The organism is Paenibacillus sp. TY11, from assembly GCF_059772165.1.
This window is the reverse complement of sequence record NZ_JCBAIQ010000001.1, coordinates 172,522-230,192: the sequence shown is the minus strand read 5'-3', so window position 1 is coordinate 230,192 and position 57,671 is coordinate 172,522. Positions and strand designations below refer to the sequence as shown.

37 protein-coding genes and 1 pseudogene (2 of these 38 only partly in view) are annotated in these 57,671 nt (G+C 45.0%); 22 read left to right on the top strand and 16 right to left on the bottom strand.

Annotated elements, in window-relative coordinates:
- Positions 1–988: the 5' portion of an MFS transporter gene (locus tag AC6EJC_RS00960; RefSeq protein WP_444952326.1), read on the bottom strand. Its footprint begins 545 nt before the window's first position; 988 of the gene's 1,533 nt are visible here — the first part of the coding sequence; it begins with the start codon at positions 986–988; its stop codon lies off the left edge, out of view.
- 113 nt (positions 989–1,101) lie between these two features.
- On the bottom strand, positions 1,102–2,451 hold the full coding sequence (locus tag AC6EJC_RS00955; RefSeq protein ID WP_444952325.1) for a right-handed parallel beta-helix repeat-containing protein: 1,350 nt from the start codon (positions 2,449–2,451) through the stop codon (positions 1,102–1,104).
- A gap of 329 nt (positions 2,452–2,780) precedes the next feature.
- Between AC6EJC_RS00955 and lepB the strand changes: the two genes are divergently transcribed.
- The gene (lepB, locus tag AC6EJC_RS00950; protein WP_444952324.1) at positions 2,781–3,401 is read left to right on the top strand and encodes a signal peptidase I; all 621 of its coding nucleotides are present in this window, start codon (positions 2,781–2,783) and stop codon (positions 3,399–3,401) included.
- A gap of 63 nt (positions 3,402–3,464) precedes the next feature.
- On the opposite strand, the gene AC6EJC_RS00945 is transcribed toward lepB, so the two are convergent.
- Complete coding sequence (locus AC6EJC_RS00945; RefSeq protein ID WP_444952323.1) at positions 3,465–4,667, bottom strand: GTP-binding protein; 1,203 nt, start codon at positions 4,665–4,667, stop codon at positions 3,465–3,467.
- Between the two features lie 315 nt (positions 4,668–4,982).
- Here AC6EJC_RS00945 and AC6EJC_RS00940 point away from each other — a divergent pair, with 315 nt between their 5' ends.
- Positions 4,983–5,279, top strand: coding sequence for a cache domain-containing protein (locus AC6EJC_RS00940; protein ID WP_444952322.1), 297 nt, complete (start codon positions 4,983–4,985; stop codon positions 5,277–5,279).
- 104 nt (positions 5,280–5,383) lie between these two features.
- On the opposite strand, the gene AC6EJC_RS00935 is transcribed toward AC6EJC_RS00940, so the two are convergent.
- Positions 5,384–6,214, bottom strand: a complete 831-nt coding sequence (locus AC6EJC_RS00935; protein ID WP_013312583.1) for a carbohydrate ABC transporter permease — start codon at positions 6,212–6,214, stop codon at positions 5,384–5,386.
- Positions 6,214–7,110 (bottom strand): carbohydrate ABC transporter permease, encoded by an 897-nt coding sequence (locus AC6EJC_RS00930; protein ID WP_444952321.1) that lies wholly within the window; start codon positions 7,108–7,110, stop codon positions 6,214–6,216. Before AC6EJC_RS00930 ends, AC6EJC_RS00935 begins: the two co-directional genes overlap by 1 nt.
- Before the next feature lie 121 nt (positions 7,111–7,231).
- Here AC6EJC_RS00930 and AC6EJC_RS00925 point away from each other — a divergent pair, with 121 nt between their 5' ends.
- From AC6EJC_RS00925 to AC6EJC_RS00890, 8 genes are all read left to right on the top strand, one after another.
- Positions 7,232–9,091, top strand: coding sequence for a sensor histidine kinase (locus AC6EJC_RS00925; protein ID WP_444952320.1), 1,860 nt, complete (start codon positions 7,232–7,234; stop codon positions 9,089–9,091).
- Positions 9,084–10,727: a response regulator transcription factor gene (locus tag AC6EJC_RS00920; protein WP_444952319.1), complete on the top strand. Its 1,644-nt coding sequence runs from the start codon at positions 9,084–9,086 to the stop codon at positions 10,725–10,727. Before AC6EJC_RS00925 ends, AC6EJC_RS00920 begins: the two co-directional genes overlap by 8 nt.
- 106 nt (positions 10,728–10,833) lie before the next feature.
- Positions 10,834–12,138 (top strand): ABC transporter substrate-binding protein, encoded by a 1,305-nt coding sequence (locus AC6EJC_RS00915; RefSeq protein ID WP_444952318.1) that lies wholly within the window; start codon positions 10,834–10,836, stop codon positions 12,136–12,138.
- Between the two features lie 311 nt (positions 12,139–12,449).
- Positions 12,450–13,478: an NADH:flavin oxidoreductase/NADH oxidase gene (locus tag AC6EJC_RS00910; protein WP_444952317.1), complete on the top strand. Its 1,029-nt coding sequence runs from the start codon at positions 12,450–12,452 to the stop codon at positions 13,476–13,478.
- Positions 13,479–13,665: 187 nt separating this feature from the next.
- On the top strand, positions 13,666–14,592 hold the full coding sequence (locus AC6EJC_RS00905) for an ABC transporter ATP-binding protein (protein ID WP_444952316.1): 927 nt from the start codon (positions 13,666–13,668) through the stop codon (positions 14,590–14,592).
- On the top strand, positions 14,576–15,295 hold the full coding sequence (locus tag AC6EJC_RS00900) for an ABC transporter permease (protein ID WP_444952315.1): 720 nt from the start codon (positions 14,576–14,578) through the stop codon (positions 15,293–15,295). The genes AC6EJC_RS00905 and AC6EJC_RS00900 overlap by 17 nt, the downstream gene beginning before the upstream one ends.
- Before the next feature lie 28 nt (positions 15,296–15,323).
- Positions 15,324–16,061, top strand: coding sequence for an ABC transporter permease (locus AC6EJC_RS00895; RefSeq protein ID WP_444952314.1), 738 nt, complete (start codon positions 15,324–15,326; stop codon positions 16,059–16,061).
- A gap of 162 nt (positions 16,062–16,223) precedes the next feature.
- A complete protein-coding gene (locus AC6EJC_RS00890) occupies positions 16,224–16,337 on the top strand; it encodes a putative holin-like toxin (RefSeq protein WP_010347020.1) in 114 nt (37 codons plus the stop codon).
- Positions 16,338–16,505: 168 nt separating this feature from the next.
- Here the strand turns inward: AC6EJC_RS00890 and AC6EJC_RS00885 are convergent, their stop codons facing one another.
- The 3 genes from AC6EJC_RS00885 to AC6EJC_RS00875 form a co-directional block, all read right to left on the bottom strand.
- Positions 16,506–20,099: a family 14 glycosylhydrolase gene (locus AC6EJC_RS00885; RefSeq protein WP_444952313.1), complete on the bottom strand. Its 3,594-nt coding sequence runs from the start codon at positions 20,097–20,099 to the stop codon at positions 16,506–16,508.
- A gap of 308 nt (positions 20,100–20,407) precedes the next feature.
- A complete protein-coding gene (locus AC6EJC_RS00880) occupies positions 20,408–22,579 on the bottom strand; it encodes an alpha-glucuronidase family glycosyl hydrolase (RefSeq protein ID WP_444952312.1) in 2,172 nt (723 codons plus the stop codon).
- Between the two features lie 35 nt (positions 22,580–22,614).
- Positions 22,615–24,810, bottom strand: a complete 2,196-nt coding sequence (locus AC6EJC_RS00875) for a glycoside hydrolase family 52 protein (RefSeq protein WP_444952311.1) — start codon at positions 24,808–24,810, stop codon at positions 22,615–22,617.
- A gap of 162 nt (positions 24,811–24,972) precedes the next feature.
- Here AC6EJC_RS00875 and AC6EJC_RS00870 point away from each other — a divergent pair, with 162 nt between their 5' ends.
- The gene (locus AC6EJC_RS00870) at positions 24,973–25,914 is read left to right on the top strand and encodes a helix-turn-helix domain-containing protein (protein ID WP_444952310.1); all 942 of its coding nucleotides are present in this window, start codon (positions 24,973–24,975) and stop codon (positions 25,912–25,914) included.
- Between the two features lie 307 nt (positions 25,915–26,221).
- Positions 26,222–26,662: an Lrp/AsnC family transcriptional regulator gene (locus tag AC6EJC_RS00865; protein WP_444952309.1), complete on the top strand. Its 441-nt coding sequence runs from the start codon at positions 26,222–26,224 to the stop codon at positions 26,660–26,662.
- Here the strand turns inward: AC6EJC_RS00865 and AC6EJC_RS00860 are convergent.
- Positions 26,651–27,829: a serine hydrolase domain-containing protein gene (locus AC6EJC_RS00860; protein WP_444952308.1), complete on the bottom strand. Its 1,179-nt coding sequence runs from the start codon at positions 27,827–27,829 to the stop codon at positions 26,651–26,653. The two genes, AC6EJC_RS00865 and AC6EJC_RS00860, sit on opposite strands and share 12 nt — an antisense overlap.
- 272 nt (positions 27,830–28,101) lie before the next feature.
- On the opposite strand from AC6EJC_RS00860, the gene AC6EJC_RS00855 reads away from it, so the two are divergent.
- On the top strand, positions 28,102–28,617 hold the full coding sequence (locus tag AC6EJC_RS00855) for a hypothetical protein (protein WP_444952307.1): 516 nt from the start codon (positions 28,102–28,104) through the stop codon (positions 28,615–28,617).
- Positions 28,618–28,973: 356 nt separating this feature from the next.
- On the opposite strand, the pseudogene AC6EJC_RS00850 reads toward AC6EJC_RS00855, so the two are convergent.
- From AC6EJC_RS00850 to AC6EJC_RS00835, 4 genes and pseudogenes are all read right to left on the bottom strand, one after another.
- A pseudogene (locus AC6EJC_RS00850) lies at positions 28,974–29,162 on the bottom strand (AraC family transcriptional regulator); the annotation flags it as partial.
- 408 nt (positions 29,163–29,570) lie between these two features.
- Entirely contained in the window at positions 29,571–29,858 is a 288-nt protein-coding gene (locus tag AC6EJC_RS00845) for a KGG domain-containing protein (protein ID WP_444952306.1), read from the bottom strand.
- A gap of 121 nt (positions 29,859–29,979) precedes the next feature.
- The gene (locus AC6EJC_RS00840) at positions 29,980–30,744 is read right to left on the bottom strand and encodes an ABC transporter permease (RefSeq protein WP_444952305.1); all 765 of its coding nucleotides are present in this window, start codon (positions 30,742–30,744) and stop codon (positions 29,980–29,982) included.
- On the bottom strand, positions 30,741–31,481 hold the full coding sequence (locus AC6EJC_RS00835) for an ABC transporter ATP-binding protein (RefSeq protein WP_444952304.1): 741 nt from the start codon (positions 31,479–31,481) through the stop codon (positions 30,741–30,743). The genes AC6EJC_RS00840 and AC6EJC_RS00835 overlap by 4 nt, the downstream gene beginning before the upstream one ends.
- Before the next feature lie 247 nt (positions 31,482–31,728).
- Here AC6EJC_RS00835 and AC6EJC_RS00830 point away from each other — a divergent pair, with 247 nt between their 5' ends.
- The 6 genes from AC6EJC_RS00830 (at position 31,729) to AC6EJC_RS00805 (ending at position 37,451) form a co-directional block, all read left to right on the top strand.
- Positions 31,729–32,328 (top strand): TetR/AcrR family transcriptional regulator, encoded by a 600-nt coding sequence (locus AC6EJC_RS00830; protein WP_444952303.1) that lies wholly within the window; start codon positions 31,729–31,731, stop codon positions 32,326–32,328.
- A gap of 101 nt (positions 32,329–32,429) precedes the next feature.
- Positions 32,430–33,068, top strand: coding sequence for an SDR family oxidoreductase (locus tag AC6EJC_RS00825; RefSeq protein WP_444952302.1), 639 nt, complete (start codon positions 32,430–32,432; stop codon positions 33,066–33,068).
- Positions 33,069–33,288: 220 nt separating this feature from the next.
- Positions 33,289–34,011, top strand: coding sequence for an MBL fold metallo-hydrolase (locus tag AC6EJC_RS00820; RefSeq protein ID WP_444952301.1), 723 nt, complete (start codon positions 33,289–33,291; stop codon positions 34,009–34,011).
- A gap of 170 nt (positions 34,012–34,181) precedes the next feature.
- Positions 34,182–35,057: an ABC transporter ATP-binding protein gene (locus AC6EJC_RS00815; protein ID WP_444952300.1), complete on the top strand. Its 876-nt coding sequence runs from the start codon at positions 34,182–34,184 to the stop codon at positions 35,055–35,057.
- On the top strand, positions 35,054–36,679 hold the full coding sequence (locus tag AC6EJC_RS00810) for a hypothetical protein (protein ID WP_444952299.1): 1,626 nt from the start codon (positions 35,054–35,056) through the stop codon (positions 36,677–36,679). Before AC6EJC_RS00815 ends, AC6EJC_RS00810 begins: the two co-directional genes overlap by 4 nt.
- Positions 36,660–37,451 (top strand): DUF4097 family beta strand repeat-containing protein, encoded by a 792-nt coding sequence (locus AC6EJC_RS00805; RefSeq protein WP_444952298.1) that lies wholly within the window; start codon positions 36,660–36,662, stop codon positions 37,449–37,451. The genes AC6EJC_RS00810 and AC6EJC_RS00805 overlap by 20 nt, the downstream gene beginning before the upstream one ends.
- A 38-nt stretch (positions 37,452–37,489) precedes the next feature.
- Here AC6EJC_RS00805 and AC6EJC_RS00800 read toward each other — a convergent pair whose 3' ends face one another.
- Genes AC6EJC_RS00800 through AC6EJC_RS00790 form a run of 3 tightly spaced genes read right to left on the bottom strand, consistent with a single transcriptional unit; the run spans position 37,490 to position 40,615 of the window.
- Positions 37,490–38,611 (bottom strand): sensor histidine kinase, encoded by a 1,122-nt coding sequence (locus AC6EJC_RS00800; protein ID WP_444952297.1) that lies wholly within the window; start codon positions 38,609–38,611, stop codon positions 37,490–37,492.
- A gap of 11 nt (positions 38,612–38,622) precedes the next feature.
- A complete protein-coding gene (locus AC6EJC_RS00795) occupies positions 38,623–39,336 on the bottom strand; it encodes a response regulator transcription factor (protein WP_444952508.1) in 714 nt (237 codons plus the stop codon).
- Between the two features lie 25 nt (positions 39,337–39,361).
- On the bottom strand, positions 39,362–40,615 hold the full coding sequence (locus AC6EJC_RS00790; protein WP_444952296.1) for an MFS transporter: 1,254 nt from the start codon (positions 40,613–40,615) through the stop codon (positions 39,362–39,364).
- 457 nt (positions 40,616–41,072) lie between these two features.
- Here AC6EJC_RS00790 and AC6EJC_RS00785 point away from each other — a divergent pair, with 457 nt between their 5' ends.
- The 3 genes in view from AC6EJC_RS00785 to AC6EJC_RS00775 are tightly spaced (at most 27 nt apart) and all read left to right on the top strand, a layout consistent with a single transcriptional unit that may run on beyond the window.
- The gene (locus tag AC6EJC_RS00785) at positions 41,073–48,071 is read left to right on the top strand and encodes a non-ribosomal peptide synthetase (RefSeq protein ID WP_444952295.1); all 6,999 of its coding nucleotides are present in this window, start codon (positions 41,073–41,075) and stop codon (positions 48,069–48,071) included.
- A 22-nt stretch (positions 48,072–48,093) separates the two neighbouring features.
- Entirely contained in the window at positions 48,094–55,725 is a 7,632-nt protein-coding gene (locus tag AC6EJC_RS00780; protein WP_444952294.1) for a non-ribosomal peptide synthetase, read from the top strand.
- Positions 55,726–55,752: 27 nt separating this feature from the next.
- Positions 55,753–57,671, top strand: partial view of a non-ribosomal peptide synthetase gene (locus AC6EJC_RS00775; RefSeq protein ID WP_444952293.1) — the beginning only. It continues 5,656 nt past the right edge of the window; only the first 1,919 of its 7,575 coding nucleotides appear in the window; its start codon is at positions 55,753–55,755; its stop codon lies beyond the right edge, outside the window.

Here is a 57,671-nt window from a genome sequence, read left to right as displayed (position 1 = left end):
CTCCCGTTATATAGAGCAGGCCATAACCTGCTACGCTAAAGCAAACGACAACGAGTGCGGCGATGAAAGGCATACGAAACCCTTTACGTACACAGAATTGGATGAAGAAATAGGTAGAAATCAATTGAATGACAGAGTTAAAGCTGTTCAGATTGGATACCATCTCCGAGCTTTGGAACAAGGAGAAGACAATAAAGTACGTAAAAGCAGAAGTAAACAGCCACTCAGCTGAAAAGCCGCCCAGGTACATCCCGAGATGATGACGGAACGTCTTTACCCGGAAGGTAGAGGAAATGTCGACAAACAACTTTTTCATAGAATCTATAAAAGAAAGCGGAGCTTCACCTTCCAGTTCCTTTTGCAGTTCCTCACTTGGACGTTCCCAGGAGTTTTTGTATAAGAATGCCATCGCAATCAGCAGGATAGCTGCAAATACGAGACCGGTATAAAAGAAAGGCAATGGAGAGTCTTTGCCATACTCAGCAATAAAGCGACCTGGGATAAAGGCGGCAGCAAAATTGGCGATTTTACCGAACATGGCCTTCCATCCGGTCAATCTGGAGCGCGCGCCGAAGTCCCGGGTCATCTCTGACGCTAGTGCTTCATACGGCACCATGACAGAGGTATACACCAGTTCAAACAGCACGTACGTACTCAGGTAATACCAGAAGCCCAACCCATCTACCCAAAGCATCGGATACACGAGCATCAGCGGGATACCCATCATGATGAAAAAGCGGCGTCTGCCGAATTTACGGCCCAAGCGGGTCCGGTGAAAGTTATCGCTGATAAAGCCCATGACCGGATTGCTGACCGCATCTATGATGCTGGCAACAGAGAAAATGGCCGCGGCCTGAACGGGAGACAGTCCGCAAAAGGTTGTATAAAAGTACATTAACCACGCACCGCTAATAGCAAGTGCGCCACTTCCTAGCATGTTACCGCTTCCATAGGCGAGTGTATGTTTCAGTGTGATTCTTCGTTCCATGATCTGTTCACCTCATATTTTGTCTGGTTATGAGGACAATCACCGGTCGCTATATTATGCAGAATTGTCTAAGTTGGTAGATGGGCCAGGGCGTCCTGAGTTGGAAGGGGCTTTTAGCGTGCCCCTATATTAGTGCCGCTTGGTGTTCCCGAGCCGATCAGATCGCTTCCCTTGGCCAGCTTAAGGAAATCGCCCAGCTGGATGGAACCGTCTGAACCTCGTGTGATAGAAGGCGTGAGACTAACAAAGTCGTCTGAACTGGCTACCAGACCTTTGGCATTCGTCGATTTTTTGTTTTTCCACCATACGCTAGAGTTGTCTTGATCTGTACCGCTTGTTTTGTCGCTGGCGCTTCCCTCAAAGGAAAGATTGTTAATGAACACGTGATCACCTTTGTCAAAAGCAAAATTACTTTGTCCATTGTCCCACGAGGTATTATTGGTCAACGTAATGCTGCCGGGGTTGCTATTGTAGGTGAAGCCGTGTTTTTTGTTTTGGAAAGCAATACTGTTTTTCACGATATGGTTGACTTTGATTTTGTCACCACCCAGCTTAAAGCCGTTGCCGTCGCTGTTCGCGGTAGACGTTCCATCTGCGGTCTGCCCGTTGTGGTGGGCCACACTGTTCAAAATGGTTACTTCGCCGATGGGACCCGTCTCGGTTTTGCTATACAAATCCCAGCCATCGTCTACGTTGTACGCAGCTAAGCAGTTATCAAACACATTGCCTGATCCTACAGTCAATTTGGCCGCGAAACCATCGGCATCCTCGCCATTATCGGGATCAGCGTTATCGTGAGAGTAGGAATTCAAAATCAAATTGTTCGAAGGCCACTCACTGGTGGAAGCGTTAGGGGAGTAACGTCCAAGCTGAAGTCCAGTATCCCGGTTGTGGTGGGTTTCCACGTTTTCGATTCGGTTATTGCTGCCGCCGATATAGATACCATTATCTCCGGCACCCTTTACTTCAAGGCCTTTTACCAGCCAAAAGTCTCCGTTAAGCTGAAGTCCACGATTGGCTGAACCAAAGGCTTGAGCAGAGAAATCAAGTACCGGCTTTTCACTACCGTAAGCGACCAACCCTTTGAGTGAGCCGTTACTGCCGCTATTTCCATGCTGAACTGTAATCGTTGAGGAGTAGGTGTAGTTACCACCGCGCAGGTAAATGGTTTTACCAGGAGCAATTTGTGTAAGTGCTGCTTCGAGCGTGGTAGGACTGGATATTGTGCCTGGATTGGACACGTTACCATTTGGCGCCACATACAAGTCGCCTGCGGCTAACGTTGTGGAGACAGCGGTTGAGTCGATTGTACTGACAGCCTCTTCTGAGAGTGCGGAAGAAGGGATGGTGGATGACGTATCTGCGTAAGCGGTTCCAATAATACAAGAAGAAGCGAAAACAAAAGAAACACCGAGTCTTAGAGCGTTAAAGCCGTTTTTTGGACGATCATTCCGTTTGAACATGTGAATTCCTCCTTATTTGGGCTTATTTTAAAAGAAGATAGCATATAAAAAAAGCGGCTCATGCTGTCTTTCCAGTAGAAACAGGACACCTCCTGGGGTGACAGATTGATCTAACATATGTCCAAAACGCTCTAAGAAGTATATGCCCAGTGTAATATATGTTAACGTTTGCATCAACAGTTTTTTGTTGTTTTTTTGACATTGTGAAAAAAAGTTCACACTTTTGTTTCAACTAAAAAACAATTTTGCATGACTGGGAAAATTTGATTATACTTAAACATTATACATATAATAGGAATGAAAACTGTGAGAAAAGGCGGGTTTGACGCATGGAGAATGGGAATAATTTGACGAATCCAACTTCCGAAGAATTGCTAGAAAAGCAGCCGCGAGTGAAAAGTGAGATGATAGATTGGCTTAAGGCAATTATTGTAGCCATTGTGCTCGTGTTCATTATACGTTGGCTACTATTTGCGCCATTTATTGTTGAGGGAGCATCCATGGAACCGAATTTCAAGACAGATGAACGAGTGGTCGTGAACAAGATGATTTACGATTTTCGTGATCCCAAGCCGAGTGAGGTCGTTGTATTCCATGTGAGAAAGGAACAAAAAGACTTTATTAAGCGTGTCATTGGTGTTCCGGGAGACAAGATCCAATACCAAGGTGATAACCTGTACGTAAACGGTAAGAAAGTAGAGGAACCATACATCCAAGGAGCGATTCAAGAGGCACACGCTAAGGGAGAGCTATATAATAATGTGGACTTTCCAAACGGAATTGTAAAGGATTCCAAGGTTCCCGAGGGTTACCTTTTTGTCATGGGTGATCATCGCAATAACAGTAGGGACAGTCGTGCCATTGGCTTTGTTTCAATGAAAGATATTGTTGGACGTGCGGATGTAATTTTTTGGCCGTTGGACAGTGCAAAATGGGTTAAGCATAAATAATATAAGAGCGCCTAAGACGGAAGGTGGTTCCTCACTATAGGCGCTTTTTATTTTATGACCTCATTATATTTTTTTCGTAAACGGGTCAGGCAGCTTGCGCCAATCCTCCTCCATCTCTTCCGGAGTCAACAATGTCTCGTCTAGGGTGCGCTCGATTTCTTCCCGGTTCATATCGATACCAATAAATACGAGTTTGGTAACCCGGTCGCCATATTTTTCGTCCCAGTCAGGTGTCTTTTCGAAATCTTCGCCGAGATAGTATTGGCGTTCTTCTTCAGTTAAAGCGGATACCCATAGCCCTGCGCGTGCGAATTGTTTGGAGCTGCCCGCCTGACTGAATGTAAAAGCAGTGCGGTTCTGCGTGGCGAACCACACCAACCCCTTGGAACGTACAACCTCAGCAGGCCATTTAGCCAGCCATTTCAAGAAACGTTCGGGATGAAATGGGATTTTACGCTTGTACACAAACGAAGCAATGCCATATTCTTCTGTCTCCGATACGTGCTCTTCTTTGTTCATTTCCTGTATCCAGCCTGCCGCTTGACTAGCTGTTTCAAAATCGAAGCGATGCGTGTTTAAAATCTCCTTTGGGTCCACTTTACCGTACTCGGAACGGATGATTTTAGCGTTCGGTTGAATACCGCGCAGTGCTTTTTCCAGTCGTTCCAGCTCTTCTGGGGATACCAGATCGCATTTGTTAATGATTAGCACGTCACAAAACTCCACCTGCTCTATGAGCAGATCGACGATGCCGCGTGCATCCTCCTCCGCCACTTCCTGTCCACGATCCTTGAGAGAGTCCCTCGAGTAGAAGTCCTTCCAAAATTCCGGTGCGTTCACGACAGTGACCATAGTATCCAGTCGGGTCAGCTTGGTCAAATCAATTCCATTTTCCTCATCTACATAACTGAAGGTCTGGGCTACCGGAATGGGCTCACCTATACCCGTGGACTCAATAAGAATATAGTCAAACTTTTTATCGAGCGCCAGTCGTTCTACCTCTTTTAACAAATCTTCGCGCAAGGTGCAGCAGATGCAGCCGTTGGACATTTCCACCAGCTTCTCATCCACACGAGATAATCCCCCACCGTCGCGAACGAGATCAGCATCAATGTTTACCTCACTCATATCATTGACAATGACAGCTACCCGTAAGCCTTCCCGGTTGTTCAGTACATGGTTCAGCAGTGTGGTTTTGCCGGAGCCGAGGTACCCACTTAGTACCGTGACCGGTATTTTCTTTTCCAATTCCATAGTGTTCGCCAACGTAATCACTCATCCCTTCGAAAGTTTCATGAAATGTCGAACGTGCTGTAGTGGCTATAATGCGAGATAGGAAAGCTGCGGTACTCTCCTTTTTGGTTCTTTAATCGTAATAATTACGAATAGTAAAATCAGTAAATCATTAATGAGAGGAAATGTCAAGGAAGGTGCAACCAATACACCTATAAGTATCCATGATGGAACAAATTCAAATTTAATTGCACAGGGTTGGGACGGCATGGCGTCAAATTAGAGAGGACGTATCCAATACATGCGGACAATAGGGATAGGCACATCTCCTATGTGGTTACTAGCCGGATGCAGGAGGGTATTGAGGCTTTCGCTACCGAAAAGGCTAAAAGTGACTTGAATATGGCGACCCGCCTGGTGGACTACAAATATAGCGGGGCAACAGGCGACACGGTGACTTTCTTTCAAGGGGAGCGACGGGTAGCGACGAATGTGATGCTGAAGGGCAAACGCGCTGTAGGCACGAAAGTATCGGTTGCGGCTTCCGACCAGATGGAAGAGATTAACCGTCTGAATATCTGCTCTGCCGATGTACAGCTGACGACCGAAGAGATGCTAAAAGCGCTAAGCCAGTTTAAAGCTTAATGCAATACTATACAGAAGTACAGGCTTGGACATAATGAAGACAAGAGGACTTGCGTAAACCACACGCAAGTCCTCTTTTGGTCATATGCAATCGTATACTTGACTCAGCCTTTGACGGCTCCGGCAACGACGCCCTTAACAATGTATTTTTGCAGAAAAATAAATACGATAATGGAAGGCAGCACAGCCATTACCATCGCGGTCATGGCGTATTGCCAGTCTGACGTATACTGTCCGACGAAGGTATAGGCGGCCAGCGTAAGCGTTTTGGTGCTGGGTGAGCCGTTAACCATGAGTAGCGGAAGTAGAAAATCGTTCCAAATCCACATCACGTCGATAATAACAATGGTGGCGGTGACCGATTTCAGCAAGGGGAAAATCACGGAAAAGAAAAGCCGGAAGCCCGAGGCTCCGTCGATCTTGGCGCTTTCGTCAATCTCGGCAGGAATACCCTTAACGAAGCCGTGATAAATAAACACTGCCAGCGGTGCGCCGAAGCCCCAGTACAGCAAGCCAAGTCCCCAAGTGCTGTCTGCCAAATTCAAGTCTTTCGCCAGTCGCAAGACGGTGAGCATGATGGACTGAAACGGGATCAGCATCGGCATAATACACAGCATGTAAATCACGGAACTCCATTTGCTTTTGGTTCTTGCCAGCTTGTAGGCGGCGATGGAAGATATCAGCACGATACCTGCCAGGCCGACCACGGTAATAATGGTGTTATTCAGAAATAAGCGTGGATAGTCAATGAATTTCCATACATATACGTAGTTATCCAGCGAAAGCTGCTTGGGCAGCGCAATGACGTCGGTCATGACCTCAGCGAAGCTTTTGAACGAATTGTTAATGGCGAGAAACAGCGGGTACAAAAATAACAGTGATAATACAATCATGCCCGCTTCCAGCAAAATACGTCCCGTACGGCTGCGTTGCATCAGGCTTCAACCTCCCTGCGTTTGAAAATAGACAACTGAATAATCGTAATGACCAGCACAGCAACGAATAAAATCAATGCTTTGGCTGTTCCGTAGCCATACAGATTGTTCTGGAACGTGTCCCGGTAAATATCATACGCAATGCTGTATGTCGTACCTCCCGGCCCACCGCCAGTCAGAGATAAAATGACGTCGAACACTTTGATCGAGTTGGTCAGTGCCATGAAGACCGAGATCGTAATGGAAGGTGCAAGCATCGGCAAAATAATACTGAAAAATCTCCGAATTGGCCCTGCCCCATCGACAATGGCGGCTTCTTTTAGATCCTCTGGCACAGATTGCAAGCCTGCAATATAAATGACCATGTAAAAGCCAATGGATTGCCAGATGGATACCGCCAAAATGGAAACAAACGCGAGCCCTTCCTCACCCAGCCAGCTTAGCTGGAAGATGCCCCAGCCTGTACTGTGTCCCAGTGACTCAAAGCCTTGCATGAAGATAAATTTCCATATAAAGCCGACAATCACGAGGCTGAGGATATAAGGGATAAAGAAAGCTGCCCGCAGCCAAGCCGAGCTTTTCAGCTTCATGTCGAGGACGAGCGCCAGCAAAATGGCCAGCACGTTCACCAGTACAATGTACAGAATGGCATATTTGACGGTAAACCAGGCTGCATGTGCAAAGTTGGCGTCTCCGAGCAGGATTTGCTTGAAGTTATCCAGACCTACAAATTTCGGATGTTTGGATATGCCGTTCCACTTAGTCAGGGAATAGCGTATCGTCATCAAAAACGGAATATAAAATGCAATCGTAATGCACAAGATTACGGGCAGTGTGAATAAACCGAATTCCAGTTTACTACCCTTGTCGCCCCAAGTTCCCCTTTTTTTCAGCATAACGCACCTCTTTTTCTCAACATTTTCCGCTCTTTCGCTCCAAGCCGTTTAAGATATAATGAAAGTATAGGATAGCCCCTGGGCCGGACCAATGGATTTAAGAAAACAGTTGAGGGTAAAAATGTGTACGCTTTCAAAAGGGGCGGTTATCATGATGTCAGAGCGTGCAGGAACGATTCTTCGATCCATATGGAGGAGGATCACGCAAAAATTAGTGAACAAGCTCATTCTGCTTTTTACCTCGGTGATTATTCTGGTGGTGGGCTCGCTCACGATTATTTCCTATCAGATGATTGAAAAGGAGTCGGTTAACCATAGCATCGCCAGCACGACGAATAATCTGCTGCTGGTTAATCAGAATTTGGAGGATTACTTGGAGGGGATGCAGCAGCTGGCTCTTCCACAGCTTCGTTATAACGATATCATGAACGCGATTGCTAATGAGAACCGGGACTATGCTTCACGAATGGTCATTGAAAATTACTTGCGCAGCATGTTTTATTCGCGCAATGATCTGGAGGCTATCTATCTGTACGTGGCGGACCGACATCAATATTATGTGGTGACTAGGGAGACGTACAACATTACGGTGCGCAAAGGAATAAACACGGATATTCCCAAGCTTTCCTGGTATAAAGAGGCAATGGCCAGCACTGCTAACGAATCATTTCAATCTTTTGCAGGGTCCCGCTCTGATATGGGCTATGTGGCGCCACAAGCCAGCTTTATGGCTTACCATCGAGTGCTGAGGTCGATTGCATCCCGTCACCCGCAGGCGGTGTTGTCCTTCTATTACAATACAAGCGCCGTGGATGAAATCATGCAGAACGTTCCACTGGGCAAAGGGGACCAACTGATGCTGATAAGCCCTGAACGGGTTCCCTTTTATGTGAACAGCTTTCCGCTATATGAGCGGATGCGTGATTCCGGGGTGCTGGCACAGATCGGCAAGGGAGGAAGCGGGCAAGTAACGTGGTTAGATAGCAGTGGCAACCAGGAGTATTTGGTCGTTTATGATGCTGGCGAAAAGGACGGGTGGCAGCTCATCAAACCCATCCCATACCGCCAAATTTATGAAGCGGCTACGACGACACGGAATTGGAGCTATGTCATCGGGGCTTTATTTTTAGGTGTGTCTATTATTTTAGTGACACTGACCTCGAACGCCATTACCCGGCCTTTACATAAGCTGTCTACCCAGATGAAACGGTTTAGCACTGGAGATTTTGGGGCAAGGGCACCTGTGAAGGGGCATGACGAGATTGCCTATTTGTCGCTGCATTTTAACGAAATGGTCCAAAGAACCGAAGAACTTATTAATGAGCGCTATCGCATGAAGCTGGTCGAAAAGAACGCTATACTCAAGGCGCTGGAGGCTGAAATTAATCCCCATTTTCTGTACAATGCCTTGCAAGCCATATCCACACAGGCATTGAAGCGGGAGATGTTCGACATGGCGGATATGGTGGATGCTTTGGCCCAAACTTTACGTTATTCCATAAACGGCAAGGATATCGTAGCTGCCCGCGAAGAACTCAAGCATATTGAACGGTATATAGGTCTGCAAAAAGCAAGATTCGGGGCGAGGCTGCGAGTCGAGGTGGTATGGGAGGAAACGCTGATGGAGTTGCCGATTCCGAGATTATCTGTACAGACGTTGGTGGAAAACTCCATCAAGCATGCGTTGGAAAAAGTATCAAGCGATATTCTGATCGTCATTTCAGCCGAATCGGGTGCTACAGATGCCACAATTGCAGTCAGGGACAACGGACCTGGGATTTCAGAGGACAAGCTGAGACTGGTGCTGGATTCGTTCCACGAAAAATGGGAAGAACGGGAGAGCGAGCATATTGGCTTGAAAAATCTGAACACACGCTTGAAGCTTTTGTATGGAGAACAGGCAGGATTATTCATACTTACGGATGAAACAGGAACGGAAATGAGAATGCAAATTCCCCGGGGAGGAGTCAGTCATGTATAACGTATTGATTATTGACGATGAAGAACCGTTACGCGAAGCCATTCGTATTGTTGGAGACTGGGGTAATCTGGGCATCGAGCATATTTATGAGGCAACGAATGGAAGGCTGGGAATGGAACTGTTAGGTCAACATCACATCGATGTGGTGATGGTAGATATGAAGATGCCGGAAATGAACGGTATCGAATTTCTACGTGCTATCGAAAAGGCATATCCCCATATGCTGACGATTGTCATTAGCGGCTACAACGACTTTGAATTTACACGGCAGGCGATTCAATCCCGGGTGGTGGATTATCTGCTCAAACCTATCAATCGTCAGGATCTGAATCAGGCACTGCGCAAAGCAGTGGACATTCTGGAAAGCCGAGAGCAAAGCAAAAACAAGTTCATTAGCCAGAACATTACGCTGAATATGTCGCTGCCGAAGCTGAAAGAGAAGCTGTATTTATCCATTTTGGACGGCAGCTTTAAAAGGCAGGCCAATACGGCGTTGCTCCCATTGATCGGAGCGGATCAGCCGGGGAATCGCTTTGGGGTGATCGTGCTGCGGCTGCTGAACAGGGATGAGATTCGCAGGACACGTTTTCATGGCGATGCCGATCTGATGGATTTTGCTGTAACCAATGTGTTAGCGCAGACATCGGATGAACGGTTGAGTTGTTTTAGCTTCTCCCATCCGCGACGGGAGCGTGAGGTCGTTTCTATCTGTACCTTGGCCCCGGGGCAAGAAGAACATATGGCCCTTCTACTGGCACAAGTGACACAGAAGGCGGTGGCGAACCTGCATGGGCTGTTCAGCATGGTGGTAGCCGCCGGGGTGGGCAAGCCCTGCACAGATGTATTGGAGCTGGCGCCTGCTTATATGGATGCCAAGACGCTCATTCACAGCACGGATGTATTGAAGCTGGAAGGAGCATCCATCCTTCATACGGTGCCCCGGCAAATGATAACGTCAGAGGAAGTGCCGTGGACGGATCGGCTGTTATCGATCCAAAAGGATGCTCATACAGGTCAGGCGAACCGGGCAAAGGTACTGCTAAATGATCTGTTGAAGCAACTGGCAGCAGGCCCTATTTTCCGTTTGCAGGATGCGGATCGAATGATGAGGGAGTTCCATTTTTTATTGAGAGAAGCTGCGGTTGAGTTGGCCGCGTCTGTGGCGTCTAATCAAGAGAGAGCTTTGGGAGAACTGGGACGCGTGGCTGAAGGCGATCTGTCTGCTGATTTTACGAGCTTTGCCCACTATGGTCAGAGACTGACCCGGATGCTGGAGCTTTACATTGCCGGGGTCCAACACGCTCAAGCGGGGAACCAACCCTTTGACATTACGGATATCAAAAGGTACATCGACCGTTATTATTTTGAAGATATCAAAATTTCATTTTTTGCCGAAACCTATTTTTTGAGCCGGGAATACCTGATGAAGCTGTTCAAGCAGCAATTTGGTTACGGCATTCACGAATATGTACAGAAGGTCAGAATGGACAAGGCGAAGGAGCTGTTAGGCGATTCCAGTCTGAAAATACAGGAAATTTCCGATATGCTCGGCTACAAGGATAAAAACTATTTCAGTAAGGCTTTTCGTAATTATTATCAGGTGTCACCGTCTGAGTATCGCGTGAGTCTGCAATAAACCACTTTTTTACCCTTAACGCTTCACTAATCTGCCTTTTTAAATCGGACTATATTTTTTAGAATGAGCGCATGGACGTTGATCACAAACAAATGGGGGAGTATCCATGTTAAAGAAGATGATGGCGTTATCCGGTAGTTTGCTTTTGACGGTCGGTTTGTTGAGCGGATGCGGAAGCAGTGGCGACACAGATGCGGCGAAAGGAAATGCTAACGGCAAAGAAGAATTGAAAACGGTTACAATAAATATGTTCACAGCCTCACCGGAGTATACCGATGCTTTTAACGCGTATATCGAGGAGTATAAGAAGGTCAAACCTAACGTTAAGATCAATCTGGAGATCATGCAGGCCGACTACAACACGATTCTGAAGTCGAAAATAGCCTCAGGCAGTACACCGGATGTATTCCAGACCACGGCAGGAGGCGACATCGACACATATGCTGATTATAGCGCCGATCTGACCAATGAGCCGCTGGCAGCAGCCATGACGGATGCCGTTCGGGCGAATATGAGTTCCAGTGACGGCAAAGTGCTGGGATTCCCGGTGAAGGGCAACCTGTTTGCGCTGATTTACAATAAGGATTTGCTTACCAAGGCTGGGGTAACCTCCCCTCCGAAGACGATTGCAGAAATGCAGGACGCGGTCACCAAGCTAGAGGCGAAGGGCATTACTCCATTTGCTAATGCATATAAAGAGTGGTGGGTATGGAAGCACATCTTCCAACACTATGTAGATGCTGCGGCGCAGGATGCAGGCGTGGAGCCGAAGCAGCTCGTTAATGATTTTATTGCAGGCAAAGCAAAAATCAAGGACTACCCGGTGCTGTACAACAATTTCTTTAGCTTCATTGATTTGACGGTGAAACATGGCACAGATAAGCCGCTGGAACGGGACAGCAATGCGGAAGTGAGTGATTTTGCATCCGGTAAAGCTGCGTTTATGACGGGTAAAGGCGCGTGGGATGAGGAAGCGATTAAGAAAATTAATCCTGATCTCAAGATTGGCATCATGGGATATCCGGTGAGTGACAAGGCTGATCAATCGGTCATCATTACTGGTGCGGATCAGGCGCTGCGTATCAACAAGGATTCTGAAGTATCCAAGGAAACGATTGAATTTTTCAACTGGCTGTACACTTCGGAATACGGTAAGAACTGGTTCTCCCAGGTAGCGAAGGTGATTCCTCCAATTAAGGATGCGCCGCTTCCTGATCTGGAAATGCCTAAGGAAATGGAAAGCATTTTGAAAACGTCGAAGTCCGGAGATCTGTCTGTTAACTACTCGCTGGATACGTTCCACCAAAAATTTGGCGAGCTGATGCAGGCTTATATCAGCGGCAACATGAACAAGGATCAGGCGGTTGCAGAGATCGAGAAAGCGTGGGTGCAATTAGGCTCGGCACAATAGGGTTGGTTTCGCAGAGGCGTCCGTAAGGGCGCCTTTTTGTATTATAGTTAGGAAGCCGAGAGGGTGTAGACAAAAAAATATTTAATAATATTTAAATATTTACTTGCAAAAAGTTATTGAGTTGTGGATAATAGATTGTGTGCAATATATCTACGACATACATAATGACTGCAAGTTGCAAATGTGAGAGATACCCCGTTTGGGGAATCTCTTTATTCCGTTTGGACTGTGCCGATTATGCTTATAATAGACCGTGTAATTTGGAACGTATTTTCATTTATGTGGTAAAGATAAAAAAGGAGATGAACGTTTTGGCGAATTCGTTATTTACACCGTATACACTGAAAGATTTGGAATTAAAAAACCGGGTAGTCATGGCCCCGATGTGCCAATACTCGGTCACAGCCAAGGACGGGATTCCGAATGATTGGCATCATGTTCACTACCTGAGCCGAGCTATTGGAGGCACGGGTCTGATTATTATAGAAATGACGGACGTGGAGCCGGATGGACGGATTACAGATTATGATCTGGGCCTTTGGTCAGATGAGCATATTCCGGCTTATAAGAAGCTGGTTGACGGGATTCATGCGCACGGGTCCAAGGTAGGCATCCAGATTGCTCATGCGGGCCGTAAAGCTGAGGATGCAGCAGAGCCAGTGGCTCCTTCGGCGATTGCATACCCGGATGCGAATTATAAACAGCCGCGCGCACTTACCACGGAGGAAGTACGTGGCATGGTGCAAAAATTCGCAGACGCCGCCCGGCGTGCGGTTCAAGCGGGCGTTGACACGATTGAGCTTCACGGTGCACATGGTTATTTGATTCACCAATTCCATTCGCCGCTCACGAACAAACGGGATGACGTATACGGTCAGGATTTATCCCGTTTTGGTGTTGAAGTCATTCAGGCTGTACGCAAGGAAATGCCTGCGGGTATGCCGTTAATCTTCCGCATCAGCGCAGTGGAATACGTGGATGGTGGATACGATGTGGATCATACGATTGAATTGAGCCGGGCATATCAGGCTGCGGGCGTAGACGTGATCCATGTTAGCTCGGGCGGAGAAGGCCCAGCTGGCGCCAGAAAGCCAGGCAACTATCCGGGCTATCAAGTGCCGTTCGCACGCCAAATCCGCGAGGCGCTGAATATCCCCGTGATCGCCGTCGGCTCGTTGGATGACCCAGCCTTAGCGCAGTCCGTTATTGGCAACGAGGATGCCGATCTGGTCGCCGTGGGACGCGGATTGCTGCGCGATCCCTATTGGGCGACTCATGCAGCGGTGACGCTGCGCGGCGAGAAGCCTTCCGTACCTGAACAATATCAACGTGGCTACTGAGGCCTAAGTAATCCCACGTTGTTTATATATAAACAGGCACCTGCAACGAAGTGTACGCTTCGTTACAGGTGCCTGTTTTGTTTTAGAGGGATACTGATTAAGAATGAATAAATGTGATTGTTTTTACATTTTGTGGATGATCCATTCTGTATAATAATCATATTTGGTGTTTAGGAGGCAGGAAGAAATGAACTCTGTTATTGAAACGAAAAAGCTCCGCAAACAGTTTGGGACGTCGGTAGCCGTAGACGATGTTTCCTTACATGTGGAGCGGGGCAGCATTTACGGTTTTCTTGGTGAGAATGGAGCTGGCAAGACTACTACCATCCGCATGCTGATGAGGCTGATCGAGCCTACAAGTGGGGAGGTTTTTTTGTTTGGGGAACGTTTGGAGAAAAACTATCCTTCTATCTTCTCGAAAATAGGTACGATTATCGAAACACCTGGTTTATACGAAACCCTGAGTGCTCGCGATAATCTGAGAATCTGCTGTATGTACATGGGGGTGCGGGATGATGGGAGAATTGAACGAACCCTAACCACGGTAGGCTTAGAGCATACCGGTAAAAAGAAGTTCAAAGATTTTTCTTTAGGGATGAAGCAAAGATTAGGGATTGCAAGGGCGCTTGTTCACGACCCTGAGTTGCTCATATTGGATGAGCCGACGAACGGATTGGATCCATCTGGAATTAAGGAAATTCGTCAGCTATTGAAGCGGCTATGCGAAGAAGAAGGGAAAACGATTCTTATTTCCAGTCATATTTTAAGCGAAATTCAGCAGTTAGCCACACACATCGGGATTATACATAATGGAAAACTGTTAGCGGAAGATCGTCTAAGTCGGTTGGAGGAAGGTTTTGAGCAACACACCGATGTAAAGGTTGACGATGCAGAAGCAGTACAAACGTTTCTGCAAGAACACATAAAGCAGCTACAATCTGATGTGATATCCCCACAACATCTAAGAATTCATAGTCCGATTGAAAATACAGCCACGTTAAATAAACAGTTAATAGATCATCAGTTTTCAGTCTATGAGATACACACCTCAAAACAGACGCTAGAGGAGTACTTTCTGACTCTCATTTCAGGAGAGGATGGGCGACGTGATTAGAGCAGAACTCATTAAGCTTAAAGGTTCTAAAGCCTTCTTGTTGAGCTATATTATATTGCTGGCTGTTGTGCTGTTGGAATTCGCGACGAGCGCTATTTTTTACAGATATTCAATTGATAAACGGGGTTGGGCCTACTATTTCGAGGGCATAGTTCTCTTCGTCAATGTTGCAGCCGGATTTATCAGTTACTACATATTAACCGGTCATATTTTTGCAAGAGAGTATCAGGAAAACACGCATCTGTTTATGTTTACCACGCCTGTCACCAGGGTTAAATTTTATTTTAGTAAATTGATCATTATTTATGGATCTATTATTGTGTCCTTATTTCTCGTTCTGTTTTTGTCTGCATTATTAGGCATGTCCATTACAGATCGACCTTTAACGATGGCTATCTGGGTATACCAAATCCAAGTATTTGCTAAAATGTGTGTGATGCATGCGATGTTAATCCCGATCGCCTCTTTTTTTGCTATACGTTGGAAAAGTCTTATGGTGGTTGTACTCGTAGTTTGTACTGCTATATTTTTAAATTTTATATACAAAAGTGAATGGTACCCTTGGATTGTGCCCTATCTCTTATCTCCTAATGAAAGAAATGCGACTATACCTACCAATGTTTCAATAGCATGGTTCAGCTTATCCATTACCTTTGTTGTGGGATTGTTTTTATCCATATGGACATATCAAAGGAAAGACTAAATGGAGAGTTTTTGAAGGGAGGGTTACTATGCTTGACCTGTTTAAAGCAGAGTGTTTGAAGCTGAAAGGAACTAAAATTCTTTTTCTAAGTGTTTTTATTTTAATAGTAACTGTAATTTTGAATTTTTATACTTACGCTGTGAATCCCAAGCTTTCCTTGGATCGTGACGGGTGGAATGAATACTTTATGGATTTGGTATCCTCCATTAATTTAATAACTGGGTATATGAGCTACTACATTTTGACCTGCTATATCTATGCGAGAGAATACCAGGAGAACACTCATATTGCACTGTTTACAAACCCGGTTCGCCGAACTCGGATTTACTTCAGTAAGCTTTTCATAATTTATATGTACATCGCTGTTAGCCTGTTGTTGGCATTTGTGATAACTGCAGTATTGGGTACATTTATTTCGACCAGACCGCTAACTTTTGAAGTCGTGTTTTATCAGCTTGGGATATTCGCTAAAATGATTCTTATGCACGCTATGCTCATCCCGATCATCACGTTCTTCGCCATCCGTTGGAAAAAATTTGTGCCCGCCATTATAGGAATGTGTACGGTCATGTGTTTAAATTTTGTTTTGGTAAATACACCAGGGAATACCTTTTATCCATGGACAGTACCGGTATTGTTTTCTCCGCATGGAACACTGGGCAGAACATCCACGAATGTTCCTGGAGGGATCATCAGTATTTGCTTCATTTTTGTGCTGGGGCTTTTTTTGGCGTTGAGAAGTTATACTCATATAGAGAAAAAGTAGAATGTGCAAGCAGAAAAATAAGGATGATAGTCCGCACAAGGTTGGTTGAATGAAGCTGTAAAATGTTGTCGCTAAAGGACGGATTTACGTGCTATAATTCCAGTAACAACAGAATGGCTTAGGTGGCGGTCGGCTAAGTCTCCCGGAAGGGAGGTGATGCCTGTGGAGGTTAAGGATGCTCTAACATTAATGATGATGTTCGGCACGCTATTAGTAGCGTTGATTGGATTAATCGTTACAATTGTTATTGCGTTGAACCAAAACAAAAAGAAATAGACCGCCCTGCTCAAGGGGGAAACGGTCTATTTCTGTGGATCACCTTTGAACAGCCGACCGCTCTTCAAAGCGGCTGTTGCCAAGAGTAGGGATGTTACCAGCATCCTTGCTCTTTTTTAGTATATCCTTCTATCATTTATTTTAGCACAATTGAATAATCGATGTAACTCATTTGGTGAAAACTTTAACTTCCTTTGGAGCGAGAGTCACGGTGATCGAACCGTTGTTGATCTGAATGGAGTCGTTGCTTAACTGGTTGGTTAGACGGGTGCCGTTGGACAGGTTGTCAAAGTTGCCAATCGTGCGGGTTTGACTGTTCCACGAGTTGTTGATGAGTACGATGGCCTCGTCACCGTTTTTAGATCGCTGGAAGCTGTAAAAGGAGTCGTCCACCCATTTTTCCTTTTGGCTGCCGGTCTGCAGAGCAGGGTGGCTGTTGCGCACACGGTTCAGCTTAGCAATGTACTGGTACAGCTCATGGTTGGCGTTGAACACGACATTTTCCCGGTTGGCGGGATCATCTCCGCCGCTAAAGCCTTGCTCGGTGCCTTGATAGATGATAGGAATACCGCGTGAGGTCAAAGTAAAGCCCAAGGCGGCCTTGAGCTGAGGCCATTTGTCATAGTTAGCACCCGGCTTGCCAGAGGCGTCATTCAGGAAACGTTTTACATCATGATTGTCGATAAATACGCCGTTGGTCTGGGCATCGCGATAGTGACGATCATCTGAGTAGCGTTCCTTGATTTTCCTCATAGATTGATCGTGTCCGAACACATCCTTGATTGTATAATACATCGGAAAATCCAGTGCGGCATCGAGATACCGGGTGTAATCACCCACATAAGCAGGATCGCCACTGTAAATTTCACCGAGGGTGAAGGTATTGGCGGCCTGGTCAAAATCCTTCAAAAAGCCTTTCGGTACATGCTTGGCGGTGTCCACTCGCAGTCCGTCGATGCCCGACTCGTTCAGCAGCCATTTGATCCAGTTTTTGAGTTCATTCGCTGTATCTGGGTTGTCCTGATTCAGGTCGTCCAATCCGGCAACGTCACCATTTTCGATTTTCCACTGATTGTTTGAGTTGTAATCTGCACCTGTGATGTCACCATTGTGATGATACCAGTCTGCCTTGTCAAAAGGGGCCTTGGCGAGGCCGTTTCCTGGCTGAAAGTCGCCGGTGTGATTGACAACTACGTCCAGCATAACAGCGATATTTTTGTCGTGCGCCTTACCAACCAGCTCTTTGAACTTGTCCATTGTACCGAGATGCCCGTCTACCGCATAAAAATCATACGTATGATAGCCGTGATAAGCGAATTCGCTCTTTTGCATCGTTACCGGAGTAATCCAGATGGCGGTAAACCCCATATTTTTAATGTAGTCGAGTTGGTTGATAATACCTTGAAAATCGCCACCATGCCACTTGCGCTGATCGCTGTTGTTGGAATTGAAACCACCGTAATTATCGTTGGATGGATCTCCGTTGCTAAATCGGTCTGTCATGATAAAATAAATGCTCTGTTTGCTCCAGTCTGTGTTGAGGGGAGTGGGCTTGGAGAGGGTATTCAGATCTATAGGAGTGAAGGCGCCCGAAGGCGCCTCCGTTTGAATAGTTACTTCAACCCCGTTAGAGTTGGGTACGTATGTAGAAGTGCCTACATTTAAGGATGCACCCGAAAGTTCCACTGTTTGGATAGGTCCTGCAATTTCGTTGAGGTTGGTTGTGTAGGTGGAAGTCCCTACGCTGAGGATGCTCCCCGAAGGTGCCCCCGTTCGAATAGTTCCTGCGGCTCCGTTAGAGCCGGGTGTGTAGGTAGAAATTCCCGTGCTGAAAAGGTAGTTTTTCGTGTTGTTGCTGTCCCAGCTGTTATTGCCGTCGTTAAAAGCGGCTTCCAATTGGGCGGCAGAACCGATATCGACGGTAATTTTGGCATAGCCGCTAATTTCGGCATCCTGCATTTTCACACCAGGCGCAGCAGTCCAGCTTCCGCCGGCAGGGCGATAGTGAATGTAAGGCGAGTTAAAGCCTTTTTTGTAGTATACCGTTACCTTGTTAGTTGTACCGCCGCCATCCCCGGGAATCGTACCCGATGGAGCGCCTGATGTGATCGTTCCCGCATTGCCGCTACTGCCTGGCGTGTAAGTAGAAGTACCTGTGCTGAAGGAGTAGTTTTTGGTGTAATTGCTGTCCCAGTTGTTGTTGCCATCATTAAAGGCAGCCTCTAATTGGGAAGCAGAGCCGATATCGACCGTAATTTTGGCATAGCCGCTAATCTCGGCATCCTGCATTTTCACGCCAGGCGCAGCAGTCCAGCTTCCGCCAGCCGGGCGGTAGTGAATGTAAGGCGAGTTGAAGCCTTTTTTGTAGTATACGGTTACTTTGTTGCCTGTACCACCGCCGTTATCGCCAGGCTTGGCCTTGCTGATAATATACTGTTTGAATCCATTCATTTCACCAGTTGGCGAGCCGTCGCTGTTGACGAGATTGTTGATGCGTAATAGCGTAAAGCCGTGATAACCGAACTTTGTGATTTTTTCCTCAATCTTTTGGAAGCCGCTGCCGCCCGTCGGGAGCGCATTTTCACCATTGAGGCGAACACCCTTGGCATTAGCGATGGAGGAGACGGTATCAACCAAGGTGGACGGCAACGAATAATTCGGTGCTGTGCCACTGTCGTTCATCTCCAGTGCAGTAAAGGTCAAATCCAGATCGGCATCCTTGAATTTCTCAATGAGACGGTTGTAATCATAATATCCACCTGCATGCTCTGTGCTGTGAGGCATGGCAGGATTGTTCATTTGCCAGTGCAGACCGGAAATCTTGGCTCCGATACGGACACCGAACACGGAATCGAAGTTTTTGTGAGCGGCTGCTCCGATGACGCCCAGATGGTTTTCAAGCACGCTTTGGTACCACGACAGGAAGTCCTTCCCATAGGTGGAATTATACCCGCCGTTCGTATAAAATCCATCCCCGTCGCTCGGCGGATTGATTTGGTTAAGGCTGCTTAGCTTGGTCCCCCAAGCCGCATTAATCTTGTCCAACGATCCATACTTTTCATTCATGGCCGTGCGGAACGCACTTTTGGCTGTTTCAGTGTAGGCTTGGAATTTGCCCCGTGCAGGATAACTCCATCCCGCTGCCGGATAGTATGAAGGATATCGCAATTCTCCAGAGGGCCCACCGCTTAAATAAATTTTGGGAATGATGCTTTTGTAGCTAGCAAAGGTTTGAGCAAATGAGGCATACAGCTCGTCATATTGTTTACCAGTCCCGCTCCATAATGGAGAGAGGGCTTCGTTATTGGCATAACCGCTTTCGTCCTTGAACTGCATTTCATCTGCACTGCCCTTGCTCCCCAGCCAGCTTGGAAGCGGGATGTTGCAGTCATCACCCACATTTCCGCCGCACTTGTGCGTAGAAATGATGGGAACCCACTTCAGTCCCACTTCTTTCACAGCATCTGCATAGGTCTTGTAGTAGCTCCAATCGAACTGGTTATCTCCTGCGCTCTCGACATAGCCCCACCAGACATCGGTAGTGATGGCATACACGCCGTTACTTTTCAGCGTTTGCAGTTGCTTTTTGAAGGCACTCCAGTCACTGATTTTCGCCAGCGGCCCCATGACGGAAGCCTGAAAATCATCAGCAACCGCGGCGCTCGCCGTATTGGAGGGTGAGCCAATGAAGGCGGTCAGAGACAGCACAAGGCTTAGCAGAATCAGGCACCCTTTGTTCCATAGACTTCGATACAAGGTCAAACCGATCATCCTCCCCAAAGCATAGTCTATTTCGACAACATATTGTAAACGTCTACAAAAATAGTATAAAGCAAGCGGTTGCATAAAAAAGAAGAATTTATTGCACACTCGGGGTGGAGAAATATGACATTTTGCGTTAGCAACCGTGTGCTTAAAAGAGTCCAGGCAAAAAAATAAGGCATAGGTCTGAGTAAGACGCATGCCTTTTAGTGATGTGCGGATAGCCAATGCCAGCATAGGGGAAAGCGAACCTAAGCGTATAGAAGCCTTGTTCCAGTCTGTATGAAAGTATTGCCGAGGCAGCTTGCTTAATAAATAGGGCGATCCTTCTGGTCGGCAATGCCGCTTTTACGGTAGAAATACGTATTGATCCGATCCCGCCATTCTTTGGCATGCTTTGCCTGATGCTCCAGCCGCTCCAGCACCTGTTCATACTTGGCATCATTCAGTTGCCCTCGTAGACTAACCCATGTGTCTCGGAGATGGGCCGCACGTTCCGCACCTTCAAAGTGGGTATCATAAATATGCTGTATGACCGTTCGGCCGGAGTGGAGCGTGTGCGTATAAGGAACATGGTGAAAGAATAAGAGCAGCTCATCCGGGCAGGTGTCCGTAGATTCGTAGATATCGGCATTGGGAGAAAAATATTGTCCTGCATAGCCCGTTCCGGTTGCGGTCGTGCGATCTACCCCGATCCCCTGGCAATCAGCAAAATGGTAGGTGCCCCACATCGAATATTCGTAGCCGTCTACATCCGGCCCATAGTGGTGACCGGGACTGACCATCCAGCCGACCCCGAGAGGGGCGGTGTAGGACTCGTAGATATTCCATGAATCGAGCAGCATTTGCTTAATGGTAGAAATTAAATCTGTACTACTGTCACCGTTCACTTGTCCGCCAAACGTCTGCCGAACCCACTCATCTGCGATTTCGTCTGCGGACAGCTCCGGGTCCCATGCCAACCGACCATAGCCGTAAAGGTTGGACTGGGCGAGCAAATGTCCGGTCCAATTCGTGTCTGCACCAATATTGGATACAGCGGCGATTCCATAGTTGGTGTGCTTGGGAGAATGCAGAGCGCCACTCACGATGCGCTTGATGGTGGAGCCTTTTCCCTGTGCGTAGGTGTCAAAATCCAGAACCTCCTTCCATTGCGGAACAAGGTAACATAGATGCTTCTGTTGCCCGGTGTACTCTTGCGCAATTTGAAATTCCAGCAGTACCTGAGTGGCTTCCAGCGCGCCGAACAGGGGGGAGACAGGCTCCCGCACCTGAAAATCCATGGGACCATTTTTGATCTGTAAAATGACATTTTCCCGAAACAACCCATCTAGCGGTTTAAAATGGTCAAAGGCCGCGCGAGCCCGATCCGTTTTGCGATCACGCCAGTCCTGCTTGCAGTCGTAGACAAAGCAGCGCCAAATCACACGCCCGCCATAGGGCTGCAACGCATCAGCCAGCATATTGGCTCCATCGGCGTGATGGCGCCCGTAGCTGAACGGGCCGGGCCGATTTTCGGAATCGGCCTTGACCACGAAGCCGCCCAGATCGGGAACGGCGGCGTAAACTTCCTGGGCTTTGGCCTGCCACCATTCAGCTACAGCAGGATCCAGGGGATCGGCTGTAGTTAATCCGCCGAGCCGAATAGGGCTGGCATAGTTAATGCTCAAGTAGATCTGGATGCCATAGGCGCGAAACACCGTAGCCACTTTGGCCACATCCGGTAGGAATTTATCTGTAATCAGCTCGGTTTCTACGTGATGGACATTCACATTGTTAATAGATAGCGCTTGAATGCCCACAGAAGCGAGTAGACGAGCATAGTCTCGAAGGCGATCCCTATTTGTAGTAAAGGCATTATTGTTGTAGAAAATAGATGCGCCCGCATATCCGCGTTCAACGCTACCATCCATGTTATCCCAGTGGTTGATCATGCGGATGGGATTAGCTGGATTGGACAAAAGGTCTAGAATGGGAGCGTGCAATGATTCTTCGGTGGTGGGCTTCAGCTTGCCGACTAGTCCTCCCTGCAGGTAGCGCAGCAGATGAAAGACTCCGTACAATACGCCTTTGGAGGTTTGCCCCGCGACTGTAACGTACTGTCCTTTGAACTCATCGTTACCGTGTGAAGCTGAATATGCCGGATCCGGCATCTCTATCCCGCGAATTCGGTAGCCTTCTGCGCTCACTTCTGCCTGTTCCTCTGCGCTAAATCGTTCTGCTACCAAAGGATGCGCTGGGAACGTACCCAGTGCAATGAATGGCGCATTCACAGGAACGGCGCTGATCTTCGGCTGCTGTCCAAACATGGAGGTCAATCCGTGCTGAAGCTCACTCGCAGCCGATTGAAGCACTTCATCTGTCTCATGGACCACGATGACCCTGCACCAAGCGGGCAGCTTTTCTACCTTACTATTGCGGGTGTAATGCAGCCAAGCCGCATAGCCGCTCTCTTTTGGCATATCCATACGCTTGCTCATATTCCAGCCTCCTTTTGGGCAGGTGAAGATTAGTCTCAGGCATGCTGCTCCTGGTCCTGACTCATATGCTGAGGGAGAGTCAGACGGTTGCCCTTGCCTTCATATAGCCACAAAATAGCGGTAACTCCGCGGGGGTAGTATTTGCTACCGTGGGCAATACCGGAGAGCATTTGGTCGCTCCAGCACCAATAGGATTCTTCAGGGTGAAGAAGCCATGAGACATGGGCTGCGTCTGCAGCCTGCCCAGCTTCCTCCCAAGGCAGCTCTAGCAGCTCACGGGCAATGAACTGCGACAGGTAGATTTTACTCAGCCAGGAGTTGTTACTGGTGGAAGACAGCTTCCAACCCCCGTTATCGAACAGGCAGACACCTGGTACCAGTACGGTTTCCAAATGACGTCGCAACGCTTGCATATACCCGCCAAATCGCCCATCGAGCTTAAGTGCCTCCTCACATCCTGTAAAGTAGGGGAAGATCAGACCCTCGATGGCAGGGATAATCTGTGAATCATTGCCCTCCTGAATGACAGCAGGAATATAGCCCTTATCTGTCATTTGCGCTGTGATCGCTGCTGCACATTTGTCTGCCTGTAAGCCAGCTTCCCGTGAAAGCGAGTCGAGTCCTTCCGAGGCAAACACTTTCTCCAGCGCAATATACACCGCCCAGCATTTGCTGCCCAAATAAATGTTGTTGCGGGACTGACCCAAGGAGATGTCCAGACTATCGTAGGTCGTGATTTCCGCGCCTCCTCGGGTTCTTGAGCTATCCAAGCCCATTAAGCCGTTTCGGTGTGCCGGATCTGGATGATCCCGCTGTAACATGCTATCAAAGCATTCACACAAAACGGGCAGCATACGTGTTATAAACGGCCGATCCCTCGTCTGTTCGATATATACCGTGGCGCAGCATAGCCAGTTCACTAGCTCTTCGTGGCTCATGTAAGAGAAGCAGTCGTCAATCCCTGCCAGCTCATACGCAGAATACCCCTGCCGGGAAAACACATTCGCCACGCCCATATCATGCGTAAACGTGATGCCGCCCGGATAAGTCTGTTCGCCTGCCGGAAACCGTACCTCATCCCGGTAGCTGTACCGTTGGACAAACCACTCCAGCTCGTTACGTACCGTCCACGGGTTCAAAATCAATTCATAGTAGAGCTGATCCGCCGTCAAATCAAGCGTATTCATCATCCGATATTCGCCTTCGTTCACGATCCAGATGGGTTCTCCATCCGATTGCTGACTGAGTAACTGGGTGCTGCCGTAGTAGCTGTGAATCGCCTGTGAGAGCATAAATTCCTGATCCTCGTTCAAGCTTGCCGACTCGATCCAGTGATTGGCCTGGAGACAGGATGCCGTCAGGTCTGTAAAATGCTCCAAAGCATAGCCCGCCACCTCTTCAATATCCTTGAACAGCCGGGTGTAGTAATACGTCGCGTCGATGCCTGTCGTCACGACACCGCCGCGATAGAAGCAGATGGCGAAGGAATACGTGCGCTTTTCGCCTGCGGGAACGTCCATGAGGAGTGCAGCCGTTCCACCCAGACCAAAGGATAAGTTTTCGACAATCGCCTCGCCGAGCAGCTTTTCCACGGTGAATCCACGGGCAGGCACGACCCCGCCGCTGTTGGTCACAATTGCAGTGCTGCGCCCTTGGCCGATGCCCGTGAGTTTTTCCGAGTGGGCAGAATCCGTAGCTTCCCTGCGCGGGTCCTCTCCCAGAATGCGCATGCCGCTGTACGGATCACTGCCCTGATAGCCGAAAAAAGCTCTCCGTGCAGCGGTACCCTGCGTGTTATCCACCGTCAGCTCGGCAAATACCGCCGGAACCAATGCTGACCGCAGCTCATCTATACCCGCTGTCCCCGGCTCGGGCACCGGGCGAACAGGGGAATACAGCCGGAATGTCAAATCGCCGGCCTGCCATGTATCCGTTCCTGCTTTTAGCTCACGGATAATGTCTGAATCGGCAAAGGCAATGAGTTGCGGCTCCATTCGTTTATCCTTTTTCTCCACGTCGTAGCGGGTACTTTCGTCCTGTGTGGATGCAAAAAAGGGAAGCGCCTCGTATGCTCCGCCATCTCTGGATTGCAGCCCGATATATACATTTTCATCGGCAGGCTTGCCCAGCTCCAAACCGAGTCCACCGCGATTGCCCTTAAACCCAAGCGTAAAGCTGGAGAAGGAACCGATGGGTGCATGCTGCGTGTTATAAAATATATTTTTCGACATATAGTGAAACCCCTTTCAGAATAAAGTTTAACTTTGACTAACTTCACTTAGAGCCTAGCATGTCATGTGCCGAGGAACCATTGTCAAATCGCTCAACTATTTATCCAAATCGCGCTGAAAACGATATACTGGAGTAAATCGATGTAAGCTAGGAGGGAAAACATGTCGTCACCACGTTTACCGAAGCGTCCTCATCATCCAGACCTTACGGCTGCAGGAGAGGAATTCTTTTTTCCCGATGTGCGGACTACGGTCAATCTGTTTGCCATCCATACGCGAAGTGTCGGAGGAGACTGGAGCTATCCGCCACACGAGCATCCTCAATATGAAATTAACATCGTGCTTGCGGGGGAGCAGATTATGGTTGTGGATGGTCGCAGCTATATCCAGCGACAGGGTGATCTGGTGCTTCTGCGCCCAGGAATTGTCCACTCCAGCCATAGTGACGGAGAGGGATTTACGTATTTTTGCATGCATTTCGACATTGATGATAAATTGTTTCTTTCGTTACTGAGCCGTCTGGAGCAAGTGCTGTTTCCGGCTGAAGGCACAGTGGCGGGGCAGTTGGGGCCAGCGCTGGGCAAGTTACTCGATCTTTCTACGCCAGAAGACGTGGGAATAGGTGGTGATTCGGTGGCAAAGCGTATGCGGATTCAATCTGCTGTGTTTGAACTGTTCGCCACGTTGTGGGAGGCCGTATCCAGCGAAGCCGCTCATCTGCCGGGGCGCGGATATGTGCAGGCAGAGCTTGCCCATCAGATTGCCAGCCGTCTTCAGGCCAGAGTGAATCAGCCTTATGGACAAGCCGGCTCGGTGGAAAAACAGGACGGGATCGAGGGCATTTCATCCGAGCTGGGTATCAGCGTGTCGCATTGTAATCGTGTATTTCGTAGTGTTTTCGGCGTATCTCCCCGTGTGTATCTATCTGGGCTTGTGTTGCATGAGGCCAAGTTGCTGTTAGCTGATCCACAATGGTCGGTGCAGCAAATTGCCGATATGCTGGGTTATGGGGATATTGCGCATTTTAGCAGACAGTTTAAACGTTGGTCCGGTCAGTCGCCGACATCCTATCGTAAAAGCACAGTGCAGGAAAGCCCATCCTAACGAACAAGTTTTCACCGGAAGCGTGCTTTTCCTGGATGGTGGTTATACGCTGATCTAAGCCACATACAACCAACAGGTAGGAAAACTATTTTTTAAACCAAAACCGGCTAACACGTATACAATGTGTTAGCCGATTTTGGTTTTGCTATAGGGTATCAGGTCCTTCTCCATAGCGGCTCTCTTTACGGTCATGATTTTGCATGATAATATTCGAATGTGGGGTGAAATTTTAAGTCATTATCCGAATGGATTATAAAAATTAAAGCATATATGCAATATGACCTTGTTTTTAAGGGGAGGGTTATCTATGGATCAAGTAGATCATAAAATTTTGCTATGTCTACAAAACCAGGCACGTATCTCCATGACTGAGCTGGGTAAGGAAGTTGGACTTTCCCAGCCTGCCGTAACGGAAAGAGTACGGCGCATGGAGGATAAGGGCATTATCACTGGGTATCGTACCATGGTTTCACATGAGAAAGTCGGAAAGCCGATCATGGCTCACGTGCTCGTGCACACGAATCAATGCAACTCATTTGTTGAGTTTTGCCAATCTGCGCCTGAAGTCATTGAGTGCCATCGAATCAGCGGCGAGCAAAATTACTTACTGAAAGTCATGGCTGAGTCTATGCTCAAGCTGGAGCAGTTCGGGGATGAGTGTGGAAAGCACGGGCACTCTACCACGTTAATCGTCCTGTCCTCGCCTGTAGAGCATAAACATATAACTCCCGCTTTATTAGACTTTTGAGCTGCCGTAAATGGCTTGGCAAAGCTCGGTTGTAAACGGACCTGACATCCCTTCAAATGCTGTATTGGTAAAGGCGACAACGCTGAGTCTTAGTGCGGGATCAACGAACCACGAATGACCGTAAGCTCCTCCGAGGCGCCATGTGCCGGGTGATTCTGCTGTTTCGCTTTCGTCGGGATTTTGGAGTACGGTGAACCCCAGTCCAAAGCCCCGTCCCGGCCAGCCTTCCAAGGGGAGGTTCCCGGTCTGGATGGTGCCCATTTCACGGACCCATTCCTCTGGCAATAACGGATTGCCGCCGTTTCGCAGTGTTTCCAGCAGCCGCATGAAGTCTTTTGCGCTGCCGATCATACCGGAGCCACCAGAATGGAAAGCCGTGGGATCAAAGGCTCGTGCAGGCTGAAAACGAAGTCCCGCCGTGCCTTCAAAGACCTGTGCAATCTCAAGCTCACGCATCCGCCGGGGTTCTGATATATCGTTGACATAAGGAGCGGCAAGCCGTCCGGCATCAGCGACCGCGAAACTGGTATCGTGCATACCGAGAGGTTCTGTAACGAGCTTTTTAACAGCCGCATCAAGGGTTGTGCCACATACACGGCTAATGATAGCACCGAGTACATCTGTGGCAATTGAATAGCCCCATGCTTTACCCGGTGTATATAACAGAGGTACGGAAGCCAAACGTTGCAAGTTCTCTTTAAGCGTAAGATTTGAAAAATCCATGCCATCTGATACGCCTGCACGATGATAGGGGCCGCCGCCTTCCTCCTCTAAAAAGCCATAGGTCAACCCGGCAGTATGTGTCAGCAATTGGCGTACCGTAATGGATGGCTGTTCGCCGCTGATCAATCGGGGGCGGAAGTCCGGCAACCAGCGTTCAATAGATTCATCGAGCTTAATCAATCCTTGGGCTGCCAAAACCAAAGCCGCTGTAGATACAATCGGCTTGGACACAGAAGAAAGCCGAAATAAAGCATCCTCGTGCATAGGACGTTGTTCTTCTCGATCAGCCAGTCCCGCCGCTCGGACATACACGGGTGAACCGTCCATATATATCATGACGACTGCGCCGACCAGGCGCTTCTCGGCAAGGGTTTGATCTATAACTGCATTTACACGTCCGTCCAGACCAGCTTGTATCGCAAAAACTCTATTATCCAAACCCATAAATACCTCATCCTCTCTATGATCCAGCGGTTATCGCTTGATGGAACTTAGTTTACAGGATGAGAAGACGACATTACATAAGGTAACAAAGGTATTCAGTAATATTTCACGTTAAAATAAAATTATATTATAAGGATAGCCTTGGATTTAAATGGACAGGATTTTACATGAAGTTATGCTGCGCTTTACAGTAGCTTTTTAAGTGGAGATACACGCCCTTGTGATACGCTGAAAATAGATGGTAAAATTTACAACAAAGGAGGTTGTGTTCATTGAAGATTGCACTACGTAAGAAATTGGCTTGCTTGGTTGTCTTAGGGGGGATTTTGACTGTAATCGCTACAGGTTTTGGAGGGGATAAGGAACCTTATAAACTTCCCGATAAGCCCAAAGAGGCTGCTGTCTCGACATTTTCAGAATATATGAACGCTTCTATGAGCCGTGATTACGATAAGATGCTTTCACTGTCTGATGATTATCGTTTTAAAACAGAGCGGGCACGGCTTAATTTTGTAAAAGCCCAGGGAACACCGATTGATTATCGTATCGTGTCTGTGGATGATTCTGACCCTTCCAAAATTGTTGTTTCGTCGATAACGAAGTATGAGGATATGGAGTTACCTCCCATTAAGCATATTCTTGCTTTTGAAGAAGGAAAGTACAAGCTACAAATGAGGAATGTTGTGGTCAATATGATTCCTTCATCACCTGACTATAAAACGGTCGAGTATGAGCCTGAGAAGGTAGACGATAGTTTAGAGGATAATTTTAATTTTTCGAATTTCTAATCAAACGGTCTAAAATGTATCCAATAAGATACCAGAAACCTAGTGTAGTTAGGTATACAACGGCTATTGGAATATCTGCTTCTCGCACAAATCGAAATGATTCATACATCCAAACCAACGGGCTAATAATAGCCAATAGTATATTATAGTCGTCGTGCCCCGTAATATTTACAGTAATAACTAGACATGAGATTAGGACTAGCCAAAAACGAAATGATTTCATTGCCTATACCTCCAAACCAATATTGTAACAACTTATTAACAGGGTACTCACATTTGCCCATTACATTCTAAAAGAGAAGCCGCAAGACAATTAACAGCATCTGGCCGTAGCGGCTTCTTGGGATTCTTTTTCTTTACACTTTTTTCACTGGGCGTAACACTGAGTAGCCGTATCCCTCCGGGAAATGTCGCTGATAATCCTGCTTCGTTTCCTCGTCCCATTCATACCCCATGCTGGCAGGGTCAAAGTTCCAAGCCTTGTCCTCCACCAGTCTCATAACGTCTCCATTATTTTTTAAATAATTGAAGGGCGGGTGAAAAAAACCAGGTAATTTAGCGATTTCTGCCGAGTGATAACCTGAATAATAATAAATCCAGCTGAAAATCAGTGAAAAAAATATAATTCTTAAAATAGCTGCAGCCGTTTTATTCTTTGTAATCAACATTCGCGCAAACCTCCCATAATCCATGCAATAAGTAGGATGACATGAGAAAAGAATCTGACTAATCCATTATTTCATTTGTAATGAAATATGTATGATTGGTTATTTAACCTGTATATGTATATTGTATGACGTATGATTGGATGATGAAAGTAACTTTCGCACAAAAAGCCTACCTGCCTGAACAACGGCAGATAGGCTTTTATAAAATAAACGTCCACTATACTTCGTGTCTATACGCAGCCTGTGCCTCTACATTGCAATTGCACCGACGACATATCCCTATTGTTAGTTATCTCTACGCTGACGGGCGCGGGCTTCGCCACCTTTGCGGCCTGCTTCTTCCCTGCTCATTTTCCCGTCGCTGTCACTTTGGTCTGAATTGCCACGGGCCTCACCGCCCTTGCGTCCAATTTCCTGATAGAAGTCCTTGCCATGATTTCTAGAAGTGGCTTCGCCACCTTTTTCGCCAATCTCCTGATAAAATTCTTTGTCGTGATTTTTAGCAGTAGCTTCTCCACCTAAACGTCCTGCCTCTTCGCGACTCATTTTGCCATTTTGGTTGTTGCTAGCCATGTTCAATCACTCCTCATCGAATTTTAGTAAAGCGTGTTCGTGTATCTATTAACCTTCGTGTCAGAAATTAAACATGTCCATTTTATTTTGCGAAATGGTAAATAACTGGGTATATTCCCTTCTATCCGCGTTCCCAGGACTCTGTGCGTAGTTGTTGCTGACGGGTAAATAATGTTGGATAAATGAACAGGCTGAGTAGTACGCTGGTCAAAATGGCAGAGGTCATGGTGGTAAATACGATCAGCAGTTGCAAACGGACGGCGGCAATCGGATTGGCGCCTGCAATGATTTGTCCGGTCATCATGCCGGGAAGCTGGACAAGCCCCAGCGTTTTCTGTCCCTCAATGGTTGGAATCATACTGGAACGTATGCAATCCTTGAGTATAGGGAAGATGGCTTGTCTCGGTGTGCCCCCTAGCGCCAGAATGAGCATGATTTCAGGTTTGCGCAGCAGGACTTCCGACTTGAGCCGGGACACCAGCAGGCTGGACAAAATCATGGAGCTGCCAATGATCATGCCGCTAATCGGAATCATATATCTCGCTGTCGCCGGAATGATATGCAAGCCAATCAGGAATGCCTGGGTAACGATTTCCACACATAGCAGCGTCAAAAATGTTTTCCACATGAGGCCGGGAATAAATCGTCCTTTGCGTGCAACATTTTGGGAGGCTACGGTGATCATGAGCAGAATGAACAATGCGATAAATCCGTAGCTCTGCATTCCGAAAATCAAATGTAATACATATCCGATGGCCAGCAGTTGAACCGATGCTCTGATCGTGGCGATGATCATGTCCCGGTCCAGACCCAGTTTGAAGGATTTGGACATGACGATGGCAATAAATACAAAACCGAGTGAAAGAATCAGGGCAACAATCGTCATATCCATTCTCCTGCTATAAACTTCCGGGTTTCACTTTGCTGAGGTGCATGGAAAAAGGTCTCGGTATCCGCTTGCTCTACCAATCTTCCGTCGATCATCAGCCATGTTTCGTGGCCTACCCTGCGGGCTTGTTCCATATGATGCGTAATCCAGATCATCGTCGTTCCCTCTTCTTTGTTCATTTGAAGCAGCAGTTCCTCAACTTCTTTGACCGAGGCGGGGTCCAGTGCGGAAGTAATCTCATCCAGCAGTAAAATATCCGGGCGGTTTGCGAGCGTCCGGGCCAAGGCCAAGCGCTGCCTTTGACCACCGGATAGCTCCTGCGCCTTCTGTTCCAGTAGGTCGCGGGTGAGTCCTACGCGTTCCAACAGGCCAGCCGGATCATCCAGTACCGTACCGTGCAGTCGTTCTACGGTTTGGAGATTGTACAGGACAGTTCCCTGAAGCATGGGGGCATCCTGAAAAACCAATGCTACTTTCCGTCTCAGTTCAGGGATCTCCCACTCGGATATAGGCTTGCCGAGGACGCTGATTTCCCCTTTATCCGCTGTCAGTAAGAGATTGCACAGTGAAAGCAACGTGCTTTTACCAGACCCGGACGGGCCGACCAGCGTGGTGATTTTGCCGGGAGAAAGTTTTGCCGTAATTCCGTTCAGGACAGCACGTTGCTGTCCTGACCCGGTGAAATATTTGGTGATGTGATTGAATTCAATGGCTGGAAGTGGCTTGGATTCCATAGATATAGCTAGCTCCTTTGTAGGGGATAGAGAAAGGTATCGGACCCGCTCTATGATCTTATTTCGTTTATTATATCAGTAATGGCCGCCATGCTCTTCTTCTAAAAGACTCGGTGTATGGCAGTTGTTGCAAAACGGCATTGTCTTTGTATAGACTAACAGGATTAGTTAAAATAGAAATAGGGTTTAGTGTATATATGTATACGTAATTGCCTTACATACGAATTCGATGAAAGGAGAGATGATGATGTCATCCAGAAATGGAGTGAAGCTGCAAGATATCCTACAGGCCGCTGAGGACATGGCCAATGAACGGGGGATGGGGGAGGTTACGCTCACCACACTGGCGCAAAAGCTGCACATTCGCCCTCCGTCCTTGTACAACCATGTGGACGGATTGAACGGATTGCGTCAAGTACTGGCATTACACAGTCTCGAGCAGTTGGAGGAAGCTTTGACAAGTGCGGCGGTTGGTAGAGCGGGCGATGATGCACTGACTGCTATGGGGAAAGCGTACATGCGGTATGCTCGCGAGCGACCCGGTTTGTATGAAGCGATGCTGTATGCAACCGACCGCAAGGATACTGAATTGAGGGGAGCTGCGGATCGCGTGGCAGAGCTTGTCATTTCCGTCCTATCCAGTGGCTACGGCTTCAAGGAAGAGGATTGCATTCATGCAGCAAGGGGGTTCCGTAGTTTTTTGCATGGATTTGCCTCGCTTGAACAGAAGGGCGGCTTTGGTTTACCTGTGGAATTGGATCGGAGCATTGAAGTGATGATGGACACCTTTTTGGCAGGTCTGCGCGTGCAGCAGAAGCGAGATGCGAAGCTTTCAGAAAAAACCTGAGTTCAACCTGATATAGCCCACATGATTGCGTCCTTTACCCGAGGGGTAAAATACTGCTGTACAATAATGGAGATGAGACTGCGAATTCAGGAGGGATATGAGTGAACGTACTGGTGATTGGCGCAAATGGAAAAGTAGGCAGACATCTCATTCGCCTACTGGGGCAACATGAATCACATCGCGTAAAGGCGTTGATCCGCAATCCGGATCAGGCCGAAGCGCTTGAACGTTTGGGAGCAGAAACGGTGATAGCTGACCTTGAAGGGACGGTTGGCGAAATTGCAGTAGCTATTAAAGGCAGCGATGCTATCGTATTCACGGCAGGTTCCGGTGGGGAAACAGGTGCGGATAAAACGCTGCTCATCGACCTTGATGGAGCAGTCAAGGCGATGGAAGCCGCCGAGCAAGCGGGTATCCAGCGCTTCATTATGGTCAGCGCCCTACATGCGGAGAATCGGGAGCAATGGCCCGAATCCATTAAGCCGTATTATGTGGCGAAGTATTATGCAGACCGTCTGCTGGAAGCGAGCAATCTGGATTATACCATCCTTCGTCCGGGTGGGCTGACAGATGATACTGGTACCGGCAAGGTTGCTACCGGTGATGATCTCACCAGCCATACCATTCCCCGTGAGGATGTGGCCGCGACGGTAGTAGCTGTACTGGATGAACGGCAGACGTATCACCGTGCGATTGATTTGGTGTCAGGCAGTACGCCTATTGCTGAGGCAATCCGGTAGGGCTGATGAATTGAAAGGTATGTGCATAACATGGATAGAGGCAGACCCAGAGGTATGATTCCGGGTCTGCTTTTTTCTTTTTTTTGTAATCCTCTCCTTTAGCTCCATGTAAAAAAACAAATTTCGAATGAATATGTGCGAAAAGATTTGATTAAAACTAATTATATTATTTATAATACTAATATAATTAGTTTTTGATCAAAACAAGGAGATGAGATAAATGCGTATCGTTCAGGTACAACATGTGTATCAATTGACGTTTATGCCCCGGTTCTTCCCGGTGAACTGTTATTTGGTGGAGGAGAAAGAGGGACTCACCCTGATAGATGCCGGATTGCCGTACAGTACCCATGGTATTGAACGGGCTGCTGCGCGGATCGGGCAGCCGATTATCCGAATTGTCCTTACCCATGCCCATGGGGATCATGTGGGGGCATTGGATCGGTTGAAGGCAAGGTATCCGGACGCGAAATTATTTATTTCAAGGCGGGATGCTCGGCTGCTACAGGGCGATGTATCGTTGGAGACAGGGGAACCGGATACTCCTATTCGGGGCGACGTACCGAAGCATATCCTTACCCAGCCTGACATTTTACTGGAGGATGGGGATGACGTCGGTTCGCTGTTGGCGATCAGCGCACCGGGACATACGCCGGGCTCGATGGCATTTTTGGATACCCGTACCCGGGCGTTGATTGCAGGCGATGCCTTCCAGACCCGAGGCGGTGTTGCGGTGTCGGGAAGGCTCAAGCCGCTTTTTCCTTTTCCCGCCCTGGCTACCTGGAACAAGGAAATTTCGCTGGAAAGCGCCAAAAAGCTCGCGAATTTCAACCCGTCTTTATTGGCTGTCGGGCATGGCAACATGCTTGAGCAACCGCAGACCCAGCTTGAACGGGCAATTGTGGAGATGGAGCAGCACCTTAGGATAAGCCCTAAAAGATAGCAATGCTATAAGTAAATATAATTCTGTAAGTCCACACGGATACAAAAAAATATATAAATATATCTAGGATTTTACTATTTTTTTAAACACGTGCGGTATGCTTGAGTTGCCTGAGGGAGAAGCTGTCTTCTAGGGTTGATCAAACTTTGGAGTGTAATGGGGGTATTAGAATGGAATTAACTATGGATCATGTTACTAAAACCTATGGCTCTAAGCAAGCATTAAAAGATATGACTCTACATTTAAAACCAGGAGTATTGGGATTGCTTGGTCCTAATGGAGCAGGCAAATCGACACTTATGCGTATATTAGCTACGATTGAGAAGCCAAGCCAGGGAACTGTGAGTTGGAATAGTATAGACATCTCTAAGAATCCTGATGGCTTGAGGAGTGAATTAGGGTACTTACCCCAAGACTTTGGTGTATATCCCAATATGAACCCTGTGGAATTTTTAGAATATATAGCAGCTATGAAAGGCTTGACTATGAAGTCGGCTAAGAAACGGATTGATGAACTTTTGGAAGCACTCAATCTTTCCCATGCACGAAAGCGCTTGTTGGGTGGATTTTCAGGTGGGATGAAACAGCGAGTTGGGATTGCACAATCCTTGTTAAATGATCCTTCCCTTTTAATTGTCGATGAACCAACCGTTGGATTGGACCCTGAGGAACGGATAAATTTCAGAAATCTATTATCCTCTCAATCCTCAAATCGAATTGTCATTTTATCGACTCATATTGTGACGGATATCGAATCAATTGCCCCGAACATTGCGGTTATGTCCGAGGGGCGCCTCATTACCTACACTACACCGGAACAATTTATTCAAACGGTCGATCACAAGGTGTGGGATTATGTAATTCCCTCAACTAGCTTGCAGGAGGTACAGGCGAAATATACAGTCAGCAGTGCAATTCATCGACGCGATGGTGTGCACGTTCGTATCGTTTCGGACGTCCGCCCCGGCGAGAATGCAGTACCATTGCCGCCTTCACTAGAAGATGCTTATTTGTATTCCGTAGCTGCTTTAGGAGTGACATCATGAGAAGTAACTACTTGTATTTACTCAAAGGGAATATAATCCAAGAGATGAGAAGATACACGTTCCTGTTGATTATGGGGATCACCTTGTTCCTTGGATATGCCTTGATTCCTGCGGCGTCGGACGGATATGAGGTTTTCTATATCAAGGGTGTACGGGGTATTTATAATTCACACTGGCTAGGGGCAATGGTTGCGATGCTATCTACCATGCTATTATGGCTGTTTGGATTTTATATGCTAAGAAGTAAAATTTCTGAGGATCAGCGCCTGAAAATGGGTCAAATTATCGCGTCCACACCCATTCGTAATCTTCGGTATATATCGAGCAGGGCGTTATCCAATTTCTGCGTGCTTATGATCATTGAGCTGATACTAGTAGTAGCCTTTATGGGAATGCAGTTGCTTCGGGGAGAGGATTTGCACATTAACCTTGCAGCTTACTTGCTTCCTTTGCTATTTGTAAGTATTCCCTCTTTGTTACTTTTGTCAGCCTTTACAGTTCTATTTGATGTTTTTCCTGGGCTAAAGGGTGCAGTGGGGAATGTATTGTTTTTCGTCATTTGGATTTTTTTTAGTGTGATGTCTATTTCAAACTCCAGTAGTCTGTGGGATGTTTTTGGAATAAGTGCAATCCAAACGGGAATGACGAAGGAGGCAGCGGCTCATTTTGACTTTATTTCAGCAAACGAAATAGGAGGCAGCATCGGTTACTATCCTATTGAAGGGAGAACTCCTACTTTTGAGTGGAGTGGGGTAGATTGGAATGGTCACTTGCTAACTTCGCGTTTGATTTGGGTACTCGCGGCAATGGTTATCATTTTGCTTTCTTCTCAGCTGTTTAATCGATTTGCAGCAGCCAAAACAGCTTTTTCCGTCAAGCTTCCTGCTCATGACATGAAGAATAAAGTGGTAGAACGGGAGGAACGCAAATCTTATCAGTTATCGCCTGTGAAAAGAGATAAGAGAGTACGCTTGTCCCGCTTAGTTAGGGCAGAGTTTCGCATTATGATCAAGGGAATGTCTATCTGGTGGTATCTGCTGGTGTTGGGTTCGATGGTAGCGAGTTTGTTGGTACCATTAGATCAGATCAAAAGTTGGTTGCCTGTTCTTATGCTGTGGCCTCTTGCAATATGGTCTCAGATGGGAAACAGAGAGTTTTATTATTCCACGAATGAGCTATTGTTATCCAGTTGCCCACGTCTGTATAAGTTTTTCTCTGTCTGGATCGCGGGTATTTTAGTGACATTGCTCATCTCCTCGGGCGCTCTCATCCACTTTTTCTTGGAAGGAGAACTTACGTATATCTACTCATGGATAGTGGGTATGATTTTCGTTCCGACTTTGGCTTTGACGCTGGGGACAGTGACCCGATCGAGAAAGCTTTTCGAGGTATTGTATATGCTGTTGTGGTATCTGGGCCCAGTAAACGATCTTCCGTATTTGAACTTTTTGGGAGTTCCAACAGGATACGCTACTTTATATATTATGTTGACGTTTGTGCTTTTGGTGGTGGGGATTATGATACAACTTGTTCAGGAAGGGAAATTATTGGCTGGTTTTCGGAAGAATACCAAAATGAATCAGCCTACCAAAGGAGAATATCATGAGAAATTGGAGAAATAAAGGGGTAACCCTGTTGTGTGTCAGTATGCTGGCAGTGATTGTGGCGGGTTGTAATTCAGACTCTGAGGCAAAGAATGAAGTGAAGACGTTCAGTAGTAACAATATAAAGGAAATTTATGTTCAAACAGACAGTCAGAATATCGAGCTGAGCCAGTCGAGTAATGAACAGATTGAAGTTCGATCAACGGATAAGGGCTTAACAGCAGTGGATGAGGGAGGGGCACTTAAGGTGAATGCCCCAGGATCTTCAAGCATATTTAATCCTAAAACGACTACTGTGTACGTAGCTTTACCTAACCAGCTCTATGAGAAGGTAAATTTAACAACAAAGTCCGGAAAAATCACGGGGAAAGATAGTAAATCAAAAGAATTGAATGTATCTGGAGATTCTGGTTCTATTGATATTAATGGATTCGAAGGAGAAAAAATTGTAACTCATATGTCGGCAGGCGATATTAATTTGGTAGGGATTAACGGCGGGATGGAGGTAAGTGCAGATACCGGTAGCATTAATATTTCTCATCAGGGAGAGATCGGACAGGATAGCAGTGTCCGGACCAATAGCGGGAAAATTGAGGTAAAGCTTGATCCTGCTCCATCGTCACTACGTATTAATGCCGTCACGAACTCTGGTAAAATTGAGTCTTCCTTGAAGTCGTCTTCTAATCCATCCGGCTCCGATACAGAATTACATGCTCAAATTGGTAAGGTAACAGATGGAAGTCCCGTACTTTCTCTTGAAACTTCTTCTGGAACCATTGTGATTAAATAATAGCTTAATAAAGAACAAAATATACTGACAAGCGCTGATTAGGAATCAGCGCTTGTTTCATTGATATAGGGTAAAGTGATATAAACTGTAGTACCTTTTGAAAGCTGGCTATCCATGGTGATCGATCCATTGTGTGCAAGAATGAGCTGTTTTGCAATGGCCATGCCGAGTCCGGTACCAAATTCGGGTGCATGCGTAGTAGAACCGCGATAATATTTTGTGAATACATTTTTGATCATTTCTGGCTCCATGCCTACACCGTTGTCAACGATCATTAGCTCTAGCGTGGATTTATTTTTACAGGCTAATGTTAGCTGGATCTTAGTACCCGCCGGATTATGAATTACTGCGTTCATTAATAGATTTTGTAAAGCCCTATATAGTAGGCGTTCATCATATCTTGTAATAATATCCTTTTCTTCCGTGTGAAAACTTATCATATACTCAGCAGAATTCGGGTTATTGCGTATATCAGTAATTAGATTTTCTATGAAAGATATCAGGTTTCCGCTTTTGAGCTGAATGGGGATCTGAAATGCTACATTTTCAATTTGTAAAGAGAGATTAAGATCCTGAATTAACCTCTCTAGGTGCAGACTTTTATTATGAACTTCAAGTAAAAAGGATTGTTGCTCTTCTGCACTCCAAGTATATTCATCATTCATCAGCAAAGTAGTGTAGCCAGTAATGTAGGTAAGCGGAGTTTTGAGGTCATGTGATATTCCAGCAATCCAGTCCCGCTTGGATTCCTCCATATTTTTCCGTTCCAATTCTGCTTGTTGGAGACTATCCGATAGAATGTGTATATTATCAATGACTTCTTTATACAGACGATAAGGCCGTCTGAGCTTTTGTTTCTGGGTGTATACTTTATTCTTTCTAGTAATCGGAGCTTCGTATTTTCCTTTTGTTAAATTATCAATCCATGACATGATAAACCATAACGGGCCCCCGAAATACCAACTGAAAACTACGCTACACATCATGATATTAATCACAAAGGTGAGTAATACAAATAAATCATAGTTCGTGTTATCGGTTGTGATTCCTAGAGCAGGTAAAATCATTTCTGTTGTTAGGATGGTCATGAACGCCATGCTCAATATCCAAGCCAGAAAACCCAAAATAAAGTGAATGCTATAACGAAGCTTAACTTTCATAGTCGATCCCTTCATTGTGGGGGGATAAACTTGTACCCAATCCCCTTTAGATTAATGATAATTTCGGGTGATTTCGGATTGATTTCAAGTTTTTTTCTTATTTTTGAAATATGCATGGCTACTGTCTTTTCCTCACCGTAATGAGGTTCCCCTCCCCATACCAGTTCATAGATTTGTGAAGTGGAGTAAATCCGGTTCGGATTTCTTAAAAAGAAACGAAGGAGATCCAACTCCTTAGCCGTACATTCAATTTTTTGATCGTCAAATATAAGCATGGCATCTGACGGCTTAAGCGTAAGCCGCCCTACCTGGACTTCCTGATTTTCCTGTGTAGCGTACGACGGAGTTTGGTATAATTTTTGTCTCCTGAACAGAGCCTCAATCCGAGCTACGACCTCTAATGGATTGAATGGTTTTGTAATATAGTCATCCCCGCCTACACTTAACCCCGTCAATTTATCGAAATCACTCGAACTTGCCGAGATAAATATAATCGGAGCATTGGTGTGGCTTCTTACCAAATTACATAGCTCAAAACCACTCATATCAGGCAGCATAACATCCAGTATGATTAAATCGTAATTATTTTTCCGAACCATTTCCAACGTTTGTTTTGCGTTTATACAGCGACTTATATGGGTGTAACGCTCCTTTTTTAGGGTTACTTCCAACAAAGTCAGAATACCTATTTCATCGTCCACTAAAAGTATCTTTTCGTTTTTCAACAAGGGAAGAATTCCTTTCTACAAATTATGCATTTCGAATCGGCCGAAACAGGAACATCATCATGAAACAAAATACGAATACGATGACTCCGAAGGACATTAGTATTTGAGAGATCTGCAGACCTTTATTAAGAAAAATAGAAATCAGGGCTTGTGATAAAGGTACGAGTCCTGTCGTTGCTGTAGTAACAAGACTTAAAACCCTCCCGATTTTATCCTGAGGGGTTCTTTCCTGAAGCAAAGTGACAAAAAAAGTATTACTAAAAGAGATAACGAACCCGATTATGCCTAATAATAATAGGGTTTGCAAAAAGTGCACGCTGATCCCTAATAATAAAATAGCAAGTCCGCATAGAGCAAGACTTAGAAGAGAGATCAGTGCTCTTCGTTTTTGAATCTTTGACACTGCAATAAGAACTCCACCGGCAATCATGCCTACAGTTACAGACATTTCTAGGTAACTCAGTGTTAATGCGCTTCCGTGCAAGACAGAATTTACAAGTAATGGAATAGCCATGGATAGTGGGCCTGTCAGAAAGAAACCAGCGACGATTAAGACAATGATAATGGCTTTAATGAACGCATCCTCTTTTATGAAATGGATTCCTTCCTTCCATTCCTTAACAAGATGTAAAGATTCAGAAGAGGAGTGCTGGGTTTTACGCATGTATTTACTGACAAAGAGTGAAGAAAACGCTCCACAAATTAGAATTACCGCAATACTGCCAAACAGATGATGATAAGAGCCATAGGTAAGGATAACCCCCCCAATTAACGGCCCCGCCAAACTGAAAAATTGCTGAATGATTTGAGATAGCGAGTTAGCTTGAGCCAGATGATTCTCTGAGACGATCGCAGGAATGAGTGAGGATGAAGCCGGCCAATAGAAGGCTTCTAAAATCCCGAATAATATAGCAAAGGTGACAACAACGGAGAAGCTTAAGATATTCGATAGAAAACAAAACACCATAACAATTAACAGTAATCCCCGAAATATATCGGATAGGAACATAATATATGTTTTCTTGTAGCGGTCTGCCAGAATTCCTGTAAAGGGCATTAATACTAAACGTGGGATGGCTGTGGCCATCAGTACGATGCCCAGACTATTACCCGCTGTGAGGTGGTTTACGACATACCAAGATTCTGCTAAAAGGTAAATTGAAATCCCAGAACTGTTGAATGTGATGGAAAGAAGGACGAGAAGAAATGAGACATTTTTGAACAATGAAGATTTATTTTCTTGTGGTTGCTTGGACATTTCCGCATAAGTTCCCATGTAATATCCCCTTAAGCTTATTTATTGGCAGCAGTGTGTATGATACTTTTTAGTTGCCCTAGATGCTCATGTGTGTGGAGAATTAAAGAGTTTATAATTTTAAATTGATGGTCGTGGGGTCCTCCTCCCTTCCTCCGTATTCTTAAATCCATCTTACCCTAATTGCATATTCTTGAGGTTTGTGTTGAAATACGCATAAATTGACATAATACCGTGGTGCAAAGTGGATATAACTACTTAATTTACTTTGTTATTGGAATAACATAGCAAATTATACCTTAAAAACAAAAGATATTACATATACAAATTATTAAAACTTGGGTTGACAAAATACATCATCAAGAGTAAGTTGTTAATGTAATTATACAAAAAATTGAATTTATAGATTTATAGACTTTTTTCGACAGATTTTCGACAAATTTTTCAATTCTCATAACTCGTAAAAGAGGGGGATTTTATGGATAATTTGATTCAACGATTATTACGACCGAAGGAAGCTACTGATGTTTTTAGGCAATATATGGATGGTTTTGACCATTATGTAGAAATTCTTAATCAGAAAATAGAAAGTATGAATGAGAATGAAAATACAAAAGAATTCATGGTTGAGCTTCTTCCGGAAGAGACGACGAAACTGGTTCAGCAGGGTGAAAATACGGCAACCACGTTAGCCACTCTTCTATATACGATTTGGGGAATTGTTCTACAAAAGTATACGAATTCAGAGGATATTGTTTTTGAAAGAAGCTTACATCAAGAAGGGGAGATAGGAACCCAAAGTATATTTCCTTTTCGAATGTGTAGTAAAGAAAACGAAACAATTTCGCAGTTATTGGAACGTATGAATGTGAATGAACGGAAACTGACACATCTATTTTTTTCACCGAATACTGTGTTTGAACAGACAAACGCGCCCCATTTTTTTATCTTTGAGCAGAATAAGTCCATTCAAGAGTATGAAGATAATTTTCACGTGATGCATAAAAAGGACTTGGGTGTATACGCCTCCTTAGAACAGAATCTAAAGATAAGGTTTGTGTTCAATCCAAATGTCTATACAGAAGAATTTGTAGAAAGTATGGCTTTACAGTATAAGCGGATTTTGTTTCTTGTATTATCCAGTCCTGAGACGCTGGTGAGTGATGTGAGCATGATTAGTTCGGAAGAGAAAAATTATGTACTGGGAGTCAACGGAAGTCGTGTAGATTTCCCGCGAAATCAAAGCATCATTGATTTGTTCAGAGAACAGGCACAAAGAAATCCTTACCACACAGCGCTTATCTTTGAGACAGGAACCCTGAGTTATCAGGAACTTGATTTCAAATCAGATGCAGTAGCGCACTATTTATGCAGTCAAAGTATTGGACCAGGGGATCGCATAGCACTGATGAACGACAGAACCCCTTTTATGATTATAAGTATTTTAGGAGCGTTGAAATCAGGTGCTACCTATGTACCCATTGATCCAGCCTATCCTGAGGAGCGTATAGCTTATATGCTTTCAGATAGCCAGGCTGCCTTAATGTTGGTAGAGGAACAATATGAAAGTATAGCAGTAAATTATAATGTAACCGTAAGCATTGTTAATAAAATCCTTCAAAATGACGACACTGTCTACTCGAGCGAACTCCCACCACAAGATCCGCATCATGAGGCATATATTATCTACACTTCTGGTTCAACAGGCAAGCCCAAAGGGATACTGACGACGCACACTAATATTATTAAAACAGTTGTAAATTGCGGCTACATAGAATTAACTGCGGAAGATAAGCTATTACAACTCTCCAATTATGTATTTGATGGTTCGACATTTGATATTTTTGGTGCGCTCTTAAATGGAGCACAACTGGTGCTCGTTCCCAAAGAGACTCTCTTAGACCCTACTCAACTTTCAGCTCTCATTCAAAGGGAGCAAATCACCGTAACCTTTATGACAACCGCATTATTCAATTTGTTAGTGGATATTGATATAAACAGCCTAAGGTCTCTGCGCAAAATTTTATTTGGTGGAGAGATGTCCTCGGTAAGACATGTACAGCGGGCTTTTGAGGTGCTTGGAGCAGATCGAATTATTCATGTTTACGGGCCTACGGAAACAACTGTGTTTGCAACCTATTACCCTGTAACATCGGATATTATGAAACTGGATTTTGTTCCTATTGGACGGCCTATTTACAATACGAGTGTGTATATCTTGAACAAAGATGATCAGTTCCAGCCGATTGGGGTTCCAGGAGAATTGTATATAGGTGGTGAGGGGCTGGTCAGAGGTTATTTGAATAGACAAGAACTCACAGAAGCGGCATTTGTGAAACACCCTCTTCTCGATGGAGAACGCGTGTACAAATCCGGCGATTTGGTCCGTTGGACTAGAGATGGGCAAATCGAATTTTTGGGTCGATTGGACAATCAGGTCAAAATTAGAGGACATCGTATTGAGCTGGAGGAGATTGAGAAGTCTATAGCTCAACATCCTCAAATTAATCAGGTAATTGTATTGCCGCTAACAGATAATGAAGGCCACTATACAGATTTGTGTGCATATTATATATCTCAAAACAGAGAGGAAATCACGACTCTCAAAGAGTATCTTTCATCTGAGCTTCCTGCTTATATGGTTCCATCCCAATATATTGCTATGAATGAATTTCCATTAACTCCTAATGGGAAAATTGATAAAAAGTCATTTCCTTTACCAGTGCCCTCGACGCGGACAAACTATGAGGCTCCATCAAGTGAAACGGAAGCAAAGCTGGTAACAATGTGGAGTGGGATTTTTCAAAATGCGAGCATCGGGATTCATGATAATTTTTTTGATCTGGGTGGACAGTCTCTCAATGCGATGATGCTTATTTCGCAAGTGAAAAAAGAGTGGGGGATTTCAGTATCTATACGGAAATTTTTTGAACATCCTACGATTAAACAATTGGCTCTATATATTCAAACGGCTTATCAAGATCTTTCGCATTCACAGATTACTTTGAAGTCTTGTGAAGAAAGAGAGTATTATCCGGTATCAGCGGCTCAAAGAGCTATTTATACCATTCAACAATTGGATGAACAGGGCTGCGGATATAACATCACTTCTGTCCACTATATTCAGGGGAAGGTAGACCATCAACGTTTGGAGCAAGTTATTAATTCCTTGATCCAGAGACATGAAAGTCTTCGTACTACTTTTCATTATGTGGATGGACAGCTCGTTCAGAAGGTGCATCCTGAAGCCAGAATCCGACTGGAGAATTGCAGTATTAACCATCTGGAGGAAATTTATGATCGTATTCGATCTTATATCCAACCCTTTAATTTGGAAAAGGCTCCATTATTTCGAGCATTTCTGCTAGAAAGCGGGCCCGAGCAATATATATTCATTATGGATACGCATCATATTGTTATGGATGGTATGTCCATGAATCTGTTTTATAAAGAACTATCTGAATTGTATCAGGGGGGAATACTACCTCTCAATCTCTATCAATTCAAGGATTATTCTGTATGGGAAGATCAAGTTATCCAAACGGCCGAGTATGCTGATAAAGCTGAATTTTGGCAACAGAAGTTCTCAGATGAACTTCCGGTATTAAATTTACCGACCGATTGTCCACGTCCTCCTAAGCAAGATTTTGAGGGAAGTCGAAGTTATTTTGAAATGGATCATGACTTGATAACTGATATTAAAAGAATAACAGAACAGAGTGGCACGACTACCTTTATGGTTTTATTGGCAGCTTATCATGTACTCCTGTCAAAATGGAGCGGACAGGATGATATTATTGTTGGAACAGCTGTCGCAAACCGTAATCATGTTGAACTGAATAATGCCGTAGGCATGTTTGTAAACACGGTGGCTCTTCGAAATATATCTAATGGGCATCAGACCTTTTTGGAGTTGCTGTTAACGATAAAAGAGACAACACTACAGGCATTTGAACATGCGGATTATCCATTCGAAAAAGTAGTTCAGAACTTAAAGCAGAAACGGGACGCCAGTCGAAATCCACTATTCGATACCATGCTCATTATGCAGAATATGGATCACCACGAATTAATTATAGAGGGTGCAGTCGTTGAACCGCTCAATGTGGCCGGTAACCAATCGAGATTTGATCTGTCCTGGGAATTTTATGGAAGAGAACATTTAAGCTTTTCCATTGAATACAGCACGGCCTTGTTTCAAAGTGAAAGCATTGCCAGAATGGCGGAGCAGTTTATTTTTATACTGAAACAAATTGCTAGCTCACCTGAGGTTCAACTGCTGGATTTGGAGATACTGCCGGCGAGTCAGAAACAGCTTGTACTAGGTGATTTCAATGACACTTTTCAGCCCTATCCTGAGCATAAGGCCGTTCATCAATTATTTGAGGAAATAGCAGCATCCAGACATAACCATACTGCGATCGTTTGTGGTGAACAGCATGTCACTTATCTGGAACTCAATCAATGGGCAAACTCACTGGCTCAGACATTACGTTTTGAACTTGGAGTAAAACGTGAGCAATTTGTAGGTATTATGATGGATAGGTCTATTGAGATGGTTGTCGCAGTATTGGCCGTACTTAAAGCAGGAGGGGCTTATATGCCGATTGATCCAACCTATCCTGCCGAGCGGATACAATATATGTTGAAAGATAGCAGAGCCCAATGGCTATTAACTCATTTGGACGTCCAGGTACCTACTGATTATTCGGGAGAAGTTCTGAATGTGGAGCTATCAGATTACGAAACAAAAACGGGCATGGATAACCTGCTAAATATAAATACAGCTTATGACTTGGCTTATATGATTTACACATCCGGATCTACTGGAAATCCGAAAGGGGTCATGATCGAGCATCAGGGATTAAGTAACTTTTTATTGGCAGCTCCTACATTGGGCATTCATGAAGATTCAAGAGTTTTACAATTTGCTCCTTTTAGTTTTGATGGATCAGTCGCTGAAATCTTTCAGACCCTTCTCTCCGGCGCTACATTATATGTGGAGAAAAAGGAGAACATTATTTCAGATCTTGTGCATATGCTTCGGGAAAAGAAAATTACAGCAGCTATTCTCCCACCGAGCATGCTGAGAGCAGTAGAATACAAAAGCTTACCTCATTTGAAAACGATAACAACGGTAGGAGAAGCTTGTAGTAAAGAGCTTGTAGAGACATGGGGAGAAGGCAGAAATTTCATTAATGGATACGGCCCAACGGAAGCGACGATCGGATCCACTCTCGGTGCCATCACCAAACATACGGACAAAATTACAATAGGAAAGCCTATACCCAATAAAAAAATATATATTTTGAATCCTAATATGCAGTTGCAACCGATCGGGGTCTCTGGAGAAATTTACATTGGAGGGGCAGGAATCGCAAGGGGATATTGGAATAAGCCGGACCTTACCAAGGAGAAATTTGTTGATAATCCATTTGGAGAAGGTCGAATATATAAATCGGGAGATTTAGGGCGGTGGTTGCCGGATGGTACTATTGAATTTATGGGTCGAATAGATCATCAGGTTAAAATTAATGGTCATCGTATCGAAATGGAAGAGATTACAGAGACGCTTTTAAAGCATCCGAGTGTCCTAGAAGCGATTGTTATTGATCGACAGGAAGAGCGGCACACTAAATTAGCTGCTTATGTCGTACTGAAAGATGACAATATCCGTGAAGAGTTAAGGACATATTTAAGTGCGCGGCTGCCTCAATATATGATTCCTAACTATATTGTTGCACTATCTTCACTACCTTTGACGCCGAACCTGAAGATAGACAGAAAAGCTTTGCCGGATCCTACTTTTGATATTTCAGAGGCTTCAACCTACGTTGCGCCCTCTAATGAAATAGAAGCCCTTCTGGTATCCATCTGGCAAGAGATTCTTAAAGTTGATCGTATAGGTGTGCTGGATCATTTTATCAAATTGGGTGGAGATTCAATCAAGGGTATTCAAATTGCGGCTCAATTAAGTAAACACCGCTATAAATTGGATTTAAAAAGGCTTTATGAGTATCCGAGCATTTTAGAATTAGCCCCATACGTACATCCTATCCGTAAGGAGTCGGAACAACAGGCTATTACAGGGAAGGTGCCACTAACACCGATCCAAAGCTGGTTTTATGAACAGGGATTTCCTGAAGAGCAGCACTGGAACCAGTCTATCCTTCTTCCAGCGGATACGATATGGGATGAAGAACGGGTTGAAAGGTCCTTAATGAAGCTGATTGAGCACCATGATGCGCTGCGTATGAAATTTATTAAGGAACGAGATCAAGTTATTCAAATGAATCAAGGGTTGGATCATAAGAGTTTTGAATTCCATGTCTTCCATTGGCAAACGAAGGTGGACTGGGAAGATAGCATTAAGAAGGAAACGATTAGACTGCAAAAAAGTATGAATCTTTCTGAAGGTATCTTAATGCAAGCAGGACTTTTTAAAACACCTGAAAACGAATACTTGTTTATAGCTGTTCATCATCTGGTGATTGATGGGGTCTCCTGGCGTATTTTCCTAGAGGATTTTAACCAGGTATATACACAGCTTGAAAATAATCCTGACGCCCCCCTTCCTGCAAAAACGGATTCGTTTAAGGAGTGGAGCCATGCATTACAGGAATATGCGAATACACAACAATTCCAGAATGAGCTTGGTTTCTGGAAAAAACAGGATGAGCTTATGCGGCAACAGCTCCCTAAGAACCGGAAAAGTGCCATTAGATGCACGATGCAGGATAGCAAGGTAATTTCAGTCATGTTTCCGACTCAAACAACACAGCATCTATTGACACAGGTTCACCGTGCATTCAACACGGAAGTTAATGATATTTTGCTGAGTGCTCTTGTATTGGCCGTAACTCAATGCACATCAAACTCAACGATACCCGTGGCCTTAGAAGGCCATGGAAGAGAATATATCCACAGGGAAATTAACATTAATAGAACACTGGGATGGTTTACATCCATCTATCCAGTTATCTTCAGATTGGACAATCTGGAGATAGGGGAAGTCATTAAAGCGGTCAAAAATACACTGCGAAGCATCCCTAATAAAGGCATGGGCTATGGAATTATGAAGCATATACATGCTGACACAGCAACTTATTCGGCGAGTCCATCCCCGGGAATCAGCTTTAACTATTTAGGTGTATTTGATACGGGAGCTTTATTACAGGGATTGGGTCAATCCTCCATTTCTATCGGAGAATCAATAAGTCCACTTACACCGATGACAGCAGAGTTAGAGATTAATGGGGCTGTTAGTCAAGAGAACTTACTGTTGGAATTTCGATATGATCCTAACTTATATACTAATCAGGCGATGGATAGGCTCGTCGAGACATTTCAAGCGAGTTTGGACGGCATTATTCAGTATTGCATGGAGAAAAAGGAGCAGGTACTAACATCAAGCGATTTTAGTGCCAAAGGAATCAATCAAGAGGACCTGGATTTATTCCTGGACTCCTTAAACTAAAACAGGTATCGAGGTGCTGGCAATGATAGATAAGAAGAATATTAAAGATATGTATGAGCTATCTCCTCTGCAGAAAGGTATTCTGTATCACTATCTACAAGATTCCAAATCAAGTGCCTATTTTGAGCAAATGGTTTTATCTATTACGGGCTCAGTTGATATTCCTGTCTTGGAAAAGAGTATAAATGCATTGATCCAGAAGTATGACATTCTAAGAACAGCCTTTATACACAGTTCGTTCAATACACCCATTCAGCTCGTCTTGAAGGAACGCTCCACCACATTAACCTTCATGGATTTATCACATATGGAGAAATCAGAACAACAGCTTTATATGGAGAAATTTAAACTTGAGGATCGAGAAAACGGTTTTGATCTTCAGTCGGATGTTCTGATCCGATTTGCCCTATTCCAATTAAATGAACGGGAATACCAGCTTATCTGGAGTCATCATCATATTTTAATGGATGGATGGTGTATTGAGCTTGTACTAAAAGATTTGCTGCGTTTTTATCATGAATCCTTGAGTGGTAACCCGATTTATGTTGATCATGCATTTCCATATAGTAGCTATATTAAGTGGCTACAACAACAGAATTACGAACAGCCTCTGGCATACTGGGAAAATTATTTGCGAGATTATGATGAATATGTTTCTCTGCCTGGCGATAAAGCAGAAATTTCGACGCAGTATCAAGCAGGGACCAGTATATTTGAGATGAGCGAGCAAGCAACAGCTCTATTGTCGGAGATCGCAAAACAGAATCAGGTCACACTCAGTACAGCATTTCAAACGTTGTGGGGAATTCTGTTGCAAAAGTACAATAATACCGACGATGTAGTATTCGGAGCGGTTGTATCAGGCAGATCTGCGGACGTTGAGCATATCGAAAGTATTGTAGGTTTGTTTATTAATACAGTCCCAGTACGAATAAGTAGTCAACAGGGGCAAAGTATTGCAGATATGATGCGGAATGTACAGCAGCATGCTGTACATTCCGAGAAGTACAGCTATGTATCGTTGTCAGAGCTTGCGGAGCATTCGGGACACCGAAGCAATATCATTGATCATGTGGTTGTGTTTGAAAACTACCCGTTGGATATGAAACTATTAAATATGCAAGCAGGCCTACCCTTCGAAATAACAAATATGGAGGCTTTCGAACAGACTAATTATAATCTGGATGTTACGGTCTATCCGGGAGAACGCATGAAGGTTGTTATTACGTATAACACCTATTTGTATAGTGAGTCCTTTATTAGCAGAATCAGTAGCCATTTTCATAATATGATTTTTCAACTTGCTCAAGATCCGTTTATGAATGCGAGTCAATTGGATATCATTTCAGATGCTGAGCGAAGGAAGATTTTGGAGCAATTTAATAACACACGTCGGGATTTTGTAAAACATAAAACGATTCAGGAGCTGTTTGAGGAGCAGGTAGGACGCTATCCGCATACGGAAGCAGTTGTATACGGAGATACCTCCCTATCGTATTACGAATTAAACCTCAAGGTAAACCAGGTCGCCGAACGTTTAAGGGAGTTGGGAGTTCGACGTAATGAATTTGTCGCCGTCATGACAGACCGTTCTATAGAGATGATTATAGCCATTTTGGCTGTTATCAAGGCAGGTGCTGCCTATCTACCGATCGACCATTCCTATCCCGAAGAACGAATAGAACATATGTTGAGAGATAGCGGGGCAGCATATTTAATTCGTGACAGAAATACATCTGCCCACTCCCATTTTTGGGGACATACCCTATGGATCGACGACCCTTTGATGTTCAAGGGGAATGGAGAGAACATAGAGAACGTGAACCGAGCGGAAGATCTGGTGTATATGATTTACACATCGGGATCTACAGGTAAGCCTAAGGGAGTCATGATAGACCATCAGGCTCTGCATAATTATAGTCTGGTCGCTGATATTTATCATATCAAGCACGGGGAGCGTGTTTTACAAACCGCTTCTCTTAGCTTTGATGCGTCAGTCGGAGAGATTTTTTTAACGCTGCTGCATGGGGCGACCTTAATTGTTGTAGATAAAGATTTTATGCTATCAGGCGAACCATTCATGCATTACGTAAGAGATCAAAAAGTTTCGTCTATACAGTTTGTACCCTCTATGCTGAAGATACTTCCTTATATGGAATTACCAGATTTGAAACTGATCTCCACAGGAGGAGAACAGGTGGAGGCAAGTGTCGTCGAGATGTGGGGAAAAGGCAGAGTCTTTTTGAATGCTTACGGCCCCACGGAGACGACTGTTGATGCGACACATGCTGTATTCGAGGGTCCTCCCGAAACGATCCATATTGGCAAGCCTATTTACAATAAGCTGGCTTATATCGTGAATAAAGATGGCAAGCTACAGCCCGTTGGAATAGCAGGGGAGTTGTGCATTGGCGGAGAGGGACTTGCTAGAGGGTATTGGCAGCAAGAGGAGCTCACTGTGGAGAGATTCACGCCCAATCCGTTCAGACCAGGGGAAAAAATGTATCGAACTGGTGATCTGGCCCGATTTTTAGAGGATGGAAGTATTCAATATTTAGGTCGAATGGACAAGCAGGCCAAAATAAGAGGCTACCGAATTGAGTTAGGTGAAATTGAAGCTGTATTACGCGAGCAGCCCTATATAAAAGATGCTGTGGTTATCATTTACGGTGCAGAGATGGGACAGCAGGAGTTGTGTGCCTATATCGTAACGAATCAGCGGGATATTCGACAAGATGAGCTTAGAGCGGCTTTGAAAAGGAAATTGCCGGAGTATATGATACCTTCCCATTTTACAGTTATCCAGTCCATCCCGCTGACACCTAGCGGAAAAATAGATAAGAAGCAGTTACCTGATCCTGTAACAATTGATGCGTACTCGGGAGAGATTACGATCAACCCGACGGAGGAGGCATTGCTTCAAATATGGAAGGAAGTTTTGGGTAGAACGAATATTGGTGTAACCGACCATTTCTTTGCGATAGGAGGACATTCTTTAAAAGCCCTGATGCTGCTATCGCGAATCCAGAAGTCACTAAAAATCAAGGTCTCTTTACAAACGATTATGACCTATCCCACGATTCGGGAACTGGTTAAGCATCTGATGAAGGCTAAAATGACTGCAGCTTACCCCGCTATGGTTCCAGTGCCGAAAGCGGAGTATTATGCGGTATCTTCGGCCCAAAAAAGATTGTACTCAGTTCAACAATTAGATGGTATAGGGACCAGCTATCACATTCCCTTTATTTTTGAGCTGGAAGGAAATTTAGACGCAGCCCGATTAAGAGAGGTAATTGGGCGCCTGGTAAATCGGCATGAAGCCTTACGCACATCTTTTCATTTAATCGGAAGTGAGCTTAAACAAAAGGTTCATGAACAGGTGGATTTTCGAGTTGAGTATATGGAGTCGACCACCGAAGAAGCGACATTGTGGATGCAGCAATTTATGAAGCCATTCAAGCTGGATGAAGCGCCTCTGATTCGCGTCAAGCTTATCAAGCTGAATACGCAGCGTCACTTTTTACTTATGGATATTAATCATATTGTCTTCGATGGTTTGTCTGCCGAAATTCTGCTTGATGAGATGATGAGATTATATCGGGGTGAAAGTCTTCCCGAGCTGCGTATTCAATATAAAGATTATGCGGTATGGCAACAGCAACTGGCAGAGCATGATGAAATGAAAAAACAAGAGAAGTATTGGTTAGACCAGATGCAAGGGGATTTACCTACCCTTGATATCCCTGCTGATTATCCGCGTCCCTCTGTGCAACAATTTGAAGGGAATATTTATGATATTCAAGTAGAACCGCATGTAACGGAAAAATTAAAAGAATTTGCGAAACGGTATAATGTCTCTGTATATACGGTTCTTCTTACGGTATACAACGTACTTTTGGCTAAATATACGGGGGCAGAGGATATTGTTGTAGGAACCAATACAGCAGGCCGTTCCCATTTTGATGTAGAACCTGTGGTCGGTATGTTTGCAAGCACGTTGGCAATTCGTAGTTTCCCTGCCCCGTCGATCACGTTCAAGCAATTCTTAATGAATGTGAAGCAAACTGTTTTTGCAGCTATGGAAAATCAGGATTATCCGCTGGAAAAGCTGCTGGAACGGCTTAACATCCGCCGGGATATAAGTAGAAATCCACTGTTCGATACAATGTTCGTATTTGAGAACCCGGATACTCAGATCAGCCAAGATGCAGAGATCCATTTTTCAGCACTTCCTATGAAATGGAATCATTCCAAGGTGGACTTGACCTGGTACATCCAGGAGGTGAACTCGACGGATATACAGGTTTTTGTTGAATATAGTACGCAATTGTTTGAACAAAATACCATTGAACGCATGTCAACTCACTTTATGCATCTTTTAGATCAACTTTTAGACCATCCCGATCATGTGTTGGGCGATATGGAACTGATTACGAAAGCAGAGAAGCATAAGATATTATCAGAGTTCAATGACACGGCGGTCGTATATCCTTCATTTAGGCCAGTACATCGTATTTTCGAAGAGCAGGCTGAAAAAAGCCCGAATAGCACGGCCTTAATTTATGATGGTCAGTACATGAATTACGCGGAGCTAAACGAACGTGCTAATCAACTGGCACGGCACCTGCAAAGAAACGGAATTACCCGAAATAGTGTAGTCGGCATCATGACAGAACGCTCCTTTGAGATGATGATTGGCATTATGGCTATCCTCAAATCAGGCGCTGCTTATATGCCTATTTCACAGGATTTTCCGAGTCATCGCATAAAGTACATGGTTGAAAACAGTGGAACGAGCCTATTACTGACCACACAGGATCTAAAAGACCATTTGGAAGGTATGGATGTTCAGCGTGTATATCTCGATAATTCCGAAATATACTGCGGTGATAAAAGCAATTTGGTTTCTGTAAATGAAGAGCATGACCTTGCTTATATTATTTATACTTCAGGCTCAACAGGCCAGCCGAAGGGGGTCATGATTGAACACGGTACATTATTGAACCGCATTAGTTGGATGGTCAAGCAATATAATATTCAGGAACATGATGTATTTTTGCAAAAAACTCCGTATGTATTTGATGTATCTGTGTGGGAACTGTTGATGTGGTTCTTTACCGGTGCCCATTTATGTATTCTGAAACCGGAAGAAGAAAAATCACCACAAAGAATGATAGATGTTATCCAGCAATATGGCATTACAAGCATTCACTTTGTTCCTTCTATGTTTAATAGCTTTTTAGACTTTGTGGAGATTCCTTCCTATGCTCAACAGATTTTAAGTCTTAAAAGAATATTCACAAGCGGTGAGGCTTTATTGCCCAATCATGTGTCCAGATTCCAGAGGTTAGGCCTTTCTACAGGCTTATACAATTTATACGGACCTACGGAAGCCACGGTCGATGTTTCCTTTTATGATTGTCCTCCGCAGGATGAGCTTAGAACTGTTCCAATTGGCAAACCTATTGACAACGTTATGCTATACATCATCAATCAGGAGAATCAGCTCCAACCGATTGGTGTTCCAGGGGAACTATGCATTTCGGGAACGTGTCTAGCCAGAGGATATATTAATCGTGATGATCTAACTGCTCAAAAGTTCGTAGATAACCCATTTTCATCTAATCAAAAGATGTACAAAACGGGAGATCTCGCTCGTTGGTTACCTGATGGAAATATTGAGTATCTTGGCAGAATAGATAATCAGGTTAAGATCAGGGGCTATCGCATTGAACTAGATGAAATTACAGGTAGATTGTTGGATTACAGTCTAGTTAAAGAGGGAACTGTTGTTACCAAGTATGATCACATGAATATGCCTTATTTGTGTGCTTATTACGTATCAGAGACTCAGCTAGATAAAGCGGAAATCAAACAGTTTTTAGCAGAACGGCTCCCGGACTATATGATTCCGTCTCATTTTGTACAATTGGAAAAACTCCCTTTGAATCATAACGGAAAATTAAATTCCAAGGCTTTGCCTGAGCCTAATATATCTGCAGCGAGCATCTACCTAGCTCCAGAAAGCGAACAGGAAATGCTGTTGGCCAATTTATGGTCCGATGTTCTACAGGTTGAAGAGATCGGAGTAACAGATAACTTTTTCGAACTGGGTGGGGATTCTATTAAGGCCATTACGTTTGTGGCTAATCTTAGCAAGCATAACTGGAAGGTCGAGGTGTCGACGTTTTTAAAACATCCATCTATACGGGAAATCATGCCTTATCTTCAGGAGAAAACGATCAAAATCAGCCAGCAGCCTGTAGTGGGAGAGGCGGGCCTAACACCGATCCAGCATTGGTTCTTTGAGCAGAAGCTGTCTGATATAAATCACTGGAATCAATCTGCACTTCTGTATCGTCCACAGGGTTGGAACGGTCATGAAATTCGAATGGCAATGGATCGTATCGTCCAGCACCATGACTCGCTACGAATCGTTTTTGCTGCAAATACCGAAGGGTATTATCAGATGAACCGTACCATGTCGTCGGGAATTTACGAGCTTGATACTTTTGAGATACATGATGATGCTCAGATAGAACCCTTTATCCAGCAACAGGGAGAGATCCTTCACCGATCGCTCCATATTGAAAAGGGACCGTTAGTTCGTCTAGGACAATTTAAGACGGGGCACGGGGATTATCTCTTGTTTGTTGTGCATCATTTGCTAATTGATGGAGTATCCTGGCGAATCTTGTTCGAGGATTTCTCGACCGCGTATGAGCAAGCAGTGGGTGGAATGGACATAGCTTTGCCGGAGAAAACAACTTCCTATCTGGAATGGAGCCGACAGCTAGTTCATTACGCACAAAGCCAGACACTTCTTCAGGAAATTCCGTATTGGACAAGAATACAACAGGCGCCAGTCGTTTTAATTCCGGACAAACACCCCTCTTCACTGGATAGTGGAACGCCTGGTGAAATCACGATCAAGCTGGATGAAAAAGTATCGGAGCAATTAATTACGACGGTTCTTAGGGCTTATCGGACCGAAATAAACGATATTTTATTGGCTGCACTGGCCCTCACCATTAGAAGATGGTCAGATCATTCAGATGTTGTCGTCAGTCTGGAAGGTCATGGACGTGAAGAAATCATGGATCACTTGGATATATCCAGAACGATAGGGTGGTTTACCAGTATGTATCCAGTGCTGTTCCAGCTTTCGAAAAATGATATATCTGATGTGATTAAAACCGTCAAAGAGACTTTGAGGAAGGTTCCTCAAAAAGGGATTGGCTACGGTATCTTGAAGTACCTTACCCCGGATTCGTTAAAGAATGATTTTGTCTCTGTACCTCAGCCTCAAATTTTGTTTAATTATCTTGGCCAAATAGATACCCATGGGACCCAAGAGTTTACGATGTCCACTTATGCAACAGGTCGGGCATATAGTGAATCGCTGGATGGAGCTCGGCATATTGAAATAAACGGGATGTTTTTTGAAGGACAGATGCAGTTTATTTTAAGTTATCAAGCGGATGTATTTTCACACTCCACAATGGAGGCATTCGGCGGAGACTTCCTTCACAATCTTAAGGACATTGTACGGCATTGCTCGGAACAGGAGATCGTTGAACATACGCCTAGTGATTTTACAGTTGAGGATTTAAGCATGGAGGAGCTTGATGATATTTTCGATGCTCTAAAATAAAGCTTGCATAACTGAGGAGGCATACGGATGGATAAAAGTAATATTCAAGATATGTACGAATTGACACCTATGCAAAAAGGTATTTTATACCATTCCATAAAGGACAGCCAGCAGAATTCTTATTATGTGCAAGGTTATGCTCAAGTGGAAGGGAATATAAATCCTCTCATTTTGGAGAAAAGCTTTAATTTTGTCATTCAAAAGCATGATGTTTTGCGGACTGCCTTTGTACAAGAAAAACTTAAACAACCTATACAGATTGTATTAAAGCATCGGGAAGCAAAGCTGGAAGTGCAGGATATTACTCATCTGAATGAAGCGGAACAAGAGCTGTTTATAGAGAGATATAAAGAGGAAGATCGAGCAAAGCCCTATCAACTGGCAAAGGATGTTCTGATTCGTTTACATCTAATCAAGACATCCTGCAACAAGTATATTCTACTATGGAATTTTCATCACATTGTTATGGACGGATGGTGCTGGAGCCTGGTCTTTGAAGAGATTCTTACGGTATATGGAAATCTCATTCATAATCAGCCAGCACCCCATCAATCAACAACAAAATATAGCGAGTATATTCAGTGGCTTAAAAATCAGGATGCCGATGCGGCGGAACGTTACTGGCAGACTTATCTGCAAGGTTATGAGGAAACAGTCACGATTCCACGGCAGAAAAAAGGAAGCGGAGCAGTATATCAAACGGAGGAATTCTCATACTCATTGAGTGAGGCCACTACGGAGCGGTTGACGGCACTGTCACAAACGCAGCATACAACTTTGAATCATGTGATACAAACAGCCTGGGGGATACTACTGCAAAAGTATAACCGTACAGATGATGTCGTGTTTGGCGCAGTTGTGTCCGGTCGTCCTCCTGAGGTTCCCAATATCGAGCGTATTGTAGGTTTATTTATTAATACTATTCCGGTTCGTATGATCCAAAAACCAGGAGATACCTTCCGTAGCCTACTGGCTAGAATGCATGACGGAATGATTCAATCCAAGCCCTTCGAGTATAGCTCGCTTGCAGATATACAAGCTCATTCAGACTGTGGGGGACAACTGTTTGATCATATCTGTGTGTTTGAAAACTATGCTTCTTCACTGGATGCTTTGCGTGAATTACGAGATCATTTGGGCTTCGCCATTCATGGAGGCGGTGGAGTAGAGCAGAATAATTATAATTTGAGCATTGTGTTTTTGCCTGGAAAACAGATGGAAGTCAGCTTTGTTTTCAATCGTGAGGTATACACACGATCTTTTATAGAAAGCTTGGCTAATCATTTTCAAAATATTATAGATTGTGTACTACGTAATCCTGATATCGAAGTAGACCAAATAAAACTAATTACACCGGCGGAAGAGCAAAGATTATTAGCGCTTAGTCACCGGAATCAGGCTGATTATCCTGATGACGAGACCATCACGGGTCTATTTCAGAAGCAGGTGGTGAAGGCCCCTGATGCAGTTGCCCTATCCTGCAATCAACAGACACTTACTTACAGGGAACTAGATGAAGCTTCCAATCAGTTGGCAAGATATCTTGTACAAAAAGGCATCGCATCCGAGACCATTGTGGCGATTTCCGTAGAGCGCTCATTGGAGATGGTGGTTGGAATACTAGCGATTATCAAAGCAGGCGCTACCTATATGCCTATAGATCCGCATTACCCCACAGAGCGTATTGAGTACACATTGGAAGATAGCGGGGCTTCCTTTTTATTGGTTGACGATCCTAGCGGTATACCGGGTAATTATACAGGCCAAGTGATTGCTCTTCATGATGATCAATGGGCTCAGGAGTCGGGACAAGCGCTGGCAGAGCTAAATACCCCGTGCTCGAGAGCATATATTATCTATACTTCAGGCTCTACTGGGAAGCCGAAGGGAGTCATGGTCGAACATAGGAATGTAGTCCAACTCTTATTCAATAGTACAAATTTGTT

Excerpts from the sequence above, each read along its gene's own strand:
- AC6EJC_RS00955 (WP_444952325.1), bottom strand. The coding sequence starts at position 2,451 with ATGTTCAAACGGAATGATCGTCCAAAAAACGGCTTTAACGCTCTAAGA.
- lepB (WP_444952324.1), top strand. The coding sequence starts at position 2,781 with ATGGAGAATGGGAATAATTTGACGAATCCAACTTCCGAAGAATTGCTA.
- AC6EJC_RS00940 (WP_444952322.1), top strand. The coding sequence starts at position 4,983 with ATGCAGGAGGGTATTGAGGCTTTCGCTACCGAAAAGGCTAAAAGTGAC.
- AC6EJC_RS00935 (WP_013312583.1), bottom strand. The coding sequence starts at position 6,214 with ATGCAACGCAGCCGTACGGGACGTATTTTGCTGGAAGCGGGCATGATT.
- AC6EJC_RS00930 (WP_444952321.1), bottom strand. The coding sequence starts at position 7,110 with ATGCTGAAAAAAAGGGGAACTTGGGGCGACAAGGGTAGTAAACTGGAA.
- AC6EJC_RS00925 (WP_444952320.1), top strand. The coding sequence starts at position 7,232 with ATGTGTACGCTTTCAAAAGGGGCGGTTATCATGATGTCAGAGCGTGCA.
- AC6EJC_RS00920 (WP_444952319.1), top strand. The coding sequence starts at position 9,084 with ATGTATAACGTATTGATTATTGACGATGAAGAACCGTTACGCGAAGCC.
- AC6EJC_RS00915 (WP_444952318.1), top strand. The coding sequence starts at position 10,834 with ATGTTAAAGAAGATGATGGCGTTATCCGGTAGTTTGCTTTTGACGGTC.
- AC6EJC_RS00905 (WP_444952316.1), top strand. The coding sequence starts at position 13,666 with ATGAACTCTGTTATTGAAACGAAAAAGCTCCGCAAACAGTTTGGGACG.
- AC6EJC_RS00900 (WP_444952315.1), top strand. The coding sequence starts at position 14,576 with ATGGGCGACGTGATTAGAGCAGAACTCATTAAGCTTAAAGGTTCTAAA.
- AC6EJC_RS00895 (WP_444952314.1), top strand. The coding sequence starts at position 15,324 with ATGCTTGACCTGTTTAAAGCAGAGTGTTTGAAGCTGAAAGGAACTAAA.
- AC6EJC_RS00880 (WP_444952312.1), bottom strand. The coding sequence starts at position 22,579 with ATGAGCAAGCGTATGGATATGCCAAAAGAGAGCGGCTATGCGGCTTGG.
- AC6EJC_RS00875 (WP_444952311.1), bottom strand. The coding sequence starts at position 24,810 with ATGTCGAAAAATATATTTTATAACACGCAGCATGCACCCATCGGTTCC.
- AC6EJC_RS00870 (WP_444952310.1), top strand. The coding sequence starts at position 24,973 with ATGTCGTCACCACGTTTACCGAAGCGTCCTCATCATCCAGACCTTACG.
- AC6EJC_RS00865 (WP_444952309.1), top strand. The coding sequence starts at position 26,222 with ATGGATCAAGTAGATCATAAAATTTTGCTATGTCTACAAAACCAGGCA.
- AC6EJC_RS00860 (WP_444952308.1), bottom strand. The coding sequence starts at position 27,829 with ATGGGTTTGGATAATAGAGTTTTTGCGATACAAGCTGGTCTGGACGGA.
- AC6EJC_RS00845 (WP_444952306.1), bottom strand. The coding sequence starts at position 29,858 with ATGGCTAGCAACAACCAAAATGGCAAAATGAGTCGCGAAGAGGCAGGA.
- AC6EJC_RS00840 (WP_444952305.1), bottom strand. The coding sequence starts at position 30,744 with ATGACGATTGTTGCCCTGATTCTTTCACTCGGTTTTGTATTTATTGCC.
- AC6EJC_RS00835 (WP_444952304.1), bottom strand. The coding sequence starts at position 31,481 with ATGGAATCCAAGCCACTTCCAGCCATTGAATTCAATCACATCACCAAA.
- AC6EJC_RS00830 (WP_444952303.1), top strand. The coding sequence starts at position 31,729 with ATGTCATCCAGAAATGGAGTGAAGCTGCAAGATATCCTACAGGCCGCT.
- AC6EJC_RS00820 (WP_444952301.1), top strand. The coding sequence starts at position 33,289 with ATGCGTATCGTTCAGGTACAACATGTGTATCAATTGACGTTTATGCCC.
- AC6EJC_RS00815 (WP_444952300.1), top strand. The coding sequence starts at position 34,182 with ATGGAATTAACTATGGATCATGTTACTAAAACCTATGGCTCTAAGCAA.
- AC6EJC_RS00810 (WP_444952299.1), top strand. The coding sequence starts at position 35,054 with ATGAGAAGTAACTACTTGTATTTACTCAAAGGGAATATAATCCAAGAG.
- AC6EJC_RS00805 (WP_444952298.1), top strand. The coding sequence starts at position 36,660 with ATGAGAAATTGGAGAAATAAAGGGGTAACCCTGTTGTGTGTCAGTATG.
- AC6EJC_RS00800 (WP_444952297.1), bottom strand. The coding sequence starts at position 38,611 with ATGAAAGTTAAGCTTCGTTATAGCATTCACTTTATTTTGGGTTTTCTG.
- AC6EJC_RS00790 (WP_444952296.1), bottom strand. The coding sequence starts at position 40,615 with ATGGGAACTTATGCGGAAATGTCCAAGCAACCACAAGAAAATAAATCT.
- AC6EJC_RS00785 (WP_444952295.1), top strand. The coding sequence starts at position 41,073 with ATGGATAATTTGATTCAACGATTATTACGACCGAAGGAAGCTACTGAT.
- AC6EJC_RS00780 (WP_444952294.1), top strand. The coding sequence starts at position 48,094 with ATGATAGATAAGAAGAATATTAAAGATATGTATGAGCTATCTCCTCTG.